This window comes from Rhodococcus sp. 15-2388-1-1a (genome assembly GCF_002259145.1).
Lineage (GTDB): Bacteria > Actinomycetota > Actinomycetes > Mycobacteriales > Mycobacteriaceae > Rhodococcoides.
Genome location: NZ_NPFP01000020.1, coordinates 173,014 through 225,651, shown reverse-complemented (window position 1 = coordinate 225,651; position 52,638 = coordinate 173,014). Strand labels below are relative to the sequence as shown.

Annotated in this window: 48 protein-coding genes and 2 pseudogenes (1 of these 50 only partly in view); 16 read left to right on the top strand and 34 right to left on the bottom strand. The window is 62.8% G+C overall.

Features of this window, described 5'->3' with window-relative positions; genetic code table 11:
• Positions 1 to 230 precede the first annotated feature (230 nt).
• The gene (locus CH302_RS13835) at positions 231 to 809 is read right to left on the bottom strand and encodes a hypothetical protein (RefSeq protein ID WP_141216652.1); all 579 of its coding nucleotides are present in this window, start codon (positions 807 to 809) and stop codon (positions 231 to 233) included.
• Positions 810 to 966: 157 nt separating this feature from the next.
• Between CH302_RS13835 and CH302_RS30630 the strand changes: the two genes are divergently transcribed.
• Positions 967 to 1,089, top strand: a complete 123-nt coding sequence (locus tag CH302_RS30630; protein ID WP_255032396.1) for a hypothetical protein — start codon at positions 967 to 969, stop codon at positions 1,087 to 1,089.
• Between the two features lie 1,181 nt (positions 1,090 to 2,270).
• The gene (locus CH302_RS13830; protein ID WP_032375883.1) at positions 2,271 to 2,561 is read left to right on the top strand and encodes a hypothetical protein; all 291 of its coding nucleotides are present in this window, start codon (positions 2,271 to 2,273) and stop codon (positions 2,559 to 2,561) included.
• Between the two features lie 359 nt (positions 2,562 to 2,920).
• On the opposite strand, the gene CH302_RS30065 is transcribed toward CH302_RS13830, so the two are convergent.
• The 21 genes and pseudogenes from CH302_RS30065 to CH302_RS13725 form a co-directional block, all read right to left on the bottom strand.
• On the bottom strand, positions 2,921 to 3,091 hold the full coding sequence (locus CH302_RS30065; RefSeq protein WP_155289038.1) for a hypothetical protein: 171 nt from the start codon (positions 3,089 to 3,091) through the stop codon (positions 2,921 to 2,923).
• Between the two features lie 422 nt (positions 3,092 to 3,513).
• Positions 3,514 to 4,386 (bottom strand): hypothetical protein, encoded by an 873-nt coding sequence (locus tag CH302_RS30060; protein WP_015586234.1) that lies wholly within the window; start codon positions 4,384 to 4,386, stop codon positions 3,514 to 3,516.
• Positions 4,387 to 4,389: 3 nt separating this feature from the next.
• A complete protein-coding gene (locus CH302_RS13815; protein WP_015586233.1) occupies positions 4,390 to 7,134 on the bottom strand; it encodes an FtsW/RodA/SpoVE family cell cycle protein in 2,745 nt (914 codons plus the stop codon).
• On the bottom strand, positions 7,131 to 7,979 hold the full coding sequence (locus CH302_RS13810) for an FHA domain-containing protein (protein WP_032392088.1): 849 nt from the start codon (positions 7,977 to 7,979) through the stop codon (positions 7,131 to 7,133). The genes CH302_RS13815 and CH302_RS13810 overlap by 4 nt, the downstream gene beginning before the upstream one ends.
• A 71-nt stretch (positions 7,980 to 8,050) precedes the next feature.
• A complete protein-coding gene (locus CH302_RS13805) occupies positions 8,051 to 9,085 on the bottom strand; it encodes a PP2C family protein-serine/threonine phosphatase (protein WP_157773226.1) in 1,035 nt (344 codons plus the stop codon).
• 404 nt (positions 9,086 to 9,489) lie between these two features.
• Entirely contained in the window at positions 9,490 to 11,904 is a 2,415-nt protein-coding gene (locus CH302_RS13800; protein ID WP_015586230.1) for a DUF4407 domain-containing protein, read from the bottom strand.
• Between the two features lie 79 nt (positions 11,905 to 11,983).
• On the bottom strand, positions 11,984 to 13,132 hold the full coding sequence (locus CH302_RS13795; RefSeq protein WP_157773223.1) for a DUF4407 domain-containing protein: 1,149 nt from the start codon (positions 13,130 to 13,132) through the stop codon (positions 11,984 to 11,986).
• A gap of 14 nt (positions 13,133 to 13,146) precedes the next feature.
• Positions 13,147 to 13,758, bottom strand: a complete 612-nt coding sequence (locus CH302_RS13790) for an NYN domain-containing protein (protein WP_157773221.1) — start codon at positions 13,756 to 13,758, stop codon at positions 13,147 to 13,149.
• A gap of 142 nt (positions 13,759 to 13,900) precedes the next feature.
• On the bottom strand, positions 13,901 to 15,295 hold the full coding sequence (locus tag CH302_RS13785) for a DNA cytosine methyltransferase (protein ID WP_015586227.1): 1,395 nt from the start codon (positions 15,293 to 15,295) through the stop codon (positions 13,901 to 13,903).
• Positions 15,292 to 16,245, bottom strand: coding sequence for a DUF5131 family protein (locus CH302_RS13780; protein ID WP_032375880.1), 954 nt, complete (start codon positions 16,243 to 16,245; stop codon positions 15,292 to 15,294). Before CH302_RS13780 ends, CH302_RS13785 begins: the two co-directional genes overlap by 4 nt.
• Entirely contained in the window at positions 16,245 to 16,433 is a 189-nt protein-coding gene (locus CH302_RS13775; RefSeq protein WP_139278549.1) for a hypothetical protein, read from the bottom strand. Before CH302_RS13775 ends, CH302_RS13780 begins: the two co-directional genes overlap by 1 nt.
• A gap of 20 nt (positions 16,434 to 16,453) precedes the next feature.
• Positions 16,454 to 17,173, bottom strand: a complete 720-nt coding sequence (locus CH302_RS13770) for an HNH endonuclease family protein (protein WP_015586224.1) — start codon at positions 17,171 to 17,173, stop codon at positions 16,454 to 16,456.
• Positions 17,170 to 17,490, bottom strand: coding sequence for a hypothetical protein (locus tag CH302_RS13765; protein WP_015586223.1), 321 nt, complete (start codon positions 17,488 to 17,490; stop codon positions 17,170 to 17,172). Before CH302_RS13765 ends, CH302_RS13770 begins: the two co-directional genes overlap by 4 nt.
• Before the next feature lie 151 nt (positions 17,491 to 17,641).
• Positions 17,642 to 18,049, bottom strand: a complete 408-nt coding sequence (locus CH302_RS13760) for a hypothetical protein (protein ID WP_032375879.1) — start codon at positions 18,047 to 18,049, stop codon at positions 17,642 to 17,644.
• Positions 18,050 to 18,392: 343 nt separating this feature from the next.
• Positions 18,393 to 18,695 carry a hypothetical protein gene (locus tag CH302_RS13755; protein WP_032375878.1) on the bottom strand — a complete coding sequence of 101 codons (303 nt, stop codon included), beginning with the start codon at positions 18,693 to 18,695 and terminating at the stop codon, positions 18,393 to 18,395.
• Positions 18,696 to 19,372: 677 nt separating this feature from the next.
• Positions 19,373 to 19,708 carry a hypothetical protein gene (locus tag CH302_RS13750; protein ID WP_015586219.1) on the bottom strand — a complete coding sequence of 112 codons (336 nt, stop codon included), beginning with the start codon at positions 19,706 to 19,708 and terminating at the stop codon, positions 19,373 to 19,375.
• Positions 19,709 to 19,735: 27 nt separating this feature from the next.
• A complete protein-coding gene (locus tag CH302_RS13745) occupies positions 19,736 to 21,031 on the bottom strand; it encodes an AAA family ATPase (protein WP_015586218.1) in 1,296 nt (431 codons plus the stop codon).
• Between the two features lie 57 nt (positions 21,032 to 21,088).
• On the bottom strand, positions 21,089 to 22,285 hold the full coding sequence (locus tag CH302_RS13740; RefSeq protein WP_015586217.1) for a hypothetical protein: 1,197 nt from the start codon (positions 22,283 to 22,285) through the stop codon (positions 21,089 to 21,091).
• Positions 22,282 to 22,470 carry a hypothetical protein gene (locus CH302_RS13735; protein WP_032364835.1) on the bottom strand — a complete coding sequence of 63 codons (189 nt, stop codon included), beginning with the start codon at positions 22,468 to 22,470 and terminating at the stop codon, positions 22,282 to 22,284. Before CH302_RS13735 ends, CH302_RS13740 begins: the two co-directional genes overlap by 4 nt.
• Positions 22,467 to 23,637: pseudogene (locus tag CH302_RS13730) on the bottom strand (vWA domain-containing protein). Before CH302_RS13730 ends, CH302_RS13735 begins: the two are co-directional and overlap by 4 nt.
• Positions 23,634 to 24,734, bottom strand: coding sequence for an ATP-binding protein (locus CH302_RS13725; protein WP_015586215.1), 1,101 nt, complete (start codon positions 24,732 to 24,734; stop codon positions 23,634 to 23,636). Before CH302_RS13725 ends, CH302_RS13730 begins: the two are co-directional and overlap by 4 nt.
• Here CH302_RS13725 and CH302_RS30885 point away from each other — a divergent pair.
• Positions 24,623 to 25,408, top strand: a complete 786-nt coding sequence (locus CH302_RS30885) for a WhiB family transcriptional regulator (RefSeq protein WP_230591640.1) — start codon at positions 24,623 to 24,625, stop codon at positions 25,406 to 25,408. The genes CH302_RS13725 and CH302_RS30885 overlap by 112 nt on opposite strands.
• A gap of 302 nt (positions 25,409 to 25,710) precedes the next feature.
• On the opposite strand, the gene CH302_RS13710 is transcribed toward CH302_RS30885, so the two are convergent.
• The 4 genes from CH302_RS13710 to CH302_RS30625 all read right to left on the bottom strand — a co-directional run bounded on the left by CH302_RS13710 (position 25,711) and on the right by CH302_RS30625 (position 29,482).
• Positions 25,711 to 26,427 (bottom strand): hypothetical protein, encoded by a 717-nt coding sequence (locus tag CH302_RS13710; protein WP_015586212.1) that lies wholly within the window; start codon positions 26,425 to 26,427, stop codon positions 25,711 to 25,713.
• A complete protein-coding gene (locus CH302_RS13705) occupies positions 26,427 to 27,287 on the bottom strand; it encodes an RAMP superfamily CRISPR-associated protein (RefSeq protein WP_032375876.1) in 861 nt (286 codons plus the stop codon). Before CH302_RS13705 ends, CH302_RS13710 begins: the two co-directional genes overlap by 1 nt.
• Positions 27,284 to 27,733 carry a hypothetical protein gene (locus CH302_RS13700; protein ID WP_015586210.1) on the bottom strand — a complete coding sequence of 150 codons (450 nt, stop codon included), beginning with the start codon at positions 27,731 to 27,733 and terminating at the stop codon, positions 27,284 to 27,286. The genes CH302_RS13705 and CH302_RS13700 overlap by 4 nt, the downstream gene beginning before the upstream one ends.
• A 750-nt stretch (positions 27,734 to 28,483) precedes the next feature.
• Entirely contained in the window at positions 28,484 to 29,482 is a 999-nt protein-coding gene (locus CH302_RS30625; RefSeq protein ID WP_327213655.1) for a MinD/ParA family ATP-binding protein, read from the bottom strand.
• An 821-nt stretch (positions 29,483 to 30,303) separates the two neighbouring features.
• Between CH302_RS30625 and CH302_RS13685 the strand changes: the two genes are divergently transcribed.
• Positions 30,304 to 31,170: a phosphoadenosine phosphosulfate reductase domain-containing protein gene (locus CH302_RS13685; RefSeq protein ID WP_015586207.1), complete on the top strand. Its 867-nt coding sequence runs from the start codon at positions 30,304 to 30,306 to the stop codon at positions 31,168 to 31,170.
• Between the two features lie 136 nt (positions 31,171 to 31,306).
• Here CH302_RS13685 and CH302_RS13680 read toward each other — a convergent pair whose 3' ends face one another.
• The 4 genes from CH302_RS13680 to CH302_RS13665 all read right to left on the bottom strand — a co-directional run bounded on the left by CH302_RS13680 (position 31,307) and on the right by CH302_RS13665 (position 34,472).
• Positions 31,307 to 32,314: a DUF6615 family protein gene (locus CH302_RS13680; protein WP_139278550.1), complete on the bottom strand. Its 1,008-nt coding sequence runs from the start codon at positions 32,312 to 32,314 to the stop codon at positions 31,307 to 31,309.
• A 52-nt stretch (positions 32,315 to 32,366) separates the two neighbouring features.
• A complete protein-coding gene (locus CH302_RS13675) occupies positions 32,367 to 32,936 on the bottom strand; it encodes a MerR family transcriptional regulator (RefSeq protein WP_015586205.1) in 570 nt (189 codons plus the stop codon).
• 106 nt (positions 32,937 to 33,042) lie between these two features.
• Entirely contained in the window at positions 33,043 to 33,240 is a 198-nt protein-coding gene (locus CH302_RS13670) for a hypothetical protein (RefSeq protein WP_032375875.1), read from the bottom strand.
• Between the two features lie 374 nt (positions 33,241 to 33,614).
• A complete protein-coding gene (locus tag CH302_RS13665; RefSeq protein WP_158514280.1) occupies positions 33,615 to 34,472 on the bottom strand; it encodes a LysR family transcriptional regulator in 858 nt (285 codons plus the stop codon).
• 92 nt (positions 34,473 to 34,564) lie between these two features.
• Here CH302_RS13665 and CH302_RS13660 point away from each other — a divergent pair, with 92 nt between their 5' ends.
• From CH302_RS13660 to CH302_RS13610, 12 genes and pseudogenes are all read left to right on the top strand, one after another.
• On the top strand, positions 34,565 to 35,557 hold the full coding sequence (locus CH302_RS13660) for a DMT family transporter (RefSeq protein WP_230591638.1): 993 nt from the start codon (positions 34,565 to 34,567) through the stop codon (positions 35,555 to 35,557).
• A complete protein-coding gene (locus CH302_RS13655) occupies positions 35,508 to 36,344 on the top strand; it encodes a hypothetical protein (protein WP_015586201.1) in 837 nt (278 codons plus the stop codon). Before CH302_RS13660 ends, CH302_RS13655 begins: the two co-directional genes overlap by 50 nt.
• 22 nt (positions 36,345 to 36,366) lie before the next feature.
• Complete coding sequence (locus tag CH302_RS13650) at positions 36,367 to 36,678, top strand: antibiotic biosynthesis monooxygenase (protein ID WP_015586200.1); 312 nt, start codon at positions 36,367 to 36,369, stop codon at positions 36,676 to 36,678.
• Positions 36,675 to 38,153, top strand: coding sequence for a pyridoxal phosphate-dependent decarboxylase family protein (locus CH302_RS13645; protein WP_015586199.1), 1,479 nt, complete (start codon positions 36,675 to 36,677; stop codon positions 38,151 to 38,153). Before CH302_RS13650 ends, CH302_RS13645 begins: the two co-directional genes overlap by 4 nt.
• A complete protein-coding gene (locus tag CH302_RS13640; RefSeq protein ID WP_015586198.1) occupies positions 38,150 to 39,157 on the top strand; it encodes a cupin domain-containing protein in 1,008 nt (335 codons plus the stop codon). The genes CH302_RS13645 and CH302_RS13640 overlap by 4 nt, the downstream gene beginning before the upstream one ends.
• Entirely contained in the window at positions 39,154 to 39,888 is a 735-nt protein-coding gene (locus CH302_RS13635) for a type 1 glutamine amidotransferase domain-containing protein (protein WP_015586197.1), read from the top strand. Before CH302_RS13640 ends, CH302_RS13635 begins: the two co-directional genes overlap by 4 nt.
• A gap of 752 nt (positions 39,889 to 40,640) precedes the next feature.
• On the top strand, positions 40,641 to 42,545 hold the full coding sequence (locus tag CH302_RS13630; protein ID WP_015586196.1) for a hypothetical protein: 1,905 nt from the start codon (positions 40,641 to 40,643) through the stop codon (positions 42,543 to 42,545).
• A 130-nt stretch (positions 42,546 to 42,675) separates the two neighbouring features.
• Positions 42,676 to 43,107 (top strand): annotated as a pseudogene (locus CH302_RS30880) (site-specific integrase); the annotation flags it as partial.
• Between the two features lie 294 nt (positions 43,108 to 43,401).
• Positions 43,402 to 44,157 carry a hypothetical protein gene (locus CH302_RS30620; protein ID WP_230594394.1) on the top strand — a complete coding sequence of 252 codons (756 nt, stop codon included), beginning with the start codon at positions 43,402 to 43,404 and terminating at the stop codon, positions 44,155 to 44,157.
• Positions 44,150 to 46,069, top strand: coding sequence for a hypothetical protein (locus CH302_RS13620; RefSeq protein WP_015586194.1), 1,920 nt, complete (start codon positions 44,150 to 44,152; stop codon positions 46,067 to 46,069). Before CH302_RS30620 ends, CH302_RS13620 begins: the two co-directional genes overlap by 8 nt.
• On the top strand, positions 46,066 to 48,147 hold the full coding sequence (locus tag CH302_RS13615) for a hypothetical protein (RefSeq protein ID WP_015586193.1): 2,082 nt from the start codon (positions 46,066 to 46,068) through the stop codon (positions 48,145 to 48,147). The genes CH302_RS13620 and CH302_RS13615 overlap by 4 nt, the downstream gene beginning before the upstream one ends.
• On the top strand, positions 48,144 to 48,521 hold the full coding sequence (locus CH302_RS13610; protein ID WP_015586192.1) for a hypothetical protein: 378 nt from the start codon (positions 48,144 to 48,146) through the stop codon (positions 48,519 to 48,521). The genes CH302_RS13615 and CH302_RS13610 overlap by 4 nt, the downstream gene beginning before the upstream one ends.
• 289 nt (positions 48,522 to 48,810) lie before the next feature.
• Here the strand turns inward: CH302_RS13610 and CH302_RS13605 are convergent, their stop codons facing one another.
• The 4 genes from CH302_RS13605 to CH302_RS13590 form a co-directional block, all read right to left on the bottom strand.
• A complete protein-coding gene (locus tag CH302_RS13605) occupies positions 48,811 to 49,971 on the bottom strand; it encodes a glycosyltransferase family 4 protein (RefSeq protein WP_015586190.1) in 1,161 nt (386 codons plus the stop codon).
• On the bottom strand, positions 49,968 to 51,170 hold the full coding sequence (locus CH302_RS13600) for a glycosyltransferase 87 family protein (protein WP_015586189.1): 1,203 nt from the start codon (positions 51,168 to 51,170) through the stop codon (positions 49,968 to 49,970). Before CH302_RS13600 ends, CH302_RS13605 begins: the two co-directional genes overlap by 4 nt.
• Before the next feature lie 72 nt (positions 51,171 to 51,242).
• Positions 51,243 to 51,911: a response regulator gene (locus tag CH302_RS13595; protein WP_032375872.1), complete on the bottom strand. Its 669-nt coding sequence runs from the start codon at positions 51,909 to 51,911 to the stop codon at positions 51,243 to 51,245.
• On the bottom strand, positions 51,908 to 52,638 hold the 3' portion of the coding sequence (locus tag CH302_RS13590; RefSeq protein WP_139278552.1) for a sensor histidine kinase. The gene runs 448 nt beyond the window's last position; 731 of the gene's 1,179 nt are visible here — the last part of the coding sequence; the start codon falls outside the window, past its right edge — the gene reads right to left on this strand; the stop codon is at positions 51,908 to 51,910. Before CH302_RS13590 ends, CH302_RS13595 begins: the two co-directional genes overlap by 4 nt.

Sequence of the window (52,638 nt, the reverse complement as noted above, 5' to 3'; positions counted from 1 at the left end):
AGGCTCTGGTGGGCGCTGCGCGCCCACCGCCAGAAGCCGGCCGCCAAGGCGGCCTATTGCGGTCTTTCCTTGCCGGGCGCTGCGCGCCAACGGCCAACGGATCACCTATCTTGGTTGTCTTCCAACATCTTTCGCATTTAGTACACCTTCGGACCGCTGCGCGCCCCGACCAAGTAGACCGCTACCGGGAAGTGGGGCACGCTGCGCGTACCCCACTTCCCGTGCGACTACTACTCACCCACAGTGAAATTCACATCGAGATACGAGAAATTGTCTCGTAGATGCTGCCGTACATCGTCGAGATCTACGGCCTCGTCCGCATCTTCTTGGCTACGCGCCGATCGCGTCATTGTTAATGCAACCGTGACATTCACTTCTACATCGAAGTCACGTTCTCGGCCTTCGAGCCCCCACTGTTCGCAGAACCTCTCGAACTCGCTGCACAGACTGTTCTCGTCCGCCCATTCGCACGCGGACTCGCTCAGCCGCCTGACCCACTCGCGATGGTTCGCACGCTCGGTATTGGCGCTCTCGCGTACGGCCTGCAAGGTCCGTTCGACGGCGGCCCGTTCGTGGATCGGCCGCACATACTCACCGAACCACGCGGGAGCGGCCCCAGGTGACACCGTGACCGGTGAGATGTCACGTGTACGCACCAACCCCGTCCAGCTCTTGTAGGTGTGCTCGACGGCCATCAACGGCTCACGCCACACGACAGCAACGCTTGCATGGGTCTCGGTGGCATTGCGCTCGTCCACCGAGAACCATCCCGACGCGGCGATACCGCCGCTTCCATCACTTATCTGCACATAGGCCCCCTCTGCGGGGTATCCCGCAACCAGGGGCTCTGGCAAGGCCTCGAGCACGACGGCCCGGTTCGACCAGTCAGCACCCCCTAGAGACCCGTTGTCGAAGACCACCTCGAGCACGGACGCAACTGGCAACACTGAATCGACGATCGATGTCATGGCAGATTTCAGCCTCTCAATTCGGGTGACGGATGGTCAGTCCGCCGATCAACAGAACGCCTCTGAATCTACCATCGAAACACTTGCACTGGAAGACGTAGGAGTCATCGAAACACGTTGATAAACAAAGCGTTTGGGATCACATCTATCGACAAGACGCAACCCGGCAGCGGCCGCAATTGTCCCCGGCGCACTCGGTGCCGGGGACCGGGTGCGCCCTGTCCGAAGCCAATGCCGGAATAGGATCGCTCAGGTGCCCCGTCCCTTTCCTCTTCTCGACGACTCCGTCTTCACCTCCTCCGGATACAAGCGGAGTACCAAACGGGTGGGACCCGATCTCGAGGACGCCTGCCTCTGCGGATCCCGCCGGCGGACGCGGTCCTGCCATGCGACTGCAGCCGGTCGCTGGATCGTCTCGGAACCGCCACCCCTCCTGAACGATGCTCGCACTGGCTACGCACACCCCGAGTGCTTCGGCCAGGCAGGAGCAGACTGTTCCGACAAGATCAGTAGAGAGCATTGGATCAGTGCCAACATTCACCGGCAGCTGCACATCGACGGAAAAGCACCCATGCTCAGCGGCGCACCGTGGCTGCATGGAGCATCGAAATCGGTAGGCACAAAAGCACTAGCCTCGAAGATCCTCTGTGAGCGCCACAACAATGCATTGTCACCTTTGGATTCCATTGCAGGACAGTTCTTTCAGGCAGTACGGGACATGCAGTTGTCCTTGGCGAGCACGACAGCACCTTTCCTGGGGCCGGCCGACGATCATTTCCTCCTTCTCAGTGGACCACGACTACAACTTTGGCTCCTCAAACTCGTTCTCGGGGGCGTGGCCTCACGCTCCTTCGGTGCGGCCGGCACACCCCTCAAGTCAGTCAGGACACAACCAGGGGTTGCGCTCCATGATATTCTTTGGCGCGGAGCGTTGTTCCCTAATCGATGGGGACTGCACGCTCGAAGGCACCGAGTCGATCCCAAGGGCACGCCAGAATCCATCGGCGTCATCAACCAAACAATTGACGACGAGGTATGCGGTGCAACAGTTCAATTCGGGGCACTCAATCTGAACCTCGGCCTTGGGGTGCCCGAGAACAGCGCGACGGTACAACCTGCTTCATACCGCTTCGATAGACCCTCGACAGACGTCCAGAAATACATTGCGCTTGCCTGGCCAGAGGACGGCCACGAACCCATCAGTTACTCGAACCTTGGATAGCCCACGGCGCGGCCGCTCCGCCACCAACAGCGTTGATAGCTCCCATTTCGACCTCGTATTCGCGATGTATTCTCGCGGGCATGACGCTCACCAGTTCGCTGGACCAGGCCAGTTCTACGATCCACGACGCCGGCCTCCGCATTCAATCTCTGCAGTCCACACTGGACGGCACCAAGCGAGACCTTGCGCAAACGCAGGAAGAACTGGCTCGCCTAGCTCTCGTTCTCGACACCTACGCTGCAGCTACCGAGGCTGGGCAACCTGCTGAAGGGAACCAGCTCAGACTGATCTCAGGAGCACTTGCTGCCGCAGCACAGAGCCTCACTAAGTCGTCCGACGCGCTTCGCGACGACGTGATCGCAGGCATCTAGCTAGCAGGTGACCGCCCCTTGGTCTCGGTCTCTGCGTCTCCGCGACGAGCTCGCCGGGCTTGCCAAGTACCTGATCGAACTGCATCGCTCGACAACCCGGTTTGGAGCTGGTTTGCCGCCAGGCGGGGAAGCCGTCGCTCGACACAGTTACGCAGCCCCGCCCCATAGCCCTGCAAGAGGATTGCCCACCCAGCGTAGTTGATTGAACGACCCTCGACGTCGCGCACGTGACAACAACAGTGACCCGTCGTGAATTGCTGAGCAGAACTCATCGATCCTGTTGAGCACCGACTCGGCCGGGGACGATTGCACTGTGATCCACACCCGGAACCGAAAACTTTCGTATCCATTCCCACGTCTCACGGGATCCGGTAGCGGCCCACAGCAACAACACTATTCGGGTTCACGCTGTTGATGTTCGGGGTCCGATCGAACTGCGCCGCGCTACCGTTGATCTCGTCCTCGAACAGCAACTCGCACGCGCTCGACGAGTCGCGTTGACCGAACGTCCGTACGCGCAGCCGTGGCACGAATATTTGACCTCACTCGGCGACGGAGATCAGGAGTTTCTTGATCTGATAGAGGCGGCGTCCCAGCAGCTCGTAGCCCGGTCCGGACGCGCCGAGGTAGTTGCGAAGGTGTGCTTGGCTGTAATGCTCGCGTCTGGGTGTGTGGTTCGGCCGGCGTTCGACGGCGGAGCGCGGACGACCAATCGTGCAGCCGAGTCGGCCGACGGTCAGGACGACATGGCAGCGTTCCCGGAAACGTGGGCGGCGCGAGACGTCACTCGAAATAACAGGCTGGTGCTTGCAGTGGGATCGCTTCCTGCGAGCGATCCCACCTTGGCGGACGCCCTGATCACTGCGGTCGTACAGCCGTGCCGAGTCAGTGTGTTTCGCCCGCATTCTTGACAGAACACGGCGATACGCCCGGACAGTGATCGGGGATCGCTCTAGTCGAGCGATCCCAGGCGCGAGTCTTGCCGATGATCGTGGAACGACAGCATGTTGTGCGCGACGATCCACTGTAGAAACGAATCCGGGAGAGCGTGAATGGCGTCGGCATCGACGTGGTGCCCGACTTGGGTCAGGGCGTGACGGAAAAGCAGCACCTTCTGACGCTCGCCAGAGAGCCCGGGCCTGCTCGCCGAAGGCTCGAAACGCGGCGGCCACTCCAGAAGATCGCTGAAGTGCCATTCGATTAGATCGAGTGCGGCCAGATACTCCCGATGCGCCTTGGTCCCCGGCACGACCTTTGGGTAGAAGTACTGGTCAGTCGGGTCTTCTCCGGCTGTGAGACCGGTTTCTAATTCGCCCGGAACATAGTTCGGGGACGTCGGTGGCAACCGATGCACCCTGCCCGGATGTACGAGCACCCAGACTGCCTGCTCGTGGGATGTCGTTTGACCGCGTTCCAACGGTCCCGAGCAATCGACTCGGAACGACGTGGGGTCCGTTGTCACGAAAAAATTCTCGTTCATTCTCAGCGCTCTAGCTGTTGCGTGACCCCACCACTGGATATGGCAGCCTCCGCGCTGCTTGGTCCTAACCTGCGTCGCGTCCGCCCTCTCCGTGATCAAAAAACTGTTCCGAGAGAACGCCTTATGTGCATCCGGCACATCTAGTCGTCTGTATCCGTCGGTGACGTTCTTGGTGGGCCTACCGATTTCGAGGCGGTCCCCTTCCTCCAGCTGGATCGCAGGTCCGACCTGTTTCGGCGGGCTGAACCTTACGACGGGGACGCGCCTGTTGTTCGCACCGTCATCTCGGTACTTGACGATGTCCGAGGCCCACACTTCGACCGTGGTGTAATTCGTTGCCGTCATGAACTATTTTCCCTGCGTTCCTTGTGGTTTGCGACACGGGCCGATATCTTCTCGTACTGCGTCGATTGCCGCCACCGCTACCTCGGCTGCGACGGGAGCGGCATCCGCTGCACCGGATCGAGGCGACTGTTCACCGCCCAAGATTCGGACGGCGATGACTATTTCGGGGTTCTCTGCCGGCGCGAGTGCGACTACCCAGCCGTCGTAGGAACCGCGGTCGTCATCCGCGGTGCCGGTCTTCGCGGCGACCGGCATGTCGAGAATCCCGAGCTCGCCTGCGTGTCCGTCCTGCACGACCGCCCGCATACCGTCGAGCACGGGTCCGGTAACCGGGTTGTCGAGAACGAGTGCGGTTGCCGGTGGCGACGTAACGGAGTCGACATCCAGCTGGTCGTCTGTGCATTGCCCTAGCTGCACCCGCGCGCGGGGTAGTGCTCCGTTCGTCGCGAGTCGGCCCACCGCCACGGCCATTTCGTACGGTGATGCGCGGACGTCCTGCTGACCGAATCCCGTGCGCGCAAGCGCATCTGGGTCGTCGCCGACGCCTCCCACGACGATGCCGGGGTGAGTCGGGAAGTCGGCGGAATCGGCGGAGAGCACCGCGGTCATCTGGGTGATCGACTGCAGACCGGTTCGGATGGCGATCTCGGCGAATGCGGTGTTACTGGACTCCGCAAGTGCCTGGGTCAGATCGCCGCCGCCTTCGATGTTGCCGGCGTTGTGGACGATGCCGACCCCGCCCGGGGGTGTGTATTCGTCGCGAACCGGCGTGGTGGTGTTCTGTCCTGCGCTCAGGGCGCTGGCTGCGACGATGGTTTTGAACGTCGATCCCGGTGCGCTTTGCGAATACACCGCCGGGTAGCCGGCGTCATAGGAGTGTTGGTCCGAGCGGTGTGAGTAGAGGCCGAGGATACTGCCGTCCTTGAGGTCCAAGGCTACGACGTCCCCTTCGTATCCGCGGGTTTCGAGACCGTCGCGGGCAGCGGTCTGGACCGCTGAATCGAGGGAGGTGACCATTGTCGGTGATTCGCATGCCTTCTTCACAACAAGGTGTTCCAGCCATGGTCGTAAGCAAGTGCCGGCGCTCATGTTCGTGGCGACGAAGTAGGCGGCGTCGATGTCTCCGTTGAGCTGCGGTATCGACGACTCCAGGGTGCGGGTTTGCACGTCGGCATCGGTGGTCGCGTCACGCATCGTCGATGGGACGAGGAACGGCGTCCCGTCGCGGAAGACAACCGGGCCGGGGTTTCGTGACGCGGCATCCTGGGCTGCGGTTCGTGCGGGAACTTCGGGTACGACGGTTTGCCAGGCAACCAAAGTGATGACGATCAACCACAGTCCGAGGATCGCCCACTTCGTTCGGTCGACGCGTGCGACAACGCGGAGTTCGGGGACGCTTGGAACCGGCCGCCAGCGGTGGGATCCGATGCCGACGATAAGCCCGACGGCGATCCACATACAGGTCAGCGAGCTTCCTCCGTTGGAGAGGAACGGGACGACCATCCCCGTGACAGGCACCTTGTTGATGGTGGCGAGCGTGACGTACAGGGCTTGCACGGACACCATGGCTGCCAGGCCGGTCGAGATCAGGCGTGGCCCTGCGCTGGTGGCACGGATTGCCGACAGCCAGCAGGCGGTGACCAAGGCACCGAATAGGCAACAGATTGCTATGACCACTATCGCTCCCCGTTCCTCTCCGATGCCGGCGAGGACGAAGTCGTTCTCTACGTTGGCGACGTCGAGCGGGGATCCGTTGTTGAAGCCGGTGCCGAGCCAGCCTCCGGTCGCGAACGACCGAAGTGCCGCGCCTGTGTTCTGAAGCTGTCCGTCGGACGTGATGGGGTTCAACATCTGGTCGATGCGGGCGCGGAGCTTTCCCACACCGAAAAAGGTTGCGACGACGAGGACTGTACCGACGGCCGTAAATCCGATCCAGACGCGCGGTGGCGGGCCGCACACGATCAGCATGACTGCTACTGCACCGGTGAGCACGAGTACCGGACCGAGGTCGGATGCGTAGCCACCGAGGGCCGCGGCGAAGGCGACCGGCCAGCAGGCTAGCAACGCGGGCGTAACCCTTCCCGCTCGCAGCGCTGGTCCTGCGGCATACAGCATCGATCCCAATCCGATGATGATCAGGATTCTGGCCAGATCGCCCGTCTGTCCGACGAAGGGCCCGACAGATATCCAACCAGGGGCACCGTTGACTAGTACGCCGATCCCGGGCATGAGGGGAAGCGTCAGTGCGACACAACCTGCGACCGCTACGCCTGTCCCCGTGATCGAGCGAGCGGTGGTGTTCCACGTACTGCCGATCCACGCAGCGACGAGGAACGCGGCCACCCCGACCAAGGCCCACCGCGCCTGGTCGACGCCGCTACCCGGATAGAGCCTCTCCGCCGTCACGGCACCGAGGCACGTGAGGGTCCAGGCGGCGACTGGGATCACGAGGGAGGCGGATGCGCCCACAACGCGCCGAACGAACGCACACAACACGATCGGAACCACCGCTGCCGCCGCGACGTAGAGCAACGAATGCTGCACGGACCAACCCAGCTGGGCTGCTGCAGTCAGCACCAGCGCGGGAGGTCCCCCAAGAGCCGCGAGGTCGCTGGAACTCTGCCCGCCGCTGAAACCGGGTGCGCCGCCACCTGCTGGTCGAGTCGCCACCGCTTCCGTGTGTACCCGCAGGAGGGCGAGAACTGTGAGCGCCAGTACGGACAGCGTCGCGAGCATGTCGGCGATCATCTCGACGCCCCCGAGGCACTTCGTTTCACCAGACGTATCCGGTCGTGCTTTCCCAGTCGGATCACGCACTCGGACGTCGCCGCCCTCGGTTCGCGGGGGGCCACCCGGCTGTTGTCGAGCCAGGTGCCGTTGGTGCTGTCGAGATCTTCGACTTCGACCACCTGAGCGGCGGGATGCCAGCGCAGGGCAGCGTGTGCCCGTGAGACGGTCCGCGAGGAAACGACAATGTCGGATGTGGAGGATGCGCCGACCACGTAGCGCCGACCCTTGCGAAGAGCGACGCGTCGACCGTCGGGCAGATCGGCGAACCACAGCTCGGAGGCGTCACCCGGCGCGACATCGGTGATGTCGTCCTCGCCGCGCGGTCGGCGAGGGACGTCGCCGACTTGGTCGGTCGGAGAGTCGTCGCCGTCGGGATAGCGAAGTACTACCTCGACATCTCGTCGGCCGAGAGCCGGGTTTGCGCGGAGGGAGAACGCAACGCCGGAGTAGTTCCACGATTCTGCTTCAGCACGGGCGGCGAGATCTTCTCCCAGTTCACGGGAGAACTGCACCCAGATCGGCACGACGCGTTCATACATCTCCGGAGCGAGTTCGAGGAGCACGCCTACCGGCATGAACTTCGTTCGAGCGGTGCCGATCGCACCGCTCACGATCTTGTCCAGAACCCGGACACTAACGTTTTCGGGGGTGGGTAGAGGAACCCGAAGACGCTCCTGCACCGTCTTGGAGACGGCGCGAGGAGCGTTCCCCGCGAAAGTGCCCTGTGCGCGTTGGGTCCGAACCACTTTCGCAATGACAGCGGCTGTAGCGACCAGTGCTGCGATGATGATCAGAGCAGTCATGCTTTCCTCCTCGGTCGAGGAAAGCATGACGCGCTACGGCCTTCACGAACAGAACCGATGGATTCTGTAGTTCACGCGCGCTGGATTCGGCCCACGATCACTGTGATGTTGTCGGTCGCACCGGTTTTGGCAATCTCAACGAGGCGTTCTGCGATGTGAATCGTGGAGCGTTGTCGCGCCTCCACCAACGTTGATTCGATGTCATTCTCGTGCAGTGAGCCTTTCCACAGACCGTCCGTGGCGACGAGCACGATGTCGCCTGGTTCTGCCTCGTGGGCCCACACATCGGGCGTGACCGACCGCGCACCACCGATACTGCGTGTGAGCGTGTTGCCGGTCGAATGGTCTGCCGTCAATCTTCTCAGTCGCCGACCTCGCGCAGGAAGAATGTAGACGCGGCTGTCACCGACATGGGCGCCGTACAGATAGCCGGTTTCATCCAAGTGAACGATATCCAGAGTCGTTGCTCTTCCTCGATCCGCGGGGTCGTCGTCCTGGCGCGCGCGGACGTCGGTGTTCGCACGCGTAACCGCCGACGCCAGACTCATGCCGTCTTCCTCGATCGCATCGCGGACTGCCCGCAGCGCAGCGCGAGATGCTTGACCGCCGGCAGACCGCCCGCCGACCCCATCGGCTATACCCAGCAAAGACCCGCTGAGGATCGCCCAGTCCTGATTTTCTTTGCGCGGGCCGGCGTCCGTCGCGCTGTCGGCGTCGAAGAAGAGTGCGCCACCGCCGCCGCCGGGAAACGACAGTATTCGACCTACTGTCGATTCCTCGGTATCGATCCGGTCCGTCGATCGGCCGAACAACCGGTCAAGGGCTCCGCCTCGGGTGCTCGTACTCGTACTGGGCTCGCCACGATCGATTACGCGAGACGCAGGGGGCACACCGATATCGGTCATTTCGCTTTGCACAGAGTCGGTTTCACCGCCGAGTGGAACGTGACGGGTGACGGTCAGGCTGTCCGGGTTGACCGTTGCACGAGGCGCACTGAAATCGTCCGGACTCGCTTGCCGTAGCACCCGGTCGGGACCGAACGGTTGCGGTGCCGGTGTTCGCTCCGGACGGCGTTCATCGTGGAAGTCGAACAGGTTGCGAGACATGTCATTCCGATCGTCGCGGCGGGGGGAGGCGGCCTGTGATTGCGCCACAGGATCGAAGGGATCGTGTTCTGTCTGTTCCTCGCGATCGGTCCATGAAGCACCGGCCTGGGACCCAAGCCCTTGCCCACGTTCGCGGCGATACTTCAGGTCTGAAATGCCAATACCAGCAAACCGCCACACCATCAGTGGGACAACACTTCCCACGAGAAAGACTGCCAGTGCGGCGTTGTCACGGACGAAGTCGATTCTCCCCACACCGAAGACCAGCACAGCGACGAAAACGATCCACAACGCAGCGCAGGCTATCCGGGTACGCAGTGCCTCGCGGATCCCGATCTTCGCGGGCGGAACTGGCGAAGAGTTGGGGACCATCGCACGTGCCTCTCTCAGTGGTAGATGCTTGTTCATCGTATGCCCCTGACCGTCGAGCCGAGGCGTGCCAGAGCGTCCGACATCACGGCTTCGTCACCGCGGTTCTCGAGCAGCGCACCGGGGTCGGACAGGCTCTCACCCTCGGCCAACGTCAGAGCAGTGCGATCAACTCGATCGAGTGGGTTGTTCGATAGCCATCGTTCGACGAGATCAGCAAGCGGCGTAGGCACACCGGGGGTGATGACGTCCAGCCGGGGCGCGTCAGGCCTGGTCTTTTCCAGCCACCGTCGGTACTCGTCCGATCGGCGGTCGACTTTGCCGTTGTCGAGCAGGGGCATGTCGACCCAACGGGACTCGGCGAAGTCACGCGGGTACGCCCCCGAGATGAGCCGATAGACCATTGCGCCCACTGACCACAGGTCGCACAGTGCCGTTTGATGGCCGAGTCCGCGCCCCGGGAGGATCTGTTCGATCGCGGCGTAGTTGTACGTGCCGGTGAAGGTGGAGTCCATGTCGGTGAACCCTGCTTGATCGAATGCGCGGGTCGCTCCGGCGATACCGAAGTCGGTGAGCACAGCGTGAGGTTCTCCATTGATCAAGTCGACAAGGACGTTGGCAGGCTTGATGTCGAGGTGCAGGAAGCCGGCGCGGTGCGTCACGAGCAGAGCTTCCAGCGTCTGGTGGATCAACTCCAGCAGTGGAAGTATCGGCACCTCGTTACCCCATCGGTCCTCCACGTACTTCTTCATATCGCCTAGCGGGTAGTGCCTCATGACGATGAACGGTCTCTCGGAATCGTCGTCTAGCTGCACGTCTTGTCCACTGACTATGTCGACGACATGGTGCCGACCCAACGGAATGAGCCGAGCGAGAACGTCGCGTTCGAGCCCTTTTAACGCTGGCTGCTTGGCCGGCGCAAACGCAGGATCGATTTTCCCGATCTTGGCTACGAAGTATTCCTCCCGAGTCGTTTGGTCTTCGTCCTCACGATCTTTTCTGGTGCACAGCCAGAGGTCGTACCACCGTGTTCGAGCGTCCGGGAGTGGTTCCACGAGCTGGAATTTGTCCCCGTCAGTCGTTCGGAGGACGTATCCGGGTCCGACACCGTTCGTCGGTTCGGAGTCCGGGTCGACGAGTGTCTCCGGCTCATCGAGAACATCGTCACGGGCGTTGGTCGGGGATTGCCAGCGCCCCCGAATGTCGTCGGCTTGTTTCTCGAAGACGTCGGTGAAGAACGCGCGGCGTTGATCGGCCGCGGGCTTCTTCCATCCCCTCTGCTTTTCCAGGAAGTGTGGAACAGCGTGCACAGAGTCGTTGATCTTCTCGGCCAGTTCGTTGTTCGCGTCGATGCTGTCCTTGCGGACCCGCGCGTCATGACCGGTGGTGCCGCCGACGAACTTCGCGGTCAACGGCACCAGATCGATGCTGGCGAGCACGATGAACAACAGGATGCGTACTGCCCAGATAGTGGTTCCGTGTTCTCCGGAGGCAAGTGAGGACAGCGCGACGATCCGACGCAGTAGCCCGTTCTGGCTGGTGTCAGCCTCGCTGGGTACCGGTACAGCGTTGACCTGTTCGCTGACCAGAATCTGTGCTTGGCATGTATCGATGGCCTGCTGTGTCAGGTCAGTGCTCGTCGGTCCTTGGCCGCACGCTTGCAACTGGTCGGCGGTGAAGCCTGATGGTTTGAGTATCACCGTGTAGTCCTGGCGCGCAGCGACTGCTCGCTGAAGCGCTTCGTTCGCTCTCGCGACTGCAGCGGAGGCCTCTTGTCCTTCTGCGCCGAGCCCCGGGATGCCGGTTCCCGTCTCGCAGTCCGGTGCCGGGTTTGATTCGCACTTGAGCACGCGATTCGCGTCCTCGACCTGTTTCGTCGCGGCATCGACCGAGGCCGTGAGACGGTCGACGGCTGTGTTCGGGTACTCGATTTGCTCTTTGTACCTCTGCTCTGCCGATGCCTTGGCATCGAGCCGAGCCTGGTTGTACTCGTTCTGCTGCCGGACTGCTGCAGCATTGTTGTCTCGATCGACCTGCGCTGAGATCTCGTCGTCGAAAAGCGTCAGCTCAACGCCCTCGGCCATCAAGATCGCGATGCCCGCGGCGAGGAGAAAGCGCACGAAGAACAGGCTGAATTTGCTCCGCCACCGCGACGAGGTGAGCGGCCGGGAAACGATCAGGCGGTCGACGTTGAACACGACGATCGTCCACACCACTCCGATGGCAATCACCAGCGCCAGCGGCAGATTCGAGTAGCCAGTGGTAGCGAGCAGCACTGCGGAAATGCCCGAGATGATCGAGGTCACGATCACCGACATCCCCAGGCTGCAGTACCAGTTGAGCTCCGCTTTTTCCTTGATGTGCATCCAGTTGGCACCGCAGCAACCGAGTAGAAAGCGTGCGATGGGGCCGGGTCGAGTGATCGTGTCCGGTCGGGTGGGGGTTGTCATGGCCGTGGCCTTTCCGAATGCTGCTGAACGCCGACGGGATCGGCATCACGATGGTCGCAGGTGTTGAAGTAACTAGAAGTCATCCGCGTCGGCCGCTCTGCACGAGAAACAACAGAGGTAGGAGATCCACGCTGACCAGAACGAAGAACAGCCCGACCACGACGAGCCAGACCGGGCCCGCGTTCTCGGAGTTCCACAGCAAGGAACCGAATGCCTCGAGGTGCGGGAGAAGCCCGTTGCTCGAGCGCGCGGGTGGGTGCTCCGGGGCGAGTTGGTCGACGCTCGATTCGACCAGCAGCATGCCCTGACAGCGGTCGGAATCGTAGGGCGTCAACTCGGTCGTCTGTTTCGAGTATCCGCACGTTGCAAGTTGGACTGCGTCGAAGGGGGCAGGCACCGGAAAGACGGTGTACTCGGCAAGCCGCTGCTGGGCCGAAGTGCGCTCAGTGGTGACAGCATCCAGCTCTTCATTGGCCGCCACCGACCGAGGGCCTATTCCTACTTCGCCTGTGCCGGAAAAACAATCGGGTGAAGACGTCATCTCGCACATCACCATTTGCCAGGCCCCGGCTTCGCGCATTTCAAGACCGGAGACTGCGTCCTGCAGGCTGTCTCGCATCTGCGCAGGCTGCGACAGTTGCTCGGCGTACATCCTCGACGCGACATCACGGTTGGCTTCTCGGCTGCGGTACCACTCGTTCAAGTCGTCTTGTTGATGCATCGCCACGTTCACCGCGACCTGAGAGCGAACCTCTTGCCCGAAGATCGCCATCCCGAACACCCAGGAACCCGTCCCGGCAGTGAGCACGCTCACGGACGCCATGACGGCCACACTGACGAGATGCGATCCGGTTCGTCGCGACCGCGCGAACACGGTGGACGCCACGGTCGCCACCACGAGGCGGCGATACGAAAAGTAGAGGGCGGCAACAACGACGCTGACGATCGATGCCCACACAGGACCCATGTCGGCAAGCCCCGCAATGATCGTCGCGCTCAGCGCGACGATCATTGTCGAGAACAAACCAGCTACTCCGACGCTCTGCAGCAGAGTCCATGTACCAACGGGCGCAGTACGTACGTACGTCGGGCCGGCGCACCACACGAGCGCCTGGGAGAAACGACTCGGCCCGTACTGGCCGCTCAATTCCTCACCCCCTCGCTCGACTCCGCCGCCGACCGACCCGTCCGGATAGACCGTTGGCTCCTCGTCGTCGTAGGACGTCACGCTGCCTTCCCCGCTCATTGCGCTGCCCGATCGGTAGTCCGTAACTGCGGCCGACTATCGGCCATCCGCGCTGCGAACACGGCGACACCCGAGCTGCGCTCGGACGCACGTGGGCCACGCCGCGCTGCGCTCGTCGAATGCGCGTTATGCGCCTCGACAACACGGTCCGATCCACGAAGACAGATCAGATCGTCACAGCTGCAGTACAGTTCGGCGCTCACACCGACGCCGGAGGCAACGACCTGAACGACTCGAACGCCGGCAGCCCGGAGCGCGCGTGCAAGCGGTGCGAAGATGTGGTCCCCGGACGCGATGATCACCTCATCGTGCTGGTGAGCCACCCTGCCCACATCCACCGAATCGAGCAACGCGAGGTCCGCGGCATCCGGCGCGGACGTGACACCGATACGCCGAGCGTTCGCCGGGACGGCGAAGAATGCCGGCGCGGCATGTCGCCAGGCTGCGGCGACCGTAATCTGGTCACGCTCTCCGACACCCACATCGGTGACGTAGTCCGCCCACCAGGCGGAGCATCGGACAGCGGAAACGTCGCCGGACACCATGTTCTCGATGTCGAGCAAGTGCAATCTGGATGGATCGATTCGGCTAGCCCGGTCGTCGCTCATGACTTCTCCGATCTCCGTCAGGACCCGCATATACGGGGTCTGACGATGATCAAACTGGAGGAGAGGCGACGACAACAGAATCGGTGCGTCCCCTTTGCCCGGGAACCATGAATGCAACTACAGAACGACTGTTTGGCCGATGTCAACGGCTCAAGCTCTGCACGCCGACTCCCACGATATCTCGCGAGGTCGGTGGGGTAACCGCGTTTCCGCACATCCGAACATTTCGCTGCTTGGTTCCCCCGCGTAGAACGTACGTCGACGCGAAGCCCATTGCGCCTTTGAGTTCCGGTACGTCGAGCATTCTGAAGGACAGGTCTTCGACAGCGATCGGTCGGCGTGTGGACTTTCGATGGTGAGCGGCAGCGGGCACGACCAAGCCATGGTGGTTACCCGATGCCGTCACGGTGCAGAGAGCGTCGCTGACCGATCGCGCAGTCGAACCTCCACCTCGCAGCTCTGCGATGAACGGGGTGATCACCGCATGATGGCGGCCGCCCGCGGATACGGTCGACAGCGCCTCCGAGGTTCGATGATTCTTCGACTGGCCCCGCAGCACCGACACGAACGGCTCGAACACCGGGGCCCGCCCCTCAGACGGCCGTGATCTTGCCTGCCGATACTCGAACAGCGTGCCCGCGGCTTCTCTCGCGTCCTCGGCATGCGGAGCTGCCCAATACCGGTCGATGCCGGCCTGGATTCGTGCGATCGTTTTCGGCTTCAACGGACGAGTGCGGTCCCCTATCCGCTGGCCGGTCTTGGTCCAGTCGATGATGGTCGAGGCAGGGAGCCAGTCGGGCTCGAGCACGGTGTCCGCACACGCACGTGCGGGGCACCGGTAGGAGTACTGGCTACGGTACTTACCCACAGCCACCCCTGGGTTCTTCCAGGCCTGCAACGCACGCACGGGCCCGCAGCGAGAGCAGGTTGCCGGCGGACGGACCACGGTCTCGAAGTCAGGTGCCCGGTTGCCGGCCTTCCAGAAGCACACATAGAGGCGATCGCGGGACTGCGGCGCTGGTGTCCCAAAAGTCCATGAGTGCATCGAATTCAGGCAGATAAGGCGATGTTCGTAACCGAGGGCGTGCATCGCCGCGATCCATGGCCTGTAGAGAGGCCATGAGTAGATCTCGACGACGTTCTCGACGAAAACCAATTCGTATCGGTGATACTCGGTGAACCGAACGACGTCCCACATCGTCGCCCTCGATCGCTCGGCGGCCTCGGACGGTAGGTCGTCGGACAGTAACGAGATCTGCGCGGCGAGGCGCTTGGCCCCGCGAGCATTCGAGTGCCAGGTGCATTCGGGGCTGAACCATCCGATTGTCGTGCGAGGAAACAGCTTCGGAGTGATCTGAGAGAGGTCCGCGAGGATGTGCTCGGTGTGCTGGTGGTTGTACTGGTGCGTCTCGATTGCCTTGTCCCAGTGGTTCGACGCTGCCGATACCCTCACCCCGGGGATGGCGATCATTCCGGTCGTAGATCCGCCGGCACCGCAGAAGAAGTCCGATGCCGTGATGTCGAGCGATCCTCTCATCGTCCGGCTCCGTCGGGCACGCTGTCCCACACCCGTCGGTCGAGGATCCGGCCGGCGGCCTTACGGCCGACTCGTCGAACTTCGGTGCCGTCGTCGAAGTGGTGGTAGTCGCGGAATCTGGCGATCACCTCCGCTGGTGCCCACTCGCCCCACTGCTTGAACAGAAAGGGCACATCGGCAGCGGTGCACTGGTCCCGGATCTCTCGTACCCATCGCGGATGCATAGGCCGTGCCCCGCGGCCGGACTCACCGCCAACGATCACCCAGTCGAGCGCTGGTTCGCGCTCGCCGCCGCATTTCGAGTCTTCGACCGAACGGAGCCCGTCGCGAGTCAGCGCTCCTCCGATTCTGCTGGGTCGTAGGCGCGTGAAGTCGATCGGTCCGAGGAGCGGTTCGGCAGAGACGAACCGAAGAGCTGCAGGCGTGTCCAGCAGCGCCCATACTCGCAGGTCTGCAGTCTTCTGGTCTTCGGCCGAGACGCCGATCCACAGGTTCGGCAGCGGCCAGCTCTGGTACCAGACATCGGCGGGGCGGAAGGCTGCGACGACGCCAGCGATGGCGTCGTCGACGGCGCGGCGGAAGGCATCGGACTGGAGCAGTGCCCGCATCCGAGCGGGTCTCTTGGTGAGCAATTGAAAGGTGTGCTGGCGGGCGAGCGCGATCACCGCGAACACCCGGGCGATGTAGTCGTCCGGGATTGCTGGATGGAAGAGGTCGCTCATCGAATTCACGAAGATCCGGCGTGGCCGGCTCCATCGCAGCGGCTGGTCGAGCTTGCCGGGGCGCATCTCGACGTCGAATCCGTGCTCGAAGTAGTGCCCCGGTGTGCCGCGGAACCGCTCAGCGAGGGTTTGGGCGTAGCAATGATCGCAGCCCGACGAGACTGCGGTGCAGCCGGTGACCGGGTTCCAGGTTGCGTCGGTCCATTCGATGGCCGTGGCGTCGCCCATCATCGCTCTTCCGGGTCGTGGAGGGCATCGAGGAGCTGGAATCGTAGATCGGCGTCAATCGCGAACGAGATCCCCCTGCTGGGCAATTCGATCGTGTAGCTGTTTCGATCAGGTGCGGTCGTGATGATCCATGGGTTGGGGTGGAGCGGGACAGCGTTTGTGTCGGTGGTGGGGTCGGTTTCGGTCATGGCGTCCTCCGAACGTTGGGTCATTGGCTGCAGACGCTCGACGCTGTTCGCGCATCGGCGCTGGTGATGTCGAGGTCGTATTTCGCGGCCACGGTGAGATACGAAGTGACGTAACGGCATTGGTATGGCGCGTTGGGTGGCAGCCAGGTGTCGATTCCCTTGTCCGACTTCTGCTGATTCGTACGTCCGTCCACCGCGAGCAAGTTGATGTCGACGTCGTTGGCGAAGGCGGTTCGCTGGTCGATCGACCAGGCCCACGCCCCTGCGTCCCACGCCCTCGCCAACGGGTACACGTGATCGATCTGAATCTTCCCGAGGTCGTCGATCGTCGATCCTGTGTAGGGGTCGTGGAGTATCCCTGCTGCGACTTTGCAGTCGCGGGTTCCGGGCTTGAACTCGACGTCGATCAGTTGGGTTGCCAGGACGTCGTTTCGAGTGTCACAGCCGTTGTGCGATCCAGGGGCGGACGAGTCATCGGTCCACGCCGGGCCGAACACGCACCCTGAGCCCTTCTTGCAGGATCGGTCGTATCCATCGACGTCTGCGAGCGAGTCCACCGTTTCGAGCTGAGCGAGGAGCTGCGCGATGGGTACAGGCGTGCTCGCCGCGGCTGGGTCTGGGGTGTTGACCACCGCTAGTCGTGAGAGCGGATCGGCGTGCGTTCCGAACGTGTACGTCCCGACCGCGAGTACGGCCATCACGATGGGCACCGCGATGCGGAGTCGTCCGCGCGCGCTCATCGAACCGCCTCCGCCGGCAAGTCGGCATGCCCGCAGCTTCCGCGCCGCCTACGGTCCGAACGGTCTGACCAACGATGCAGTAGTGCCAGAGTCAGAGCCGAGAAGGCAGCGAGCAACGTGCCGGCCAAGGAGATGACCAAACTGACGGTGACCAGATCCTTCACGATCGGCAGAGCCCCGTTGAAGATCGCGAGCATGCCGACGACGTAGCCGACACATGCAAGCGCAACAGTGCGAGCCTCGCGGCGGCCATCTTCGGCCGCGAGGTGGCGCTCTACGTCGTGGATGAGGCCGTCTCGGCCGGATTGTGGGTCCATCAGGGAGTCCTTTCGTAGTGAGCGCGATAGCAAACGCAGTCCTGCACGGGGTAGATAGCGTGGCGGTGAGGTCTGTGACAGCCGGCCACTGAATCGCAACCCAGGAGCGTTCTCCTGTGGCTGCACCGGGCGGGCAATATGCGCCCGGGTGTCACAAGCGTTGCGAGTTCGGGGCCGTCTGGTACTGGTCTAGTGGCCGGTCGCCGGGATGGACCGGGCCGACGTTGCGACGCCACGGCCCGGTCAGGTAGTCGTAGTGCTCTTGAGTGAAATCGGAACCGATCAGATCTCGTACGACCAAGCCTCGGCCGACATCGCGGGCAGCGACTCTGGCAGCCCCGCATCCGAGGACGCCGAGCAGGTTCATGGTCGCTGTGAGTTCGTGACGCCGATTGTCGCCGCAGGCCGCCGTGTGGGCAGCATGTGTCGCTTTCCGCCAGCCGGGTGCGCACCACCACGCGGCGCTGACCGTCTCCGGTGCGGTTTCCAGCAGATCGGACTCGACGTCGAGGGTGCGCGCCAAGTCGAACACCTGCCGCCACCGCAATCCGAAAACCACCTCGAAAACGTGGTCCGTCAGCTCATGGTCAGGAACGGTTGGTCGGAAGCGGTCGGCGGCGTTCGGAGTAGCAGCAAAGTACCTCTCAGACAGGCCGTGTTGCATCCGGCGATGGACTTCGCTGGCGATGGCGCTGTGCGCCTTACTGTTCGAGCTGCAGCCGGTACTGCCGGCAGCTCGTGCGTGCGGTGAGAGGTCGACCGAGGGCGGCCGCGTTGTCGAGATCGAGGATTGCATGGGTACTCCCGTTTCTGTGGGACAGATGGTCGGTCTGTCGATCAATTTCTGACTGGTCTCTGTGCCGCTATGCGACCAACAACGCGGCGCTATATCACTCTGCTGCTTAATTTTCCGACCTTTCAGCGCCGTCCAGCCAGTCACCGATCCTGCCGCGGACGGCGTCACCACCGGGGGGATCGTCGTAGGCGTCTTCGAGCGCTCCCCGCGCTCCGGATGAGATGACCGCGAGATCGCAGTCTCGTGTGTCGGCCCAGTCGCCCCACGTCCATCCCCTTCCTGCGTCGATGTGAAATTGTGTTGCTGCAGCCGGAACACCGTCGACGAAGACTTGGATGTGGGTAGGACCATCTGGATCGCGGACGACGATCACCTCGATCCGAAGTGCGGGGGCGAATCTTCTCGTCACGATGTCGCACCGGCCAGACGCTCGGGCCTGTCGAACTCCCCTGCCGCCCGACTATTCGAGTTCACAGTCCGGTGGTGGCGCGACGCAGCCTCTCTCGGTGGCCGTGCCCTGTGAACGGGCTTGGCATCCGTTGCGCCGCTACGCCGTCGAAGCAGCCACTCGATCCCGGTTGCTACAGCACACGCCACGGAGGAAACGGCGAACACCATCGCTACACGACGCGGATCTCCGTCGATGGCGGCATCGTCGGTCCGGCGCAGCAGTGCAGCCCAAGCCAAGCCGGCAAATGCAGCGAAGACAGCCAACACCCCCGCAACACCGCGCGCTACGGCTACCACGCAATATCGCGACGAACCCGAACTGCTCGCAGGTACATGATTCCTACCGTCGATCCGGACGAGGACTCTCATATTCGACACACCTCTGCACTTCTCGGAAGTCGGATGGTCAGTCCGCTCATCTGGTGAAAACGCCGACAACAACAGAAGTCGTCGTCGCCGCGGCTTCGTGGAACCACCCACCAAGCCGATACGCCAGGACACTACCCACCGGACCCGGAGTTCGCTAGGGCTCAGCAGCGAAAACGTCCCCGGCGCACCCAGTGCCGGGGACGGGCCTGGGGCGAGCAGCGACCCGGCGCACCGAACCGCCGCTCACTCCTCTCCCCAGAGCGTCCCCTACTCGGTCCCGTACAGCTCGCAGCGGTAGTGGTCTTGACCGCGTTCGTCTACGGCGTCCCAATCGACGCCGACGGCGTCGGCAAGGTGCCGCAGGTCGCTCAGAAAGTCTCCGAACACCGTTGTCAGTTCCTCGGTTTCGAGGCCGATCGGTCTGGCGTATGCGATCAGCCCTTCGGCAGCGTTGGCCGCTCGAACACCGTTGTCCCGGCTTTGGGTATCGAGGGTGTAGCCGATGCGCGGACGCTCGCGTCCCTCGACCGATGCGTGGAGTTCTTTCGGCGTCTCGATGCCGGATAGCCGCTCGGCCTTGTACTCGATACTTGTGTCGGACATGTTGTGTGCCTTTCTTTTTGGGGATCGCTACACGACGGGCGTGCAGTGCAGTGCGGCCATCAGGCCGGTGTGGGTGGCGTGAGCCGGGGATGGTTCGGCGTGTTCGAGGACGTGGGCGGTGGCGTCATCGATGACCACAGTCATGTGGGCTCGGTGGCGGGTGAGCATCACGCACGCTCTGCCGGGGTCGAGATTGAACGGCTCGGCTGTCCGGTACCCGGCAAGCGGGTGCAACACGACAACGGCGGCGCGTTCGAGGCCTTGCAGAGAGTTTGCGGTGCCGACCAGTACGTCGGGGTGATCCGAGAGCAAGGCCCGGACAGCGGCAGCCTGCGTGACATGAGGGACGACGACAGCCAGGTCCGCCGCTGTCATGGCCCGCTGTCCGTCCGGTGTGGTCACATCGGCGTCCAGCAGTTCTCGCGCGCGCAGGGCGCACTGTGTGGCCAGGACGGGGTCGGTTGGGCCTCCGATGACCCGCACTGGCCGATGCGCGAGTTCGGGCAGGCCGGGGCCGCTGGAATCGGTCAGATGCTCCGGTGGGCGACGGGAAGTGAAAGGCAGGCCGGGGTAGAACAGCGGTTGAATGAGGGCCGTTGTCCTCGCGCCGAGACGCCAGGTGTGTCGCAGACGGACCACGCCGACCGAATCGCCGTGAGCTGCTTGCAGAGCGAGGGGGGCAGGCAGGTTCGGTGCGGTCTCGCTGCCCTCCCACCGCGATACGTCTCCGGTGACCACCGGATCGATCTGTCCGGGGTCTCCGACGCAGACGACCTGTCGAGCCATCGCGCCGAGCGCCCCCAGATCGGCGTAGGTACATTGCCATGCTTCGTCCACGATCAACACATCGGCACCGATTCGGTCCGGGTCCGAGAAGAGCCACGGCGCCGTGGTACCGATGAGAATTGCGCCAGTCTCATTCGACCACCGCACTTTTCGTCCTGTCACTACGGGAGTGCTTCCACTGTCGGGGAGGGGTGCTTTCGCCTTCCAGATCAACGCTGCTCGATCTGTCAGCGCGCCGAGCCGACGCGCGATTTCCACGGCTTGTTCTCGGGTTTGCGCCGCGATACCCACCCGTAGGTCTGCGCGATGGGCCAAGGCGGCGGCGAGCAACGCGACCAGTCGAGTTTTTCCTGCGCCCGGTGGTGACGGGACGACGACAACGGGGTCTCCGGACCACACAGAGAACAGCACGCGTGCAGTGATCGGGTCGGCCATGATCTGTGATCCGGGCCAATGGGCGGGCGATGACGGTTCGGTTCCCTTGAAAGGTGTTGCGTCGGGGTTCGGGGTGTCCGCTCCGGGTGCGACGATACGCATTGTTGTCCCGTTCTTCTTCTAATGTGTTGTTCATGAATACTTTTGGTCGTCTTCTGATCACGGAGCGTCCTCTGCACCCGCTATCAGGACATCGAGCGGGACTTCGCGGCGCACGGCGCTCGGGGCTTGTCCGGTCGAAAGCCAGGAACGGCGAGCGCGGTACAGATTCCAGTACCTCGCCCGTCCTGCTCGCATCGTCGCCGGTGAAGGCGGTTGGGGCATCAAGGTCACCTGGTCTCCGTCGTTCGGTGCGTGCGCTCCGAACACCCCGATACCGAGCGTCAGTTTGCCGTTGACCACCTGTGCGGACGTGACGTCGGCAGAGAAGCGCTCGAAGGGTTGATCGAGCGGTGATCCGACCCATCCCGTAACTGCCGAATCAACCCGCATCCTTGAGTCCAGCCGGTCGCAGGTCACCGACACCGAAACGTTGCGGCGGCGTGAACCTGTCGGCGGTGCCGCCACCGATGCGATGCCCTGGGCCACGTGTCCTGTATGCAGCGCACGTACTCGCCACAGTGGATCACTCAGCAACGCAGCGGCTTTGAGGTCGGCGGCATCGCATCGGGTCCGTAGTCCCATGGCCGCACTAGCTGAGTTGTCCGGCCGTGACCAGTCGTGGCCCGCAGTCGTGGCCGACAATGTCCGATCCCAGGAGTATCGGTCATCGTCGTGTATCGGATCGAGAAGCGGCAACAGCGGTCCCGTTGCGATGCACGCTGCCCACTCATGCAGGCCTGCGACGCTCTCGTCGGTAATGCCGAGCCAGGAACGCCATGTTCGGGCCGCTCGCTCGGCGTCGGGCGCAGTGCCGAGGACCAGACGCGAGGACGACGCAGCAACCAGATCGATCACCGCCGACGTTCCGGGATGGTCGGCTCGATCGGCCCACCATCCGATCATGGCGGCAGCCCCCGCTATGTCCGGATCAGGGTGGTGGGCGTGCGCACGCGCCAGGGCCAGCAGGCTCGGTATCGTCGCGGCGTCATCGGTGAGCAGCATGGCCGGTTCAGCCGTACCCACCGTCGTTGCCCCGTTGCGAGCGAGCAGGGCCAGAGCCTCGGTGTCGTGCGCGGACTCTTCGGTGCATCCATCTCGAGCGACGGACACGGCCAGCGTTGTTCCTCGCGTGACCGCACGCACGGCCACGGCGGCTCTGGACGGCTTGAAGGTGGCATGTGCCAGCCGAGGGACCGGTTGCATCTTTTCGGCGGCATAGAGGCGTTGCGCGAGGTCGAACCACTCCACGCTCATCGCTCGTCACCGTCGACGAGGATCAGGGCGTTGCTCGCGCACTCCCACCCTGCGCGCAACGCCATTGTGGCGGCGTCGGCCGCTGCGCTGGCGACGACGATGCGGATATCGGCGGCGGCGATTCCAGTGCCGGTGAGCACCCTGTCTGCGTACTTGAGCAGTTCCACGGGTCCGCTTTCGTTCATCGTGTGGCCCCCGATCCGACTGGCACGTGCACCGTCGATGCCCATGCCGGTGTGACGCCCCTACCCTGGACGCCGCCGATGATTGCGCACACCAGGTGGGACCTCGTGGGCCGGTCGGGCCAGGGTGTATCGCCATCGGTCAGCACCACGACGACGTGGGGTGCAGGGCGCGCAGCGTTGGCTGCGGCGATTCCCACCCTCATATCGGTTCCGCCACCACCAACCAACGTCACATCAGCGACCGATCGTACGTGTTGTGCCGTAGTGGATTTGGCGTCACACGCCAGAATCCGAACCCGGTCGCGTGCTATGCCACCAGCTTTGAGAACTCCCGCCACTTCGCCCATCGCGGCATCGAGGTCTGCGGCGGGAGGGACGGGAGTACGAATAGTTCGTCCTACCCGCCTGCTCTGCCAACGCACGCCGAATTACGGCCCGTAGCAGACGATCCCACGCTACCGTGGGCGGGGCGAGAACATCAGCTGCCCACCGGACCAGTCCCGCCGGGGCACTACCTCGACCGGTACCAGCTGCTTCGCGAACTGCCTGCGCGATAGATCGGCGCACCAGGTCCGCTTCCGCATTGTCCAGTCCCTCCGTGATCACTTCTCCCGAGCCGATGAGTTCACCGGGGACCGCAGGGCACCCCGATCCTGATCCGCATCCCGGATCGCCCTCAGCGCCAACGAGTTCGGTGACAGTCTGATGCGCAATCGGGTCACGCAGGTAGTCGTAGTACTGCTCGGCTGTGTCTCCGGAAAGGCAGCCGAATGATTGAGGGGTGATCACCCCTTCGGGCAGGCTGACTCCCGCAGCCAACAGGTCGTCGTTGATTTCGGCGTCGGCCGCGAAGTTCCACACCAGATGATCGATGGGCTTCGCCAGAGCGGCGGCACGGTCGGCGTGTGCCCGTAACAAATGCCCGACCTCGTGCAGCAGCACTGCACCGACCATCGGCACCGGCCACGCGCAAGGCCCGACCAACAGATCCGGATCCAGGTACAGCCGCCACCGAGCGTCGACCGCAAACGTACCCAGGCCCGGTGCCGCCACGGGTTGCGCTGCGAACAGAGCGCGCATGAAGTACGGCATCTGCTCAGCCGACACCAGCCGCGCGAGTCGGAACGCTCGCATTTCAACCGGCTCGAGCTCACGCACGCCGCTCATGCCGCAGCCTCGACCAAACCCGCTGCCACCAGCATCGGCGCAAACCGGCGCGCGCTCGCAGGAACAGCGGCCTTCGCCGGTCGCGCTTTCGCCAGAGTGCGTGCCGCAGCCCCGGCCACGTCGGGTGCTCCTGCCTCGGCGGCGGCAATCAGCGGACCCCAGGCGTTGCGCCACGCTTCGACGGTGCCCCGCGAGGCCGCCCACGCCGTCACGCCGGACAGCACGGCCCACACCAGATCAGGACGCGAGCGCCAATCGAACGCCGTCTCGGGGTTTTCGATCACGGCAACGGGGTCTGGGAGGTCGGCCTTGCGACGCCATTCGAGGAATTCGACACCCGCGCCTTCCCCGATCAAGCCGAATACCACCGCGTTGGTCGCCGCATTGTCGTCGTCGCAAAGATGTGGCAACACCCGCGCAAGCATCGACCAGGTGCGCCGAGACGGCCATGCTCCACCTGTCTGCACTCCGACCTTCGGAAACGCATCGAGCGCCTCGGGCGCACGCTGGATGTACCCGATGATGGAACTGCGCACCAACGCCTCCCGCTGCTCGTCGCTGGTCACCGCACGCGAAGAGGCCGTGCTTGCCCAACCCGTGGCCATACCGTCGAGCCATTCATCGACAGACGGCGTGAACTCGATGTGGCAGAAGCGGTTTGCTAAGGGAGCCTCCAACTCGTACCCCCCTGCAGCGCAATCGGGCGGATTCGCACCTGCGATGACCCGAGTCCCCTTCGGCAGTTGCAGATCACCCACCTTCAAATCCAGTGCGACTGCCAGCATCGCCGCCTGAACGGCCGGTGGACTCGTGGTCAGCTCGTCCAGAAAGAGGTAGCCCCCACCCTCTGCATGTAGCCGTCGCGCCCAATCCGGGGCCTCCAATCTCACGCCACTCTCACGGACTACCGGTAGGCCTGCGAAGTCGGCGGGCTCCCGCAAGGACCCCAAGACCGTTTCGCACAACACCCCCTCGGATGCAGCAAGTGCTCGAACCAGGCTCGACTTCCCCATACCCGGACCCGAGATCAACAACGACGGGACACCAGCCCTCCCGCACGCATCCACAACAGTTACCGCAGTCGCCAAATCCGGCATCGCAAAACTCCTCGAAAGATGGGCAAGATGGTCAGTCTCACCAACAACAGGACGCCTCAATCTTACTGCGTCAGAACGCTTTTCACCCAGTCACACCAACCGTCAACGTCCCCGGCGCACTCAGTGCCGGGGACATTGACGGTCCGGGCTCAAAGAGCACCGGACCGCCACGTGTGCTGCGTGAAGTGTCCGGGTCCCTCGATATCGTCGAACCCACTCGAAAAAGGCCGGGTCGCCCGAAAGAAAGGACCCAACACGTGACACCGCTCGAAACAGCCATCGCCGCGCCACTGCCCCCGCCCGCGGCGGCGGACATTTCGTCATGGCGCTCGGACGCATTGTGCGCACAGACAGACCCCGAGGAGTTCTTCCCGCCCCCGGGTGGAGCAACCAGCAGAGCAAAGCGGGTCTGCGCAGAATGCCCCGCCAGAGCCGCTTGCCTCGCCCATGCACTGACGTACAACGAACAACACGGAATTTGGGGCGGAAAGACACCACGAGAGCGCCAAGAGCTTCAGCACACCACAGCCATAGAGAGCCGGCCTACCCGGCATCAACAACAGGCGCTCACGATAGCCACGCTTTCGGCCCAGAACGTCCCAGCCGAGTCCAGTGCAAGCCAGCTCGGAATCACGACCCGGCAGGTGTACCGAATACGCTCCCGCACAGCGTGAATCAACGCGCGATTCGCCGGTCAGACCTGCCTGGTGATGCCTACCCCGTTACAGTCGGCGCGATCAACCGCGGTTGATCGTCGAAGCGTCTCGACTTGCGTCGCTCCTCGCTGAAGGCTTCTCGCCGCAGGTGATGTCTTGGCCGGCGAGAAGGTCCGCAAGAACGACCGCGCGCGCCGCATGGGCCAAGATTTCGGCAGGTAGCGGTGGACCATCGAGGGTTCGGATTCGCATGGTTGTCAGTATGGCGTTCGGCTCCGACAAGTTGCTGTCCCGCAACGTTTCCGGTGCGTGTTCACGGGTCACTGGGGTGTCCATGGCATGCATAGCTCGCGCATTCTCGACCGGTGCATGTGCGGTGGCCGTATCGCGCCTCGGCCCAAACCGCCTGTTTCGACTGTTGGTTTGCCCTGCAGACAGATGCGTGGGCTCAGGCGGCCGAGGTGGCCGTTCGGATGGAGGTGGCCGGCCGACCAGTCATCGATGTCGACGGGCTGCACTTCCCATCTCAGCACCTGCCCCTCGCCCTGGCTGCGCTTCTTCCCGATCGCATCGATCGACGCCAGGGTTGCGCTCACCCGGTCGATGTCGCCGACACCTCTCCAGAGCACAGTCCGCGTGGAGGTCAGTAGGAGCGGCATTTGGCGTGCGCGATATCGGCCCTGCCGGTCGGAGATGACCGATGGTCGGTACCTCGCGAGTTGCTCGAGCGCACGGTGGTCGGGTCGTCCGCTCCAGTGATGGATTTCCGGGGCGTCGGCCAGGTCTTCGGGATAGGCGTATGTCGCGCACCAATGCCAGTCGTCGCCTCCCCCCAGAGTGCACCGAGCGAGTGGTAGATCCAGATCGGCGGGCACCTCGTCGGGGCCGGCGGCTTCGAGGTACTGTCCGCGGTCCCGAGCAGCGGCTTTTTCGTCTTCCCACATCTCGGATGCGAGCAAGCCATCGAGGCTCGTCGCCCACGGAGCTGCATGCGCAAGTCCGACCGCCAGGTGTGCTTTTACCTCGAACGGCCTCATCACGTCAACGCCTCCATGACTTCCAGCGCCTCGTCACGGCGCTCTCGAAGATGGGTTCGCCAGTCGAGCTCTTTCGGCTCGTCGCCGGCGAGAAGGGTCCGCTCGAATCTGGTGCGGACGAGGCCGTGTCCGATAGCTGTACGCCCGCCGATGGTTCCGGACTCGACGAACCTGCCAACGACGTCGGAGAAGAAGGCCACGTCCAGATCGGTTGCGCGATCGAGACGCAAAAAGGACTCGAATCGTGTACCGGCAGGCAGCGTTTCGATCTCATAACGCATCAGAGAGCTACCGTCGACGGTGGCTGCGTCGGTTCGGCCGACTGCGGGGAAGTCATGATCGGTGGAATCGTCGAACCGGCTGTACCGTTCGAGCGCCATGGTGTCGAATTGGCTCAAGACAGCACGGTCCGGTGCGGGACGGCTCATGAGGTGGTCGGTTTCGAGGACGTGCGGGATCACTTTGCCCACGCGGAGACAGCCGTCGATCATTCGACCGCCGCCGCTCCCGCCGAACACGCTGACCTGTGGGTTCAATGTACGGAGCCGGTGTAGCCGTTCGCCGGACAGCGGCTCTCCGGTGACCTTGGTCAGGCTGCCCCCGTTCCGAAGTGTGTGTGCTGCAGACAAGCTGAGAAGCCCTTCGTATGCGAGGACGTCCCGTAATAGCTCCTCCCCGATCCGCCGGAGCGCCCCTCGGAAGGAGTTCCCGGACACAATCGGAACCAAGGCTGCGGAACCGTTGGGCTGCAGTATTTTTTCGCGCCGGAACAAGGTCGTTGTGGTGGCGCTGTGTTCACCGCGGTGCGAGATTGCCGAGACCGCTGTGATGTCGAGCTGCCAGCGCATGGTCGAGGTCACTTCTGCCTCCTGGGCGATGTAGCAGTCGCTGCGGTGGACCGGCGCGCTTGAACAGCTTCGGCCACGATCCGTGTTCGGAGTACGAGGGCGGTGGTGTTTTCCCGTAAGAGGGTCAGGACCGGTATCGATTCCTCGCGTAGAAGGACCGATAGTTCGAGGCGTTGTTCTTTCGTCGACGGCGCTGACTCGAGATCGGTTGCCACGGTGCTCCACCATCGATCGAGGTCGGCTCCGCCGGTGTATGTCGCGACCCGGACTCGGTCTGGCAGGTGGTGGTCCCAGTACAGCTCTCTCCGGCGTCCCACCCACCCGGTGTCCCAGTTGATTCCGTAGTGCAGCAGCAACAACAGTCGTTCAGCTATTGCTGCCGCACCGGTGACGGGCGGCAGAAAGCTCGCTGCGTCCAGCCAGGTTCGGGTCGGTGTCGTAGCTCTGGTCGGGGTCATGCCGTGCCTCTGGTTGACGTTGAAGCCGTCGCTGCGAGGTCGAGGTACACAGGACGCTCTCGCCACGGATCGAGGCTGTCCCAATCCGCGAACACAGACGTCCACGTTCGATGAGGAATGTTCTTGAGCGTGCTGAATGCCGGCGCTGCGCGCGCAAGCGCTGCCAGGGAGAACCCTCGCCGTCGCAATCGCACGACTGCGCTCAGGCGTTCCGCGTCGTGCTCTGTCCATGGAAGCGCGACGTCGTCGACGGCGACCCGACCCCACCGGGCATGAGGAAGAATGTGCTTGCGCCCAGGGCGTAACGGAACCACGACGGCGGACGTCGGAGAGATCGCTTGTCCCAGAACGCGACGTAAGCGGGTCTTCGACAATTTTGTGGCGCACACTGGATCACTGGTGACCAGCAGGAGGTCCGAGCGAAGTGCCGTTGTCGTGTACACCCAGACGCAGACGTGACACATCGTAGGAGCCGCAACGTCTACCCACCCGTCGAACCCGGTGAACGTTCTCGACACAGTCTCACGCACTCGCCGTCCGGAACCTTCTGTCGCGCCACCGCACCGCGCGCACGCGGAGTCACCAGAAACGCCGGCTGGTGGCCACGAAACCGCGCATCCTGTTGCGGCCTTGTAGGCGGTCGTCACAACGTCGAGCGCCGCACTGCCCCTTGATAGTTCGACCATCTCTGCACTCTAACGGCGCGCCCGGACACCACGGACAGGCCAACTTTCACCGGCACGGTCCAACTCACCAAGGACTCGGGCCGGGCGCTGGTGCGTGCCGGCCGACGTTGGCAGGAAAGTCGTCGGCGAGGAGAGCAGCCAGCTCGACGAACGCGCGTTGTGCAGGCTTGCCCAGTAACTCGAGATCGATGGTGTCGCCTTCGGCAAGGTGGTCGTCGTACGGGACGACCTGGACGGCGCGAGTGCGTTCTGCGAAGTAGGACTTGAGTTGCTCGACATCGAGGGCCGTCGAGCCCTTCCGTGATTCGTTGATGACGACAACGGTGCGTTTGACCAGGTCGTCGAAGCCGTGTCGCGACAGCCATTCGAGGGTCGCCCCAGCGCTGCGCGCTCCGTCCTTGGCCGCGGAGGAGACCAGGACCAATGCGTCGGCTTCTTTGAGGACCCCTGCCATGGCCGAGTTCATGAGACCGGTGCCGCAATCGGTCAAGATGATGTTGTAGAACTGTTCGAGGATGCGCAGTGCGGCGGTGTAGTCGTGCTCGTTGAATGCCTCGGAAACGGACGGATCACGCTCGCTTGCAAGAACTTCGAGCCTGCTTCGCGCTTGCGAGGTGTAGCTCCGTACGTCGGAGTAGCTGTGTACTTCTTTGTCCGCGAGCAAGTCCCGCACTGTGCGGTCACTGTCTCGGTGAATGCGGTAGGCGAGCGTCCCGAAATCTGGGTTGGCGTCATAGGCAATGACGCGGTCGCCCCGCAGTGCTGCGAATGTCGATCCAAGCCCTGTTGTCGTGGTTGTTTTTCCGACCCCGCCCTTCATGGACAGGACTGCGATCTTGTAGTTCCCTCGAACCGGTTGCCGTACGCGGCGCAGGAGCTGCTCGTACTCGAGTTCAGCCGGCGACTGTCCGGGATTGGCTGAACCGAACGAGAGTCGGTAGAGCCACCGTCGCCAACCTTTGCTCGGAGGCAGTTGCGCACGGCGGATCAGCTCCAGTTCGTCGATCGACCGCGGAGGGGCAACAGCTGCTGTCGGCCTTGCTGTCGGAATTGCTGTCGGCACTGGTTCTACCAACTGAACGGGCTGCGAGGTGAAGGGGCGATGAGCTGTCACTGCCAGAGAGTCGGAGGCGCTTGTTGGCTCCGGGTGAGACGTCGGTGCTGAACTGTCGACCGACTTGTTGGTGTGCCATTGCTCAACAGCGGGTGCGGAGCCGCCCTGCCCTGGCCAGGCCGAGGGCCGGTCCGGCATTGGTGCCTGACCATCGTTGACGCGCGGCGGCCGTGAGGCCGGCTCCGAGGTGGGTCGATGTGCACCAGAATTGGGCTGGCTCGCCGAGGGGGAGCTGCTGGGTGCGGAGCTGGGCCGGTCTCTCTGCGCGAATTCTGATGCGACTTTGGACCGGGCTTGGGATACGTTTTTCGACACGTTTTCATCAGCGTTGTTGGCTGCGACTTTGGGTGCGTCGTTCGGCACGAATTCGCTGGCTACAGGCTGTTCACGGGCGGGTTCTGGATGGCCTACGCCCGAGTCCTGGACGAGGTCACCGTCCTGCCCATCGTGGCGATCTTCCGACCCCCCTTCCGGCTCGGAATGGTTCGACTGATCGGTCGCATTGTTCGCCGCCGACGGATCGACCACCCACCGGGGCAACGCGCTGCCTGGGTCGGACTCTGTGGGACTCATCGGTCGCCACCTCTTCCTCTTGCTCATTCAACGGACGATATCCGGGCGAACATAACACCGGCACCGGACACCTCGAACACCCCGAAAACTGCTGCCGAGCGGCCCCACGGACCGCCGTTGTGCAACCGGTAATTCCGCCTGTTCGGGTACAGCTTCTGCTTTGTCCAGTCTGAAGTGTCCGTGTCCCGACTATCGTTGTGGCGGTGCGTAGCAACGATTTCGACGGCCTCGATCTCACTCGACTACGGTCCCTTCGATCCTCGCGGCATGACATTTCGACGATCGTCGATCGCGTGGCCGAACACCTCGACGAATTCGATGGGTACGTCGCATTCAGCGGTGGAAAAGATTCCGTCGTTGCTGTCGATCTCGCCCGCCAGGCGGACCCAGATGTCCCGGTAGCCTTTTTCGATTCCGGTCTCGAATACCCCGAGACCTACGCCTACGTCGAGCAGATTGCGACGAAGCTGGGACTGGACCTGCACATCATTCGCGCTGAACCAACGCTGCTGACAGTGATGGCCCGGACCGGGGAATGGGACCACGGCGGTAGCCCGTCGGCTCATGTACCCGCACGAGGCTTCGAGACCTTGATTGCGCAGCCTGCCCGGGCTGCGCACACCAAGTTCGGTGACGGGGAGGTCTGGGGCGTGCGGGCAGACGAATCCAGGAAAGGAACCGGCAGGTGGTCGATGTACTACTCCGCTCTCGCACGTGAGATCAGCGAGCGCTGCCAAGGCGCGAGCTGCTGCAGCAACAAAGCGGAGCAGCGTCGACACCACGGGGGGACGGTTCGCCGCACCGATGGAACTGTGGCCTATGGGCCGGTATGGGACTGGTCCGCGGACGATGTGCTCGCCTATTCGCATCAGCACGACCTTCCGAGCAACCCTGTCTACGCCAAACTGGCCGCGCTGGGCGCACCTGCAGCGAATCTGCGGGTTTCACACATTCTCGACGGAAATTTCCTCGAATCGGGCAGGGTCACTCGTCTGCGTCGAGGTTGGCCGAGCCTGTTCGAGGAGATCGCCGCAGTGCTCCCGCGAATACGCGAGTTCGTGTAGATCGCCATATCGACTGTGCGCGTGTAGCATTCCTGGCACTGAGATTGCACAGGGTGAGTCGGAGGCACACCACACGGTGGCCTCCGACTACTTTTTTTGCATCAGAACCAAACGACCTCTTGTCGGCCGATCGGCGCTAGCTCAGGCGTAGGTTCATGAGGTCTGAACTTTCCGGGTTGAGCTCCAACAACAGGCGATACCCCGGCCCTGTCCGCTCGGTCTCGTCGGGCAGGTTCAGCATTCGACCCACCAGATCGTCTCTGCCGATCTCATGAGCGAATTGTTCGGCGCTCGCGAGGCGCTGAGCGTAACGCGCCTCATCGCGGGGGTCGAGAAATTTCCTCATCGTGTACATGCCGTAGGCGGCCTGCTCGGCTTCGCGAGACGGAATCGGGTAAGTCATTGCTTCGAAGGCATCGTCGGTGAGCGGCGATCTGTTTCCCTCCATGTGGTGCAGGTTCTCGGCCACCTGCCGCACAGTCGGAGCCGCGCCCGAAGGCCCGGAGTGAAGTAGATACGCCCAAGGGGTCGAATGCACGAGATACCGTGGGATATAGCGCTTGTTTCGGCGGGTAGCAGCTGGGATGAGAGCTGGCGGGAAGACTGATGTGGATGGGTTCTCATAAATTTCTTTGACCTTCTGCGCCGCGGAGACTGCGCACCCCCAATCCAACGAGCCCCACATCGGATACGGAACGTGCCCGCCGTGCACCGCCCTGAGGTTGCGTGCGATCGCATCGATGTACTGGCCCTTTACGAGAAATCTATCTTCGGGCCACCCGTTGAAGAAGACATACAACGGAGTTGCACCGTCGAGCCTGCTCTTCAAAATCAGCGTCTCGTACTGCTTGACTTCTTTAACTGAGTGTCCGAGCTGCTCATAGCGGTTGAATTTGTGGCTGGCGCGTTTTGCTTGAATACGAAGCTTGATCCACCGCTCGTCGGCCGAAGAACCGATCCACCACTCCCAATCCGCACCGTTGCCCGCCTCGACCGCCTTGGCGTATTTCGTCACTCTCAGCGCCGGAATACGCTGCTGAAGCTTGATCAAGTTGAGGTCGGTGAGCGTCTCTTCTCCAGGTCCGATGCCGCCTGCAATTCCCGTCTCCATCAGATCCCAGGTATCAGAGGCTGCTTCATTCATCGCGTGGACCATGTAATTGGCACTGAAGTGTGTACTCATCCCGGGGCCGACTTCAGGCGCTCTTGCGGTCGCGTCGCGATCCCAGTTCGTCGATTCGGGTGACCTTGTCGCTTCCCACAGAAACTGCAGGGAGCGCACGGATATCGGCAGCCACGTCCGCGACTGTATGTCCGATCGCGATGCCGAACACGCCCTGACCACCGTGTAGCAAGTCCACTATCTCGTCGTCAGATGTGCACTCGTACACCGAAATACCGTCGCAGAGCAGAGTTACAGACGCCAGCCCCTGGGCGTCACGCGCACGCAGGCACTCGATCGCAATGCGTACATTCTGCAAAGACACTCCGGCCTCGAGGAGACGACGAATCACTTTGACCACCACGATGTCGGAGAAGGCATACATCCTTTGCGATCCCGAACCGGATGCAGGGCGGATCGACGGTGACACAAGCCCTGTACGGGCCCAGTAGTCGAGCTGGCGGTACGTTACCCCAGTCACTTGCTGGACCTGGGGCGATTTGTACCCCAGACACCCGTTCACGGCGTCGGCGGCGGTGCCGTTCGAGGTCTTGAAAAGCCCCGGCACGATGTCCTCGAACGAACCCTGTTCGCTGCAGCTCACAACTCGCACCCACCCTTTAATCGATCGTTCGATGCACGATACCGCTCGACATCGCTCTGCTTTCTCTCCCGGCCAGCGGGCCACCTCTGCACGTCCGCCCCCACCGTTACTCGGCGGACAAACCGAGCAGCCATCCGATGAACGGCGTAAGACGAGGAACACCGAACCTGAAGAGCAGAAACACCGCGAGGAAGACGGCTATCGTGACCCGCTTGGATCGGAACTCCGTGAAGGAACGGATCGCTATAACGGCAGTGACTGCCACTACCAGGGAGCAGAAGTTCAGCACGTCGTCGCCGCTCATCCGAGCAAACCTGCCGATGCAATCGGGCTGAGTGGGGTCATTTCATGGGGCGTGATGCTGTTCATCGCCGCACCGTAACGATTATGGCACCGATGGCGGAGGTCTTGAACGGAACGTAGAATTCCCCGAATAGGGGAATTCTACGAAGCTTGATCCCACGGGCGTGTCGGACAGTGTTCGGCCACCACCGTCGCCCTGCTGACGTTCAGCATTCTCGATCTCCCCGCCTCCGGTGGCCGTGAACCCGGATCTAGCGCATACCTGCGCCCTGACAATCACTGCCATACAACCTGTTTCGCAGATGTCATGTGCCTGCCCGTTACCTTTTGAGCAGTCCTGATAACCGAGCGTTACGGGTGAGATCGGCCGCGGAATCAGCCTGCGAGAATCACGTTCATCGCATTCAGGAGCGCGCCGACTGCCGGGATTCGGGTCGAGCTCGCCGCACGTAGCGAACGTGTCACGGCCGGCTCGGTCGGCAGATACCGCACCCTGGCCGTTCGGACTCGCGCGGTGTCCGGAACCAGCGCGACGGCCAGACCTGCTTCGACGAGGGCCAGTTGGGTCGAGTAGTCGGACACCTCGTAGCGGATCGTCGGTTCGACTCCAGCTTCGCGCAATGCGTGCACGAGCGCGGAGTGCGCATCCGACCCTGATGGGCATACCGTCCAGATCGATTCCGTTTCGCCGGAGAGGGTTGCCATCTCACGGTTGTCCTCGATCGGTACCGCGAGGTGTACATCCTCGGTGTGGAGCGTGTGGACGTCGATACCTGCGGGGACCGTCGCCGGCCGATGGTCCCAGGACTCGAAGACGACGAGATCGAGGGTGCGGTGCTGGAGGCGGTCGAGCAAATCGATTCCTTCTCCGTCGACGACCTCGGGGCGCAGCAGTGGATACGTGCGAGCAAGGTCTGCCAGAGCTGGGACCACCAGCCGACGTAATGCACTTGCGACCGCGCCTACTCTCAGCGCTCCGGCAACGTCGGTGTCGATCGAGGCAAGGTCGTCTTCTGCGGCTTCGGCGAGAGCGGACATGGCGGCCGCACGTGTCGCCAGTGCGCGACCGGCGGGGGTCAGCCGTATCGACCTTCCCTCTCTCTCGACCAGGGTGGTGCCGGCTTCCTTCTCCAACTTGCGGATGTGTTGCGACACTCCGGGTCCGGTGAGGTGTAAAGATTCTGCAGCTCGAGTGACCGAACCTTGTTCGGCTACTGCGGCGAAAACTTTCATCCGATCCCACGACAACATATAAGTGATACTACTGTTTCAGCGGTAGAACTGGCTAGTAGACTTATCGGTTTGTAACTGGTTGCCTTGACCAGGTGACCAGAACCGCGATACCGAGAGCTGACGCCGCCGATCGGGGGGTGGGCGGGAATGCGGCGCTGGTCATCGCCGGTGCCGCGTCGCTGTCACTGTCCGCAACCTTCGTCAAACTCGCCGATGTCACCTCGGGGACGGCGGCATTTCTACGATGTCTGATCGCGCTGGCGGCTCTCGTTCCGATGGCGCTGTGGGAACTTCACCGACGCGGCGCAATGCCGACGAGGTTGTATCCCATGGCCATTGGTGCCGGAGTCTTCCTCGGAGCGGACTACGTGATGTGGACCGCGAGCATCCTCGACGTCGGTGCCTCGATCGCCACCGTCCTTATCAATGTCCAGGTCGTCGTGCTGCCGCTGATCGCGCTCGTCGTCGATCGAACCGCAATCCCCCGACGATTCCTCATGGCGGTGCCTTGCATGCTGCTCGGCGTTGCACTCGCCGGCGGACTCATCGGCGGAACAGGAGCCGACAACGCGCTCCGCGGGTCCATCCTGGGAATCTCCGCCGGTGCCGCGTACGCGGCCTACCTGTTCCTGAACCGCCGCTCCACCCAGCGAAGCCCCAGCCATCTGGTCACCCCGATCTGTGTGGCCACCGCATCGGCAACGGTCACTGCCGGCATTGTCTCGGCAGGCCTCGGAGACCTCGATCTCGACATCTCCGCGGCCGCGTGGGGATGGATGATCGCGCTCGCTTTGCTCGGACAGGTTGCCGCCTGGCTGTTCATCAGTTCGGGATCCCGATCGCTGGCGGCTAATACCGTCGCGGCCCTACTCCTGCTGCAGCCTGTGCTGGCTATCGCGTTCGGATTCGTTGTCCTCAGCGAGCGACCCACCTGGATTCAACTAGCCGGAGCCGCCGTCGTCGTCGGAGCCGTCTGGACCGCAACCCGACACCCCCACCACCCTGACTCCACTTCAAGCCACGGAAGAGGCCTTCATGACCCCATCTCCGACGAGCATCGATCGAGTCGTCCTACCCACCGATAGCACCATCCCTGTCGCCCGCAGCGCCGAATACGACACCTACTTCAGGATCTCCCGCAGCAACGACCCGCACGCGTGGGCGGTCAGCGCACTGACCGTCGTCACCGCCATCACCACAGATCTGCCGCAGTCCACTCTGGACAACGACTCACGACTCCGCCTACTCGACGCCCTGGCCGTAGTCGTCGGCGATGCCTCCGCCGCAGCAGCCGTGTCCGCACGGGAACGAGATCCTTCCCAATTGGCAGCGCCGACGGACCACAGTGCGGACAATCGCACCCCGCAGGCTCCGAACGACTCTGCACGACAAGCGATCACACGCTGGAAGAAGGGCCACCACCTGTTCCACCTGTTCGTCATATCCATGAACAGCCGGCTCGCGGCAGTGCTGGAGTGCCTTGCAAACAAGCAGTGGCCCACTCTCGCCCACCAACTCACCGAACTAGGGACTCTCTACGCCGGGGCGACCGAGAGCATGCGGTACGCGTCCGATTTCTCACCGGAGATCTACCGTGACTTCGTCCGGCCTTCCATGGAACCGCCCTGGCTCGAACCCGGGTTCTCCGCCGTGTTCAACCGGGATCACGACGTGATGCTCACCCGCGCCAAGATCGTCCGTACAACGCTCAAGACGGCTGAACTTCCCGGCGTCGCAGCAGATTCCGCACGACGGCTCTGGAAGAGCCAGGCCGAGAACCGGCGCGCCCACCAACTCATCTGCCAACGATTCGTCCCCGGCGGCGATTCACTGCTGCAAGAGCACTTCGACAGCACCGGTCAGAGCAACTGAAACAGAAAGGCTTCGCCCTCTCATGATCACCGTCATCGAAACCTGGCACCTGACCGCCGAAGCGGCCGAGAACGCCCTCTCGGTCCTGCAAGAAATGGACGAACTCCTCGACGACAACGCACACCACCACCCGGGGTGGGCGGGCCACGCGCGCTTCTTCCAGCACGCATCGGACCCCCAACGCGTAACGATGACCTACCCCTGGGAAAGCGCCGAGCACGCCACGCACCTCCTCGAATCGGAGACGCCACTACTCGAAGATTTCTACCGCCGGTACTGCGAACGCCCCCGCGAGGTCGTCTTCGCCCACGAGCTGCCGGTCGACGTCGAATGACCCCCGACCCAACAAAGCCGACTGGCGACTGGACTCCCGAGCAGCTCAAAGCCTTCGGCACCGACACCCTCGATCGAATATGTCGACACTTCGCCGCGCTCGACGACGTGCCCGTCACGACGCCGGCCGATGCGGCCGATGTCGCCGACGCGATCGACAGCGAGCTGCCGTCCGAGGCAACAGATTTCGCCGACATACTCGACGACACCTGGAACAACGTCGTTCCGCATTTGACGCACTGGAACCATCCACGATTCCACGCCTACTTCAGCAACAGTTCCTCCGGACCGGCCATCCTCGCCGAGATGACCGCTGCGGCATTGAACGTCAACGTCATGTTGTGGAAGAGCGCGCCCTCGGCTGCCGCCGTCGAAGACACCGTCACCAGATGGCTCGCCGAACTGCTCGACTACCCCGCCGCAGACGCACTGCTCGTCGACGGTGCATCACTGGGCACGTTCTACGCGTTGGCCACCGCCCGCCACCGGGCACAGCCCGAGGTTCGACATCACGGAACATCCGGCCAGAAACCCGGCCGGATCTACGCCTCCGACCAGGCCCACTCGTCGGTCGACAAAGCTGCGATCGCTCTCGGCATCGGGCTCGACAATGTCGTACGCCTACCCACCGACGCTAGCGGCCAACTCGATCCTGCTGCTCTGTCGACTCGCATTGGATCGGACGTCGCGGACGGTTACACACCGATCGCTGTTGTCGCCACCGTCGGTACGACCACTTCAGGTGCTCTCGACCCGGTCGAGGCGATTGCGGCCGTGTGCCGCGACCACCGAGTGTGGCTGCACGTCGACGCCGCGTACGGAGGCTTCTGGCGCATAGCCCCGGCCATCGCGCAGGTCCTTCCGTCACTCGCGGCCGCCGATTCTCTCGTCGCCAACCCACACAAAGTGCTCTTCACCCCTATGGAGTGCGGGGCACTGTTCTGCCGTCACCCCGGAGCACTCGAAGCCGCCTTCACACTGGTTCCCGAATACCTGCGTACCGACACCACCGGCGGTATCGACTACATGAATTACACCCTCAACCTTGGGCGACAATTCCGAGCTCTGAAACTGTGGTGGACCCTGCGCGCCTTCGGAATACGAGGCATCCGAACTCGACTCGAACACAGTCTCACCCTGGCGACGAGGCTGCGAGACGCCCTTGCCGCAGACCCGCGGTGGCATCTCGCGAACGATTCGCCGCTCCCCTTGCTCTGCCTCCGGATCTCCTCTGCCGACGGACAGGCGACGCGGAAGATCCTCGAGACCGTCAACAGCACCCACCGGACGCTGCTCTCCCACTCCGAGCTCGACGGCCACTACGTCATCCGAGTGTCCATCGGCAACATCCACACCACTGCCGACCACATCGACCAACTGGTTGCCGAACTTACCGAGGCAGCCGACGCCGTCGTCGGCACACCCCGACCACTCGCTTCAGTGACCGTCACCCAACAGGAGGTACCTGCATCGTGACCACCACCATTTCCACCGAGGCCATGCTGCACGAGAAGGCGGCAGCAATCTCCGCCATCGGGCGGTGGTCCGCGGCCAACGAGAACTTGCCGTGGGCCCCGGCCCCCGACTCCCATGCCGTGCACTGGAGTTATGCCGAGCTTCGACCGCTCGCGATCGCGGCCGCCGACATGGTCAAGGGCGACCGAGCAGCTCTACGGGTACTGACCCTCGCCAATCCGGGCCATGCCCGCGAGGCCGCCGTCGGATATCTCTATTCGGGGCTGCAGATCATCAACCGCGGTGAAGGTATGACCCCGCATCGGCACGCGCCGACGGCCCTGCGCTACATGCACGAGGGTGACGGGGCATGGACGGCCGTCGGTGGAACCAAGATGTATCTCGAGCCTCGCGACGTGGTGATCACCCCCGCCGGCGAATGGCATGAGCACGGCAACGACAGCCCCACCGACTCCCCCGCCATCTGGCAGGATTGCACCAACGACCCCCTCGTCGCCGCCCTCGCCGCGACACAGTTCGAGCTCCACACCGACAACACCCACCTCGAGCCCCACATTTTCGCGCAAGACAGACACCACCGAAACCTGAGCGAGCCGCTGCTCTACAAGTGGGACAACGTACTTCGCGCTCTCGGTGAGCAACAGCGGACCCACGAGGCCGACCCGCACCACGCATACCGACACACCCTGCACGCAGAAGGAACCCACGACCCTGTCACACCGGTCATCGATGCTGCATTCACACTCCTACCTGCAGGGATCCAAACACAACCGATGCGGCGCACCGCTTCCGCCGTCTTGATCGGGGCACAAGGGTTGTCCACCATCCACGTCGACGGAAAGCCGTTCCGGTGCAGCGAAGGAGACAGCCTCGCCGTTCCATCGTGGTCGACTGTCAGCTACGTCAACGACACCGACATTCCAGCCGTGCTGTTCGAGTTCAACGACGCGCCCGCGATGACCGCCCTCGGTCTCTACCGCGAAGAGAAAGACGCACAACGGTGACACCAACGTCGACCATCACGATCCTGCTGTCCGAAGCCCACATTCTGACGCTCAATGACGGCTCCACTCAACCATGCGGCTTCTGGGCCGAAGAGTTCATCACAGCCCATCGAATCTTCACGGCCGCAAACATACGGACGATCATCGCGACACCCGGCGGCGGCGCTGCGCACGTCGAGCCCGACAGCATGCACGCCCCTCACAGCCCAGACCCTGACGGGTACAGAACGTACCTATCCGGTCTGAGCGAAAATTTGCGCGCGCCGGCCGCGCTCGAAACGGTTGACCCCTCTACCGTCGACGGGATCTTTGTGCCCGGCGGCTACGGGCCAGTGGTGGACCTGCACAAGAACTCTCACGTTGGAGAGTTTCTCCGCGCGCTCCGACGGGAGGGGACCCCGATCGCGACGGTCTGCCATGGAACTGCGGCGTTGCTTGCCGACACAGCATCCGGAGCAACGTGGCCGTATGCAGCCCTGACGATGACGAGTTTCTCGGACCAAGAGGAAGCCGATGTAGGACTGCTCGGCACGCTCCCCTTCACCGTCGAGCAGGAAATCCAGCGCCGGGGCGGCACGTACACCGCAGGACACCCGTGGCAGCAGCACATCGAAATCACCGACACGCTCATCACCGGACAGAACCCCGCCTCCACCGAGGCGGTCGCAGAACAGCTGACCCAACGGATCGCAAACTACTCCAGTTCGACTACCCGTTCAGGAACTCGCTAGTTCACCGGCCGGTTGACCTCTCGGCTTTATCCCTGGATGGAACTGCTCGGAACGCTGTAACGTGCGTGGGATTTGGAATTTTAGAGGCCTATTCTGTCTGTCAGGATTGACGTCTTGGCCGAAGTCGCCACGACCAGCATTCTTAACCACTGACCGACCGAAACGAAAACACGACCATGAAAACCGACATTACAGATACAGAAAACCCGCCACCCTAGGTCGAGTGACGGGTCTTTCCATCGATTAAAGCGCCGCAATAATGCAAATCAACATTAATATCGAAGGGATCAATGTAGACGCTGCTACAACCAATCCCGTTGTTGCCTTAATTACTTCTGTCACGGCAACAATGATCGCCGCTAAGGTGTATAATTTATCTATCATGATTCAAATAGATCCTCCATTCAATAGATTTACCGATGCTTTTCCGGCATCCACCAATTATAGCAGGTAATTCACCTTTTCGCTTGAGCAACCCATTCCTCCAAACGATGAGAACGAACTCTGCGAAGAGTAGAAGGCAGATACTTTAAGTAGTCCTATTGTCGCATCAATTCTGCCGCGCCGCTGCCCGGCAGACCTTACGGAATTGACCGCTTCGATACCTGCGATAGCACTTCCCGGATCACCGGCCAAAACGATTCAAGACCTCGCCTCAATCACCCCGGAGGCGTCGTGCATGCTGGGACCACTCTACAGCTGGCTGACTGCATTCGGCGACCTAGCATTGCTCGACCTCGTAGGCTGCACGAATGGACAGAGCAAGCATTCCGTCGCCTGGCGATATGGACCATCTGAGCAGCGCAGAACGCAAAGCGAAGCGCAAAGATGACCGTGGACGGCGAGTCGGCACCAAAGTGCGCGATTACGAGCGCATGTGCGGATCTGGACCCGATCGATTGGCCGAGACTCTGATTGCGCGCCACAACGTCAGGATGAAGAACACGGAGAAGCTGCCGGATGGATTCCGATTCGAAGCAATCCTTTTTCTGGCACCGATAGCAATACTGGATATCGCGCATCGCAAGCTGAACCTCACTTTGGATCGCGCACCGTCAGCCTATTATGGCAAATGGCCTCACGACCTCGGTTGGGGAGTGGACAGCTGCGTCGCGGCCACCCGACTGCTTCTCGCAGGACAAGTGGTGGCCGCTGCCACGATCGCCCGACAACAACTCGAACGATGGACTGCGGTCATGGCACCTGTCGTCGGAGTCGAGCAACATCCGTCTGAAAAAGTGGAGGACTTCATCGCGCGTGCGTGGACCGCATACGCCGAGCGCATGCCAAATCCTGGCGCACCGCCGGAATCATCCAACATCGAGGGCGACGCAGACCCGACTACTGCGCAAGATATCGAGGGCGACGACAGCTCCGCAAGCACAGAGGAGCCAACCGCACCTCATAAGCACGTCGTCCTGGCGAACGGACGTGAAGTATGCCCAGCCGTCGTCTACGGCGTTCTCAGCGAAATAATGCATGCGCGACTCTTCGAGGAAGCCATGTGGTGGGAGTCGGCCGCGCTCCTGAGCAGATTCGATGTACCAAGTGTCGTATACGGCGCGGTGGACTGCATAGCGGACGCGTTGAGCTTGAGCCTTACCCAGATCCAGTACATGACGGCTGCTGGCCTGTATCGGCAGGGCGATCCCGAGGACGCCGTGACGTTGATAGCAAGTATCAACCTTGCCGTACGGCCGTCGGCTGACGTCGCGTGTGAAGAACCACCAGATGATGCCCTCCCTTATTCGGCATCGTTCGTACTGCCGAGATTGCCTACAGTCATGCCATTGTCGCCCGATGAAGGCCTCTTGCCGGTGTTTGTTCGCTACCTAGACGATCAACGATCCACGTACGAGTCGCTGGCCTGGAATCATCGGCCCGCAGGTCGCTTGTATCGGGACGACGAGCTTGCGACTTTAGCCTTCGGCGCTCATCGCCAGGCGAGTGCATCGTTTGCGCTACGAGCCCTCGCCGCCGAGCGAGACGAACTAGGCGACGATTTCAACATTGACTCGGTGGCCTCGCGCGGGACGAACTACATCGTGGTTGCCGAGTTGGCAGCTCTTGCTGCTCTGTGGACACGCAACGGTCCTCTGCTACCAGCAGCATCGACTCCACTGGCTCTGGTGTCGTCGACGTTGCGGTCCGCATACTGGCTGTGGTTGGAAGACGACGACCGGGCGATGGCCTCGCTTCGATGCACGCTCGAACAAATCGCTCGATCAAGAGTCCACCGGACGAAACCGGAGAAAGCGCAGCGCCTTGAAAAATCCGTACACAACAAGCCCCAGCGGTGGATAGAGACCGCCGGGTGGAGTCGACTGTCGGCTTGGAATCGAGTATTGGGCGCATACGCGCACGCCCACAAAAAGCCTAACTGGGAAGGCGCAAGAGAGCTCCTGAAGGACTTGCAGCTCGACGCTCACGAGCCGTACGCCTTGCAACGCGCGCGTGGTGACGCACTGAATGTGGTGACGACTCTGGTGGCGCACGAGTCAATCAGCATTCTGGCTCTATTCTCACAGAAGGTGGCGGCTACCGCCGCTGAACTGCTGGAAAACCACTCAGGCTTGGACATGACACGGGAATGGATGGATGCGTTGATGAGTAACGCACTTGCCCATCGGAAAACACCGATTACAGAACAAGACTGATCGGCCAGCCCGAACACCCCGCTCCGGTAGCTACTCGACGGGCTGGGCGGCGTCGGCGGGGCACCATTGGTGATCGAGGCGTTATGCGGTTCTGAACTTTGTCCGCAGGTATCGGTGATAGCTTGCGGCTGTGCATTCGGGGGGTTCCGGCGTATTGGGCTGGCGACTGTTTTTCACTCGTCAGCAGTTGCCTATACCTCGGTCAGTGAACGACCCGGGGGCTGAATCGGAGGATCTCGACAGATTGCCTCACACCGGCAAAACGCCGGATGGCACTCCGTACCTGATCGATCCGTCCGGACGATACGACGTACGCCTGAACGACTTTTTCACCACGGAGTTGATCAACGCACCGCCGACCACCCAGGCAGCGTATGCGTACGACCTGAAACGGTTCCTGAAATTCCTATGGGACAACCGATCCCAGAGATCATGGACTGATGCAACGCCAGGCGATCGTGATGCGTACAAGCATTGGCGATTGCTCGACCCGGCGGGCGCACGAGTAGAAGCTACGACGTGGGACCGTGAGGTAGCGACGGTGAACCAGTTCTATCGCTGGGCAGTCGTACGCGGGCACGCCGCATGTAACCCGTTCGTGCAGCGCCTATCTCGCAGCCGAGATCCACGGAGACCCCGCGGTCAAACACCGGCAGAGTCATCGCACAGGGGCCGAGTCAATGACGTCGCGTGGCTCCCACCGGCCACGTATCGGCGGTGGCGCGATATAGGTGTCCGAGGTTTCGACATGGCAGGGTTGCCGGATCCGGCGTTCCGCGGACGGTTTGCCTCACGGAACGGGGCTTATTGCGACCTGATGATTCGCACCGGTTTACGGTTGTCCGAGCAGACAAGCTTGAGTGTGTTCGAATTCCCTCACCCAGTAGCGGGCACGTTGAACGTTCGATCGTGGCTTCCGCGGAGTATCGCCAAGGGTGGATCGGCCCGCCACATCTACTTCCCGATGTCGACGTTGACCGAGGTATGGAACTACATCGCGATAGAGCGGGCGGAAGCCATCGAGATGGCCCAGGCGAACGGCGCGTACGAGCAGATTCGGAGTCCGCTGATCGTTGCCAATCGGCTTCGGCCGTTCGTTCGAATCGGCGGCGAACGGGTCGACGCTGCCAAGCTCACCCACGACGAGCGGCGCCGTACTTTCATCGAGTGCCGCGAGGGCTTGGAGCCAATTGCCCTGTGGATCAACGAGGACGGTCTTCCGAGCAAGCCGTCCGCGTGGCAGGAAGTGTTCAAGACAGCAAACCGCCGCTGTGTGCGCCGCGAGGTCCCGATCCGGTGTCATCCGCACATGCTTCGGCATTCGTTTGCCGTGATCACTCTCGAACAACTGTGGCGCGGGCATATCAAGGAGCTGACACCGATGTCGGGACCTCAGCGCGAGACGTACCAACGTGTGTTCGGCGACCCGCTGAACTGGATCCGCATTCGATTGGGGCATCGCTCGATCGAGACGACACAGATCTACCTGCACACCCTCTCGGAATTGGAGATGGAGACGCGCGTGGCGTTGGTCCCCGACGGGTGGGAGCCCACCGTTGTCGAGAAGCGAGTCGACCCCGACTTATCCGGCACGGACAATTGCGTTGTCTGAGCCGATCAACGGCCAAGTGCGCCGTGCGGGACTGCATCACGTGGCACCGCATCCAGATGGCTACTACCAGCCCGATGTCACCGAGCAATCAGCAGGCGACCCGCCGGTTGTGCGGTTCTACGGCGAGGACAACAGGACAGCGCACTATTCGTTCGCGCGGTTGCCCTGCCCTGAGCTTCACGCCGATCTGGCTGTCGCATGGGCGGCTCGAATCGGGCCGGTGGGTCAGGTGCGCACCCGTTCGGGTGCCGACAACGGGTGGATCACTCTGCAGCGTTTCCTGAGGTTCCTCGGCGATCTCCCACAGCCGCCTGTCTGTTTGGACCGAGTGACGGTGGCGAATCTCGAGCACTATCGCGCACTGCAGCTCAAAAGAACCACTGCGACGCGCGTGACCCAACAGATGGCTGCAGTGAAACTGATACTTCGCCACCTGCCGGTCACCCGATTGCACTGGGAGGTCGCAGAATACGTAGCGCGACCGGGTGACTTCCATGAACCTCACCGACCCGGGGCCGGCGCGGCTCCCGGATACTCGGACCGCGAGTTCATGGCGATCATGGCAGCGGCACGTTCGGACGTCGCTGCCCTTCGCGGGCGGCTGCGGTCGTCGCGGCGATTGCTGTCCGTGTTCGAGCTGCAGCCGCACACGCTTTCAGCGGCAGAACGCGAGCGAGCCGCGCATCTGGCGGAGATGGCGAGCACCGGTGCCGTCACACCACCGCAACGCCCGAGCACTGTCTCCGGATCTGTCACCGACCTGGCCGGATGGCTGACGAAGGCCGGTCAACTATTTCTCACGACCCGCGACGTGCTGCCCCTGCTCGTGCTGGGCGTCGGACTCAGTGGCCGTAACAGCGAAACAATCAAGGAGCTTTCGCCCGAGCACCGCGTTCTGGAGGATCGCGCGGTAGCGGTCAACGTGATCAAGCGCCGGCGAGGAAAGGCTCGTACCTGCGAAACAGTGCACTGGGAGGGCGGCCCGAACGACTCCGGACTGCACACCCCCGGCGGCTTCTTCCTACTGCTCCACGAGTTGACCAGCAGTAGCAGAGCATTCAGCGGTAGCCGACGGGTGTGGTCCATTTGGACACGTGACAACATGCGAGGAACAGCGGACTTCATCCGGACGCGCTCGGCAGCCAACGGTCACATCGACCCTTTCGATCTGCAGGTTGGCCGATGGCTCGAGCATCGCAAGTGGGTTGCGCAGCATGGTCTGACAGCCGACGGCAATGGTCCGGGGGCGGAACCGTTGGTGTTGTCGATGAACCGTCTGAAAACCACGGTGGAAGTGCGTCGAACACGCGCTGTCGGAGGGCATCTCAGGTCTGCGTCGAGAACGAACACGCCGGATGTGTCATTTCTGCACTACCTGCGTAGCGATCCTAGGGTGCGTGACTGGGCCGATGAGGTACTCACCGAAGCACTCCACGAGGCAGAACACAATGCTCATGCCTTCCGTGGGAGAATTCTCGGACCCACTGGGGCGGCTGCATTCGTGTCGGATCCAACTGGCACCGCCGCCGGACTGGGTGTTTCGGTCGATCAGATCCGGCGCGCAGTCGACGGCGAACTGGACACCTTGGTGAGTTCGTGTCTGGACTTCGAGCACAGCCCATTCAGCGGCGGCGGAGTGTGTGGGGTGTCCTTCCTGACCTGCCTGCGCTGCCCGAACGCGTTGGTCACCGAACGCCACCTCCCCCACCTTTTCTCGTTGCTCGACTGGCTTCAACGTGATCTCGACCAACGCGACATCGACGATTGGTGTGGTCGGCACGGCGTCACTTGGCTGATCATCACCCGCCTGATACTTCCCAAATTTACTGATGCGCAACAGGAACAGGCCCGCGCCGCGAAACCTGACGACCTACCCGCCGACCTGCTCGACGGATTGAAGGAACTCGCATGAGCTTGCCAGCACCCCACCCCGGGCCAGCACGGATATCTGCCGAAACGCTGGTGCTCGGGGACCGAACTTTGCGACCGGGCGCGGTACTCGAAGACACGGCACGCTTTTCGGACATGGTGTGGAGGCTGGGACCCGCACAGCGACAACAACACCAGAAGCAGATATCCATCGACTTCACCAATGTTCCTAAGAGTTTTCGCGAGGTCGCGAAACAGGTTACTTACGCATTGCTCCGGGCGGATCGTCCTCGCGGGTGCGAACGCATCAAGGCGATCGACACGGTCGCAAACCTGTCCGGGCAAGTGGGTGCGGTCCTGCGCTGGGTCGACAACCGTGGCCTACGCTCGATCTCCGCGATCACGCGCGACGACCTACGGGCCTTCAAGCAGCATGTGCACGAGCTCCGCCTCACCGACGGAAGCAGAGCGCACCTTCCGCGGGCCTTTCAGCTGCTGTGGCTCTGCCGTGCACACCTCGATGATCCTTTGACCTTCGATCCGGCCGCCGCCCTCGATACACCCCGGTCCGGACACTCCCAGCACGGACACGAGAACGAGACCGCCCGCATACCCGAGCAGGTGCACGCACCGCTACTGGTCTGGGCCATGCGATGGGTCGACGATTTCGCACCCGATGTGCTCCGCGCCGGGGCAGAGTGGCACACGCTGCAAAGACCCCCGGCCGCGCCGGGACAAGATCGCCGAGGGCCGCAGACAGACACACGGGCCAACGTCGCGGCGATCTCCCGGGTAATAGCTCGCTATCGCGGTGAACGACGCGCGCTTCCGGCCTACCAAGGAACGGTGAATTTGAGTCACCTGCGCCGCGAAGCCAATCTCGGCCGCTCGGTCGTCGGCCCGACCCGGCCCGCCGGCGCGGTCATCATCGCTGCCGTCGCCGAGCTCGGGATCGACGACGACACCTACCTGCGGGCACCGATCGACGGACTGTTGGACGGACAACTCTGGCGGGGACGGATCCGATATGCGGAACTCGAAGAACTCACCAGGATGCTGTACATCGCCTGCTACATCGTGATCATCTACCTCTCCGGCATGCGGGACAGCGAGGTCAAACACCTACAGCGAGGATGCGTATCGGTATGGCGGGACGACACCGGAAAGGTCGCAAGGCACCGGATAACCGGAGTGGCGTTCAAAGGTGAACGACAGGCCACCGGGGTCGCCGCCACCTGGGTCGTTACCGCGCCTGCACAACGGGCAGTTGCAGTCCTGGAACGGTTGCAACCCACGACGGAGAAATACCTGTTTGCGCTGCCCCCGACCTCGAGAAGAAGCGGCAGCCCGCGGCCCAACCATGTGAAATCTACCGCTGCCACGAACCGCGACCTGGCCGACTTCGTAAGTTGGATCGACAAATTCAGCAGCAAACTCGGTCACCGCGATCGGATTCCCGAGGTCAATGGCGCGGCATGGAAGCTGAGCAGCCGACAGTTCCGGCGAACCCTGGCCTGGTACATCGCGAGACGCCCCGGCGGGAGCATCGCCGGGGCACTGCAATATCGCCACGTGCGCGTCCAGATGTTCGAGGGCTACGCCGGCACCTCCCAGTCGGGGTTCCGCGACGAAGCCGAAGACGACATCGCCCGCGGCGACAAGCTCGCCGACCTGATCACCAACCCGGATCTGCACCGTCTGACCGGACCCGCCGCCGCCGAGGCAGAACGACGGCTCGCTGAATTCGAGCGTCACGTTCGATTCGACGGCACGGTCATCAACGACCCCAAACGAATGCAACGCCACATGGCACGTCACGACCCCCACATCTACCCAGGCGAATTCGTGACCTGCGTCCACAACCCCGACCGCGCGCTCTGCCGACGAAGCGACGGACGAGACGGACCGTCACTGCCGGACTGCCAACCACTGCGCTGCCGCAACGCAGCACTGACCACCGGCAACCGCGAGCAGATGAAGGAAGCGCTGCAGTCCTACGACCGCGAACTCTCCGACACCGTCCGTCTGGGCCCCTATGTTCGTCACCGCCTCCAACTCAAACGATCCGAAATCGCAGAATTCCTCACCGACGAGCACAACGTTTCACTCACAGCACCGTGAAGAAACCACTCCCCGATGACGCCGCAGTCCAGGCCGCGATGGATGGCGTGCTTACCGAATGCGAAACATCGGGGCGTCGAGCAACCGTCACCTCGGTAGAGGACCGTCTCGGCATTACCCACGCGACGTTCTACCGGAACTATCCCGCCCTCATCACCTGGTTCCAGCAACAAAACAAGAGTCGGGCAGCGACACAGGTCAGCCGAAAAGACAGTGCAGCAGACGATCTCGCTCGACTGCGGCGCGATAACTCCGACCTGAAAAAGCTAGTGGCGATCTACGCGAACGCAATCCGTCAACTCACCCTCGACAACGCAGCGATGACAGCGGAGCTCGATAAGACGTCCGGCGTCACCACACTCAGACCTCGATGAAGCTGGCACCTTCTCCAGCCCAACTCCGATCCGCGTCGGCCGTAGCCGTGACCTCGCTGGTCAGGTTGACATATCGCGTGCCCAAACGCTTCCCGGGCGGATACGCAAGCCAGTGGCCAACGCGAATGGAGCGAAGCCTTGAGCCCAATGCGACAATCTCACCCCACCTCGAAGCTCCGGCGACTCCGGTGTTGCAGCTCTCGTGCCCGGACCGGCTCACACCCGCCCCGAGTTACCGCCACCGCTCTGAGCTGTAGGTCTAGATCGCAGGGTCAGGCGGTTTTGCGAATCACTGTTGTGGCGTACTCGACCGATCCTGGCCGTCTGCCAGGACGTTCGGGAACAGAGCAGTGAGAAGAGTTGAATACGCGGTATTCCAAGTCCATTGCGCCGCAACCCAACTGCGTCCGCGTTCACCCATCGCGCGGGCGCGGACCGGGTTGTCGAGGAGTTCGACGATGGCTTGGGTCAATTGCTCGACGTCTTTGACTACATAGCCAGTTCGGCCTGCCTGCACGGTTTCGGGGGCACCTCCGGAATCACCCGCGATGATCGGCAGTCCCATGGCGGAGGCCTCCAGGTATGCGATACCGAGTCCCTCCTCTTCGAGTCCCAGGCGACGCGTTCGGCACGGCATCGCGAAGATCGTGGCGCCGGCGAGGACTTGCGCAACGAGCTCGTGCGGAAGTCCCCCAACGAAGGTCACCGCGTTCTCCACGCCCTTTGTCCGGGCCAGACGCTGCAGACGTCGACGGTCAGGGCCGTCGCCGACGAGAAGCAACGTGGTGTCGGGATGTCGTTCCAGAACCGCAGGAAGCGCACGAATCAACGAGTCCTGGCCTTTCCGCGGGACGAGACGCGCGGTGCACACGATCACGCCGCTGTTGCCGTCCGGGGATGGATCGGGGCCCGCCACGGAGCCGCGCACGGGGTTGAATTGTTCGACGTCGACGCCCGGGCTCAAACGCACCAACGCTGTATCGGGCGTAACCGCTGGCAGGATTGCGCGGTAGGTATGGCCGGAGATGTACGTCAGCACGTCGACCCAACGGCCAATTGTGTGCAATCCCCACCGCGTCAAAGGAACCTTGGCCCACCATGTTTCATGCCCGTGAGTGGTGGCGACGACCCGCTTCACCCCGCAGGCCCGAAGCGCGGGAGCGATCAGGCCCAGGGGAGCTGCGGCAGCGATCCACGCGGTATCGCAGCCGTGTTCGAGCGCGATTCGACCTGCCCTGCGCATCACCCGTCCCGTCGGAAGCAGGGTTCGGCTGCGGTCCCGTATGACCAAGAATGGAAGCGAAGCGTCGTATGCGGCTGCTCCGCGTTCCGCCGAGGTGTAGACCACGATCGACTCGGACGGAAAGCGGTGAGCCATTTCCGATGCGAACGTTTCGATGCCGCCCTGCCTCGGCGGGAAGTCGTTGGTCACGATCAAGGTCCGGCTCATGCCGCGACCCGCTCGCTTTCACGATTGGGACTCGAGACGGCGGTGTCCGTTCCGGGAACCCTCGCAATCCACGCCATTCCCCAGAACATCAAAGGGTAGGCGAAGTACCCGAACCTGGCCGAAGGGGCAAGAAGGAACAGCACGGTGAGCCCGAGTGCAGCGATCGAGCAGGCCGCCGCGAACGTGCGCGGTGGTTTCACGCACAGTCTGATTCCGATGACGATGGCACCGACGAAAAGTGCGAGCAAAGAAACGATGTGGCCGTACTCGCCCGCTTCCGCCAACGCGCCGCCGATCACCGACGAGCCTGCCGGAGTCGGAACGTCTGCGCGACCGAGTGGGAACAACACCGTGTGCTCCACCAGTGCGCCGCCATCGAGGATCACTGGAGGAACGACTACCGCTCCCGCCAGAGCAACGGACACCGCACTGACCCGCACTGCTGACCATGTACCGGCGCGTTGACGATGTAGTACCAACGCGACGATGGCTACCGGCCATGCGGTCCACTTCAGTGCGCATGCGAACGCCAACACAGCAGCCGCGGCCCATCGGCGGTCTGCCGCCATCAGCGCCAAACCGAGCAGACAAGCACCGATGACCGGCAGATCCACCCCACCTGTGCACAGCGGAATCGCGATGAGAGGGGACGCTGTGAGAAGCCCGAGCTTCCCGAACGACTCCTGATCGATTCGTCCCCGGTCGGATCTCGTCAGCCGAACAACGATGAGCACACAGGCGGCGAAGAACACTCCGAACCAGACTCTGGGGTCCCCGAGCGGACCCTCCAGGACGACGCCAGGCAGCCCGAACAACGCCATCGCCGGAAGGTACGGGTTGTACTGAGTCAGCTCGTGAGGGTCATTGACATATGGACTGCCGGTGTCGAGCAAGTGGCGGGCCGAGTCGATGACTACTGCAACCTCGAGCTGCGCGAGTGCGCCCCCGATCAGCACGATCATCGGAACCAACACAGCGCCCAACACAGCGACACCAGCCGCTCGAGGTCGATTACGTGATCGCAACAGGACCGCACCCGCAGCGAGATAGCCAGTGACAGCGCACACTCCCCACACCCGATGCGTGGTCAATTCGGTGGTCATCACGTACACGGCCGTGTACGCGGCGAGTGCCACGTAGATCCCGACGAGTAGGCGGTCCCGACCGACAATGCTACGAGAATCCCTCTGTAAGAGCATGTTTCGACGCTACAAAGACAGTGGGACTATGTCGTCACGCATCGGAGCCAAACTCGGCATCCCCCGGAGGAGCTAGTCGAGTCGGTGGGAGAGTTCATTTTCGTAGTAGAAAACGACAGCCTGCGTCCGGTCACGAAGGTCGAGCTTGGTGAGAATCCGCCCGACGTGGGTCTTCACTGTCTCCTCCGCCAGCACGAGATCGGACGCGATCTCTCGATTCGACAGACCCGTGGCCAGAGCGTCCAACACGTCGAGCTCTCGGGGAGTCAACGCCGACACTGCGGCGGTGTTCGGGCGACCGCGCCGACGCCGGGCGAACTCCGAGATGAGCCGGGTTGTGACAGTCGGTGCCAGCATCGATTCCCCGGACGCGACTGTGCGGACGCCCCGGACGAAATCCGCTGCGGTGGATTGCTTGAGCAGAAACCCGCTTGCACCGACACTGAGCGCTTCGTACACGTAATCGTCGAGGTCGAACGTCGTGAGCATCAGCACGCGGATCGAGTTCGTCCTCTCGCCCTGTGATGCGAGGATCTGCTCGGTCGCCCGGATTCCATCGAGCACTGGCATTCGGATGTCCATCACGACAACGTCGGGCCGCAGGCTGACAGCAAGATCGACGGCCTCCGCACCGTTCGCGGCCTCACCGACCACGACGATGTCAGGTTCGGCCCTGAGTACGGCTGCGATTCCGTCGCGCACCAATTCCTGGTCGTCCGCCAGCAGAACCCTGATGGTCATCGGCGGCGCTCCACTGCGCTCGGATCATCGCCAATGTTACTGCGTGGTGGGATGTTTCGTCCGCGAACTGGGAAGATTACAGACACCTCGAATCGTCCGTTCTTCGTCATCCCGGCAGTCATGCTTCCGCCGAATGCGGCTGCCCGCTCGGAGATACCGACAAGTCCGTGTCCTCGGCCTCTCGAATCGGCGGACACCTGTTCGGTTTCGTTGCCGACAGTCACCCGAAGCTCGTCGTTCGTGCGGGTCACGCGTATCTCAACCTTCGTGCCGGGTGCGTGACGTGCTGCATTGGCGAGCGATTCCTGGAGGATGCGGTAGACGGTAGTGGACAGCGCTTCCGGCAGCGTGTCGAGCTCCCCGTCCGTATACAACGTGACGTGGGCTCCGGCCGCGCTCCATTGGCTCACAAGGGCGCCGATGTCGGACAGGTTCGGTGCCGGTGAGTGTTCAGTTGCCTCGTCCGGGTCACGAAGGACCTCGATAACCTGGCGCATCTCGGTCAGTGCGGTTGCCGATGCGCGATGTATGTCGTCGAACGTCGCAATCGCCTCGGGTGGGAGGTCGGGGCTCTTGAACCGTGCGGCCTGTGCCTGCACCGCGATCATCGACATGTGGTGCGCCACTACATCGTGCAGTTCCCGTGCGATCCGCGCCCGCTCTTCGATCACCGCCTGACGCCGCTCCTGTCCCATGCGGAGCTGCTGTTCGTCCGCCAGGGCGGTTT

Bases quoted from the DNA above. Each gene is read 5' to 3' on its own strand.
- CH302_RS30630 (WP_255032396.1), top strand. From the start codon at position 967: ATGGCAGATTTCAGCCTCTCAATTCGGGTGACGGATGGTCAGTCCGCC.
- CH302_RS13830 (WP_032375883.1), top strand. From the start codon at position 2,271: ATGACGCTCACCAGTTCGCTGGACCAGGCCAGTTCTACGATCCACGAC.
- CH302_RS30060 (WP_015586234.1), bottom strand. From the start codon at position 4,386: ATGACGGCAACGAATTACACCACGGTCGAAGTGTGGGCCTCGGACATC.
- CH302_RS13815 (WP_015586233.1), bottom strand. From the start codon at position 7,134: ATGATCGCCGACATGCTCGCGACGCTGTCCGTACTGGCGCTCACAGTT.
- CH302_RS13810 (WP_032392088.1), bottom strand. From the start codon at position 7,979: ATGACTGCTCTGATCATCATCGCAGCACTGGTCGCTACAGCCGCTGTC.
- CH302_RS13805 (WP_157773226.1), bottom strand. From the start codon at position 9,085: ATGTCTCGCAACCTGTTCGACTTCCACGATGAACGCCGTCCGGAGCGA.
- CH302_RS13800 (WP_015586230.1), bottom strand. From the start codon at position 11,904: ATGACAACCCCCACCCGACCGGACACGATCACTCGACCCGGCCCCATC.
- CH302_RS13790 (WP_157773221.1), bottom strand. From the start codon at position 13,758: ATGAGCGACGACCGGGCTAGCCGAATCGATCCATCCAGATTGCACTTG.
- CH302_RS13785 (WP_015586227.1), bottom strand. From the start codon at position 15,295: ATGAGAGGATCGCTCGACATCACGGCATCGGACTTCTTCTGCGGTGCC.
- CH302_RS13780 (WP_032375880.1), bottom strand. From the start codon at position 16,245: ATGGGCGACGCCACGGCCATCGAATGGACCGACGCAACCTGGAACCCG.
- CH302_RS13775 (WP_139278549.1), bottom strand. From the start codon at position 16,433: ATGACCGAAACCGACCCCACCACCGACACAAACGCTGTCCCGCTCCAC.
- CH302_RS13770 (WP_015586224.1), bottom strand. From the start codon at position 17,173: ATGAGCGCGCGCGGACGACTCCGCATCGCGGTGCCCATCGTGATGGCC.
- CH302_RS13765 (WP_015586223.1), bottom strand. From the start codon at position 17,490: ATGGACCCACAATCCGGCCGAGACGGCCTCATCCACGACGTAGAGCGC.
- CH302_RS13750 (WP_015586219.1), bottom strand. From the start codon at position 19,708: ATGTCCGACACAAGTATCGAGTACAAGGCCGAGCGGCTATCCGGCATC.
- CH302_RS13745 (WP_015586218.1), bottom strand. From the start codon at position 21,031: ATGCGTATCGTCGCACCCGGAGCGGACACCCCGAACCCCGACGCAACA.
- CH302_RS13740 (WP_015586217.1), bottom strand. From the start codon at position 22,285: ATGAGCGTGGAGTGGTTCGACCTCGCGCAACGCCTCTATGCCGCCGAA.
- CH302_RS13735 (WP_032364835.1), bottom strand. From the start codon at position 22,470: ATGAACGAAAGCGGACCCGTGGAACTGCTCAAGTACGCAGACAGGGTG.
- CH302_RS13725 (WP_015586215.1), bottom strand. From the start codon at position 24,734: ATGCCGGATTTGGCGACTGCGGTAACTGTTGTGGATGCGTGCGGGAGG.
- CH302_RS13710 (WP_015586212.1), bottom strand. From the start codon at position 26,427: ATGAGGCCGTTCGAGGTAAAAGCACACCTGGCGGTCGGACTTGCGCAT.
- CH302_RS13700 (WP_015586210.1), bottom strand. From the start codon at position 27,733: ATGACCCCGACCAGAGCTACGACACCGACCCGAACCTGGCTGGACGCA.
- CH302_RS13680 (WP_139278550.1), bottom strand. From the start codon at position 32,314: ATGAATGAAGCAGCCTCTGATACCTGGGATCTGATGGAGACGGGAATT.
- CH302_RS13670 (WP_032375875.1), bottom strand. From the start codon at position 33,240: ATGAGCGGCGACGACGTGCTGAACTTCTGCTCCCTGGTAGTGGCAGTC.
- CH302_RS13665 (WP_158514280.1), bottom strand. From the start codon at position 34,472: ATGAAAGTTTTCGCCGCAGTAGCCGAACAAGGTTCGGTCACTCGAGCT.
- CH302_RS13655 (WP_015586201.1), top strand. From the start codon at position 35,508: ATGACCCCATCTCCGACGAGCATCGATCGAGTCGTCCTACCCACCGAT.
- CH302_RS13650 (WP_015586200.1), top strand. From the start codon at position 36,367: ATGATCACCGTCATCGAAACCTGGCACCTGACCGCCGAAGCGGCCGAG.
- CH302_RS13645 (WP_015586199.1), top strand. From the start codon at position 36,675: ATGACCCCCGACCCAACAAAGCCGACTGGCGACTGGACTCCCGAGCAG.
- CH302_RS13630 (WP_015586196.1), top strand. From the start codon at position 40,641: ATGGACAGAGCAAGCATTCCGTCGCCTGGCGATATGGACCATCTGAGC.
- CH302_RS13615 (WP_015586193.1), top strand. From the start codon at position 46,066: ATGAGCTTGCCAGCACCCCACCCCGGGCCAGCACGGATATCTGCCGAA.
- CH302_RS13605 (WP_015586190.1), bottom strand. From the start codon at position 49,971: ATGAGCCGGACCTTGATCGTGACCAACGACTTCCCGCCGAGGCAGGGC.
- CH302_RS13600 (WP_015586189.1), bottom strand. From the start codon at position 51,170: ATGCTCTTACAGAGGGATTCTCGTAGCATTGTCGGTCGGGACCGCCTA.
- CH302_RS13595 (WP_032375872.1), bottom strand. From the start codon at position 51,911: ATGACCATCAGGGTTCTGCTGGCGGACGACCAGGAATTGGTGCGCGAC.